Origin of the sequence: Psychrobacter sp. C 20.9 (assembly GCF_001921765.1) — a bacterium.
Classification (GTDB): Bacteria; Pseudomonadota; Gammaproteobacteria; order Pseudomonadales; family Moraxellaceae; genus Psychrobacter; species Psychrobacter piscatorii_B.
The window spans coordinates 1-57,671 of the sequence record NZ_MRYC01000012.1 but is presented as its reverse complement, the minus strand read 5'-3'; the positions used below and the strand labels follow the sequence as shown (position 1 = coordinate 57,671).

Here is a 57,671-nt window from a genome sequence, read left to right as displayed (position 1 = left end):
ACGATCGTATTGCTGCGGATTGTAGCCACCTGCTTGACTACCGCTGCCCAATACGCTGCCTAGTATATCGCCCAAGCCACCAGTACGACGTGGATTGATACGCTGATTCACTGGATGGCGTTGAGCATCCTCTGGATTCATCGCACTACGGGCCACTTGGCTCACTAAATTCCCTAATAAACTCATGATCTCTTCCTCTTTTTGTCATATTATTTATGATACAAGCCGACTGCCTACCGTTGTCCATACTGGTTTTTCATGGCATAAACTGGAAGTACAATGCAGTTGGTTCATATACTTTATTCGTGAGTTTCAATATAACAAAACTCTTTGGAGACCAAGATAGGTATTTTGTTATGACATGTAGGCATTCGTAAGCTCACAAAAAAGAGAGAAAAATTGAATAAAGATATGAAGGCTAATTAGCAAATTTAACCTTTATTTATATTGGCTAAAACACTAAGCGTTCGCCATTCCTCTGGGCTTACTTGATCACGAAATATGGTGATAGATAGAGGGCGCTGATAAGGCTCTACTATGTTGAACTCAAGATTTATCGCCCATTGATAGTAATGTGTAGAGAGTAGATGTGCTTGCCATAGCTCATCACCTCGACTTGTCTGAATCAACAACTGCCACTGTTTATCCATACGTTGATCAAGTGGCGGCTGACTCAGATGTCGTAGTGTCAAACGTGTCAGAAATAAATAGCCAGCAATGGCTAGCGAGACAGTCAAAATCAGCAAATATTGCCACCATGCCAAAGCCGCAAGCCACGCTAAGACAATCATGATCGCAGTTAAACCCACATAGAGCAGACAGCGTAGCCGACTGGTAGAATGAATAGCTGTATCAATGCGCAGTGCCGTTGCTAGGGTCATATGGGCGCGCCATGAGAAATCATCAGTATTGTGCCTATCAAATACAAAGCCTCTAAACCAAGTCTTTGGTGTGTCGCCATATTTTTATTTTATTAACGAGTGCCCATATATCATCCTCTGCTGGACGATTTTGATTGGTAAAATAATCCAATAGATCCGGGTCTTCATGCGTGAGCATCTGAGCAAATGTCTCTTGCTCAGCAGAATCTGCTTTCAGATACAGCTCTTTGACATAAGGATCGATATAAAAATCTAACTCTTTCAAGCCGCGACGAGCTTGATAAATAATACGGCGCTGCTCATTGGTCGGTTCTGGCTGAGTGATACTGGTCATAAAGATACTCTCTTTCATTTCAATAGTTTTTGATGTGGTATTCAATCATAGTGGAAAACTGGATTGTAGATATTGTATTTATCACGGTGTACCTTTATCGAGTATTTGTATTAATAATACAATGCTCATGATGGTACGCTGATAATTGACTCCATAGTGCCACTGCTTGCTGCATCATGCCTACATTATGCGTGCGAATGATGCTGGCACCTTGTTGTAGCGCAAATATCCCAGCAGCAGTCCCTACTGCGTCTCGTTCTATCGCTTGAGTGGTCTGTACTGTTTTGACACCACTATTGGTCAATACCTCTGCTAAAAAGCGCTTACGTGAAATACCAAACATCATTGGCAAACCCAATGCCTGTAAGCTCTCTAACTGACTTAATAAAGCACAATGATGCTCATAGTTTTTGGCAAAACCAAAACCTGGATCAATAATAATATTTTCCTGCTTAACCCCAAGGCGCGTTACCTCTTTGATACGTGTGATCAGTTCTGTGCTCACTTCATCAATCACATTATCATACTGTGCCAGATTGTTCATCGTCGTTGGCTCACCGCGCATATGCATCAGCATGACAGGAATATCAAGGCTAGCGGCCAGTTCTGCAGCGCCAGTACGTTTTAACGCCCTGACATCGTTCCAAATATCAGCACCAGCATCAAACGCTGCCTGCATGACCTCTGGGTTGCTGGTATCAATAGATAACCAAATATCATCTCCACAATGCTGGCGTATAGCTTGTACCACTGGCACAACCCGTTGTAGCTCTTCAGTAGTCGATACAGCATCTGCATTGGGGCGAGTAGATTCACCGCCAATATCAATAATAGTAGCACCGTTATCCATCATCTGCTGACAGTGAGCAACGGCATTCTCTACCGCATTGAACCGCCCACCATCCGAGAATGAATCTGGCGTTACATTCAAGATACCCATGATATGCGGCTCAGACAAATTCAAGGTTTTATTACGGCTCGATATTTTGTAGTTGGGTAAAGGCTGAAATAATGACATGACCGATCCATCATAAATAAATTGTATAAAATAGCTCGAGAGTTCGTTATCTGTGCTTATGATACCAGTAAATCTTATGACGTCCTAAGCTCTTAAAAGAATGATGACAATAAAAAGGCCCTTTATGATAAAGGGCCTTTTATTAAACTTCAATCAGAACTGCCTTACATCGCCGGTAATGGTGGCGGTGTAGAAGTAGTCGTCTTAATGTCATTTTTTGACAAGTTGACTTCGTTATGCTGATAGACTCTTGGTGGACGCGGTTCTTCACCTGCTAGAATATCTTGCAGTTGGTCACGGTCGATGGTTTCCCAATTCATGAGCGCTTCAACCATTGCATGCATTTTATCTTGATTGGCTTCAATCAATTCGCGAGCGATATCGTACTGCTCTTCTAGCATACGGCGCACTTCTTCATCAACCTTTTGCTGCGTGGCTTCTGAAATCGTACGACCACCACCGCCAAAGTATCCTTGCGAGCTGTCATCATCTTCATACACCATGATACCTAGTGCATCAGACATACCGTACTTGGTTACCATGGCGCGTGCCATTTTGGTTGCACGTTCAAAATCATTTGAAGCACCTGTTGACATCTGATTAATAAAGACTTCTTCAGCAATACGACCACCGAACAAAATCGCAATGTCGCTTAACATCTTAGATTTATACATGCTGGTTTGATCGTGCTCAGGCAGCTGCCAAGTAACACCAAGCGCAAAACCACGAGGCATGATAGTGACCTTATGCACCGGATCTGTACCTGGCAGTAGTTCAGCTACTAGCGCATGACCCGCTTCGTGATACGCGGTCGCACGGCGCTCTTCTTCGCGTATCACCATGGATTTGCGCTCAGGACCCATGTATAACTTATCTTTTGCATCTTCAAAATCATTCATGTCGACACTGGTCTTGTTACGACGCGCGGCAAACAAGGCTGCTTCGTTTACAAGGTTAGCAAGCTGTGCACCACTGAACCCTGGCGTACCACGAGCAAGAGAACCTGCATCGACACTGATGGTATTCGGCAACTTTCTTAAGTGTACTTTTAAGATTTGCTCACGACCTTTGATATCTGGCAAGCCCACTTGAACCTGACGGTCAAAACGACCTGGACGCAATAATGCTTTATCAAGCACGTCAGCACGGTTGGTTGCAGCAATAACGATAACGCCTTCATTGCCTTCAAAACCATCCATCTCAACCAATAATTGGTTCAATGTCTGCTCACGCTCGTCGTTACCGCCGCCCATACCAGAGCCACGATGACGACCGACTGCATCGATCTCATCAATAAAGATAATGCAAGGGGCGCTCTTTTTCGCCTGCTCAAACATGTCGCGTACACGTGATGCACCAACACCAACAAACATCTCAACAAAATCAGAACCTGAAATTGAGAAGAACGGTACTTTAGCTTCACCAGCAATAGCTCTTGCTAGCAATGTCTTACCTGTACCCGGTGGACCTACCATCAAGATACCACGAGGAATCGTTGCACCAAGCTTGGTAAATTTATCCGGATCACGTAAAAAGTCAACCACTTCAACGACTTCTTCTTTGGCTTCTTCACAACCAGCCACATCTTCGAAGTTCACCTTGATTTGGTCTTCCGTCAGCATTTTGGCTTTTGACTTACCAAAACTCATTGGGCCGCCGCCTTTACCGCCTGCACCGCCCTGCATATTACGCATAAAGAATAAAAACAGACCAATAATCAGTAAAATTGGGAAACTGGCTATCAGTAGTTGCATCAATACGCTTTGGCGCTTTGGTGCGGTCCCTTGGACTTCGACTTGGTTCTCACGTAGCATTGGCATCAACTGGTCATCTGACACAGCCGGTCTAATGGTCTCAAAAGATGAGCCATTTTTCTTTTCGCCGGTGATCTGTTCGCCGTCAATTTCGACACTGGCTACTTGGTTTTCTGACACAGCGGTCACAAACTCAGAGTAGTTAAGATTATCCGGCTCAGAGGATTGATCAAAGCCGCTAAACACCAGCACTAAAACGCCGATTACCACCAGCCACAATAAGGTATTTTTTACCATGTCGCTCACTAGTTATTCCCATCCCTTACTTATTGGTGTGTTTACTAAACACGTGACGTCTATAAACGTATTGCTCATTTTTGATAAACTTCCTGATACCAAAAACCTTGACTTAAATTTTGGTAATTAAAGAACAGCTTAAATACGGTTCTCATAGATACTCAATATAAGATGAACACTAATCTATCGCAGATGAGCCCATAAGACGCTTATTATCAGACGACTTTGTCTAAAACGTATGCTAAAAACAAAGGTAATATACCATGATATATGGCGCTAACCTGCATAATTCAAGCAGGTTTCACGATTATTCAGTTAATGAATGTAGCGCTTTTTATACGACCATAATGATAGTTTATGGTGACTGATTAACTCGCTTACAATAGTAGCAACTCATTGATGTTAAAACTATTTAATCGCCACCCAAAACATCTCTTTTGAGCGCGGACGTGACGCACCTGGTTTTATACTACGAATCTTACTAAAATCCTGCTGCATCTGCTTGCGTAATTCTTGTGTGCCTTCGCCTTGAAACACTTTCATAATAAGTGCGCCACCTTTTGGTAAGGTTGATAAAGCAAAGTCCACTGCCAGCTCGCATAAATACATCATACGCGGCTGATCGATAGCGCTATTCCCAGCCGTATTGGGTGCCATATCAGACAATACCACGTCGACTTGCCTATCGCCTACTTCTGCCATAATGGCGTCAAACACTTCAGCTTCACGAAAATCACCTTGAATAAAGGTAACATTAGGCAAAGCATCCATCGCCAGAATATCAGAGGCAATCAAGATACCGTCGTCACCAACCAACTGTCCCGCTACTTGAGACCAACTGCCAGGCGCACTACCCAAATCTACCACCGTCATGCCTTTTTTAATCAAGTTGGTTTTTTCGTTAATCTCTAATAATTTATAAGCGGCACGGGCACGGTAGCCATCTTTTTGAGCCTTTTGTACATAATGATCGTCAATGTGCTCTTTCATCCAAGCACTGCTGCTCTTTGATAGTTTTTTGTTTTCGATACGCGTGGCCAAAATACCTGCTCCTATTGCTTTACTAAATCTAGATGCTTTAATTGCGCTATCACTTACAAACTGATACTAATCCGTTGCGGATTATTCTAAATACGGTGTTAATCAGATTTTTTATTCATGGTTGGTCGCAAACTGACTAAATTCTATTGGTTAAATGACTGTTTTATAAGGCAGTAGCGTTTATAATATACCAAACATTCAGTTTAACATTTTCGTCACGTAAAATCGTGCAAAATCCTGCTGATCTCATGCAAGATGGTCACAGATTATCTATAATGATCCATAACTGTTTTTGACAGTACCATTTTTATTTTTACCAACACCTAGGAATTCTATGCAACTCGATAACGCTACCATCAAACGTCTAAAAGGCATCGGTCACGAGCTAAAGCCTATCGTTATGATCGGCAACAAGGGTATTACCCCAACCATTAACGAAGAGATTGATCGCGCGCTAACAGATCATGAGCTTATCAAAGTAAAACTGCCTGCTGGCACCAAAGAAGAGCGCGACATCGTTGGCGCTGAACTTGCTAAAGCAGCTAATGCGTCTTTGGTCCATTCTATTGGACGTATGGCATTATTGCTACGCCAAAACCCAAATGCCAACCCTAAACTGTCTAACCTAGCACGTCACGCGCAGTAATATGTCATGACAAGCTTTGCTTGAATAACAGTAGGCCGCATCAGCTTAAATAATGACGGTAACTATAAAAGCCGCGATGCATCTTGCTCGCGGCTTTTGTCTTGTCTGCTGGTTTTGAATCTGCTTAGTGTGTCGTATCAGCCTAGGGCATATCCCTATTTAAAAATGGTGATAAACGTTTGAATTCGGGGTGCACCCTAGTTATTCGGTTTAATCTTTTACCATTAATTTTTAAAAGTATTATAGAGTTTGATAAATAATGAACCAATTTTTTAATCTTGTTATAGCCGCCGAGACGCTAGAAAACGACGCACAGCAACTGGACGTGACGGTAGAAGCGTTACAGCGTATTTGTGTCAAGGTGAACGCTAAGATCGTTCGACAGCCAATATTACAATTACAGTTAACCTATCAAATTACTTTACCCAGTCAAATATTAGCCAATCAATTGGTTTGGCCAACTTGGCAGCAAGCCCGAGTAGGATTTGCTGATTATCTGTGGGAAGAGACTTGCCTTGAATGCTTTATCACGGGTGACACTCTAAGTGATGAGGCTGCTACTGAGATTCAAGACGCTGAATCTTACATTGAGATTAATGCCAACCCTGATGGCCGCTATGCACTCTATGAGTTTAAAAGCTATCGCCATCCTGCCACATTACCACCAACACCTTTATATAAGGCTGATGGACACACACGTGCCTCTATTGAGTGGACGGATAATATAAATACACAGGACATAATACAGAAATCGTTGTTTGACAAATCACCAGCAGCGTATTCCATTCATCGCTACGAGCGAGGCTTTAACGTTCCTCTGGTCGAACTTCCTAATCAAAAATACGCCATTGCAAATACGATTATTGAGCAGATACATCCTTGTGTTATTTTACAGCTCGGTAAGACCGCTTTATATTTTGCCTCTCAGCACGCCTCCCCGCCTGATTTCCATAATCGCAACTATTGGTCAAAATTTGCACTTTGATTTACTTCTATGATCTGCACTCACTTAGATACAGTTATTATTAGATATCATTATTTAAAGCATAAAAAAAACCCAGCAATGTCATAAAGAGCATTACTGAGTTTGGAGAAAACTTTTAATTCGTTTAACTGATACTTATTTGTCAGCCATCGCAAGGTAGATACCACGGTCTGATGCATCATCAACATACTGCGAGTCACGCCATGTCGTATAGCTGTAGTTACCGCTATATGGGCTGATGCTGTTTTGACGGAAATCAGATACCCAGTCATTGCCATCAAAAATCTGGATATGACCATGTGGACGGCTTGATGTGCGGTTATAGACAACGACGTCACCAACTTGAGGTTCCATATCGTTACTAATTTTGGTAAAGCCTGCTTGGGCTAGTGTGCCACGAGAGGCATATTGATAAGCTGAAGGATTAGGCGTAAATTTGTAACCTGCTGACTGTAGCGCTTTACGTACATAGCGAGCACAGTAGCCAGAACTTCTAGATAGTGCAACTCGTGAGGCATTTGCCGCTGCGATAGCAGGAGCAGAATTGCGATCAGGAACACGACTTGCTTGCTGTTGACGCTGCTCATATGACAAACGGCTAGTGAGTGACGCAAGCTGATATTCTTTTTGCTTAGCATGAGCGCTTAGATTGTCAATTGCTTGACTGATCTCATCGTTGCTATATACATGAGCACCACTGTTAGTGCTGTAGATGTTGCGACTAGAACCATAGTTCGCAGAAGTAGAGATATTTGTGATGGTATGACTCAAGGTATTATTTGGTTGAAAGGTTGTTTCGGCAGCACCACTCGTCTGTGCGATACCCATTCCCAATACTGACAAAATTAATAAAGCTTGTTTCATAAATTTACTACCTATTGTTAATACAAGTCTGCTCGTCATCCGTGACGAAACATCAATTAATTTAGAGGATATAATCATTAAACAAACATGATAAAATCCTTATCACAACAGCTCGTTCTTTTATAGTGACTAACACCAGTATCACCACCCGTTTAGTCAACTACCTCATAAAATTTTGCTATATATCGCTTTTAGCATGTCTATTCTACATATCGAGTTTGTCACCTAATAGATGAGTCATCACGATGTCAAAAAAACAGCCTAATCGGCTTGCCCAGCTTATAGATCATCAAGCCTTTGCTGGTAGCGCGCTACCTCAAACTCTTGCTAATAACATGCGGCTATATATAGAAGCGACCAATGAGGTAAAAGAGCTGCTGGTAGACTGTCTACCTGAGGAAATCCTCAATACTTGTTGGGTCGTAGGTTTAACCTCTGAGCAGTTAATACTCAGTGTGGGTTCGATGACAGCTGCTAATCATATTCGCTATTTACAGAATGCGTATTTGCAAGTATTAACAGAGCAGTCAATTACATTTAAACAACTCAAGCAAATTCGCGTTGTAGTAGCTAAAACATTTGCTGATAATTATTCATCTAGACAATCATCAGCGTCATTAGCAACCTTGCCCAAACCTAGTAAAGCCAATGAAAATCAGGCTCTTAGCCAAAACACAAAACGGACTATATCACAGGCTGCAGAGCATGTCACCACTGATGAAAATCTAAAAAAAGCCCTCCTACGCCTAGCAAATCATTAAAAATACAGATATTACAATGTAAAGTTATGTAAATAAAACCATGAAGTGAGATTGGTAACGCTGCTTTTTTGTAATGTCTTAAACAAAAAAAATCATCTATTGGTGCCATTCAATTTATGAATAGCACCAATAGATGATTTGGAAATCACCTGCAGCTTTTACGCACTCTGCCTTAGAATAAAATTCACAAAAACCTATAAACTTTATATTTAAAATATTGCATATTATATAAATGTAATTATAGCGTTGCTATGTAATATTGCGTAAATGTTTCGATACTTCGTGTATATTCCTGTATTTATCCTTCAACTGCTAAACCATTTAGCGGTGAATATTCGATAGGACATGTTACATTGTCATCAAAAGTTACAATTTCAAAGTTATTTTCATCAGAGAGTATTTCACGCACTAACAAATTATTTAATGCATGACCAGATTTGTAGGCATTAAAACGACCGACAATAGGATAACCAATCAGATATAAATCTCCAAGCGCATCTAAAATTTTATGGCGAACAAATTCATCATTAAAGCGTAGGCCTTCTTCATTAAGAATATTGGCATCATCGATGACGATGGCATTTTCCATACTGCCGCCCAAGGCCAGATTGTTCTGACGCAATTGTTCTATGTCACGCAAAAAACCAAAAGTACGTGCTTCGCTTAGCTGCTCAATAAAGTTTTGGGTAGAGAATTGCAGTTGAGCATGTTGAAAATTTCTGTCGATGGCAGGGTGATCAAAGTCAATCTCAAAATTCAATTCAAATCCATCGTAAGGGCGTAGCTCTGCCCATTTATCATCTACTTTGACACGTACTGGTCGTACAATCTTAATGAATTTCTTTAAAGCATCTTGTTCACAGAATCCTGCATCAAGTAGCAAAGCAACAAAAGGAGCGGCACTACCATCCATAATCGGTATTTCTGAAGCAGAAACACGAATCAATAGATTATCTACCCCAAGCCCAGCGATCGCACTTAGCAAATGCTCAACCGTACCTACACGCGTACCACCAAATACTAAGTTTGATGACATCATGGTGTCTTGCACCAAAAAAGCACTGGCTGGAATAGGCTCGCTGCCTACAATATCAGAGCGCTCGAAAACAATACCAGTATCAACCGGCTGTGGATGAAACTCCAAGTCAACAGGCTGACCACTATGGAGACCAGTACCTGTAACGGCTATCGCTGTCTTTATGGTTCTTTGGTTCATGGCTGTCTTCTCACATATTTTGTTACAATTGACATAGTGTACCACTACCTCCCCCATATCCGCTACAAATAAAAAGGGTTAATTTCCTTATCTCTTTGATTGATAACACTTATCGTCATTATCTCATCATATATTTTCATAGTTTTATGCCCTATTGAACGCTTCGACACACTAGATTCTGGATATATTTTTTCGATCAGAAACATTTTGCGATACTCCTGATTTTGTTACTCTCCTTTTATAGGCCAGTCTTTTGTATGTAGACACAAAAAAGCCAGCGTTTGAGCGCTGGCTTTTTTTTTAATTTAATACTAAAAAACTATTTGTTCTGTTGACGCTTCAGATAGTCTTGGATGCTATTGGTTTTAGTTTTTGTCTGCTCTTGAGGCGCGCTTGGACGTGCAGTATTAACGTTATCTTGATGCAGTTGAGCTTGTGATTTCTTCTGACTATTTAATGCACTAGTATGTACATTAGGATCAACAGGTTGTGTACTATTGACAGAAGGAACAGGTTGCTCAACCACTTCTGGCTCTTGCCCTGCGTTTTCATCTAAGGTCAGACCTGTTGCAATAACCGTTACATGCAAGTCATCACCCATTTTTTCATCGATTACAGAGCCGTAGAAAATATGAGCATCGTCGATATCAGTAATTTCTTCAACGATAATGCTGATTTTGCTCATCTCGTCCAGTGATAATGACTCAGAAGAAATCACGTTGACCAATAGACCTTTCGCATTTTCTAGACGTAAATCATCAAGTAGTGGTGATCTGATGGCTTTTTCGGTGGCTTGACGCGCACGATCATCGCCACTTGCACGGCCAATACCCATCATTGCATGACCTTTAGCCGTCATTGCCGTACGGATATCGTTAAAGTCAATATTGATCATACCTTCGCTAGCGATAGTCTCTGCAATACCTTGAACCGCATGTAGCAAAACATCGTCCGCTTTTTTGAAAGCGTCTTGCATAGAGATGTTGCCGTATACGCTCATAAGCTTGTCGTTTGGAATCGTGATAATCGAATCCACGAAATTGGTCAACTGCTCGATACCTGCTTTCGCAGCTTTAATACGTTTGCCACCTTCAAATTTAAATGGTGTGGTCACAACCGCAACCGTCAATACCTCCATTTCTTTGGCAATACGTGCAACCACTGGTGCTGCGCCTGTACCTGTACCGCCACCCATACCAGCAGTAATAAATACCATATCTGAGTGTTCAAGCAAGGCACGAATCGCTTCTTCTTCGCTTTCTGCTGCTTCACGACCAACTTCTGGATTTGCACCTGCACCTAGACCACGGTTCGTTTTTGCACCAAGTTGTAGCTTGTGCGGTGCAGTCAGACGATCTAGCGCTTGCTTATCTGTATTAGCACAGACGAACGTTACACCTCTAATCCCTTGTTGTACCATATGTTCAACCGCATTACCGCCGCCGCCGCCAACACCGAATACAGTGAAGCTCGCTTGGCCGTTATTTTGAAGCTGGTTATCATCTGGCATGGTGTATTTTGACATAAAAAAGATTCTCCAGTTGCAGATAGCGTGTAGGTCGATACGTAGTAACGCACTCATATGGCGCGCTATCGACATACTATATATAAATGTATTTAAATAAAACAGGGCTATGGATCAAATAGTTCAGCGCGGACCATAATATGTCATCATCGCTTAAGGTATTACTGTTACTGCTTAGCACATTACTTTCAATATGACTTCAATTTTTGCTTACTTCATTCAAGAGCATCTTACAAAAGTGTTTATGCTCTACATGTTTGGTCAGTAGGTCTATAGTATTTTTTTCAACACATCAGCAAAACGTTTGCCTGCGCTTTGAAAGACTCCTGTGACTCGATTTTTTTGAATCGTATCAGGTTCACTTTTTTCACTACGGCGAAACTGCTCGCTTTGACTATATAAGAGTGTGCCAAAAGCTGTTTGGTAAGCCCGGTCATTGACCTGACTATTAAGCTGTTTAAATGACTCGTCATTATCAAAATGATTGTAAGCACTAATAGCAGGATGCGTATTGGTCAATACCACTGGCATTTTGAGCAGCCGTTTAGCAAACGGTATCATACCTTTAATGGTACTACCGCCGCCTGTCAGCACGATACCTTTGTCAATATAGCCTATCAAACCTGCTTCATGCAGTTGCCGAGCGACTTCAGTGAATATCTGCACATAACGTGCTTCAATAATGCGTGCTAAATTATAGATACCAATGTTGATCTCATCGCTCGATCCTTGCGGTTTAAACAAAAAGAATGAGCTTGGATCAACACTATTGGCGTCAGCGGTACCATGAGACTTTTTCAGTTTCTCAGCTTCAATCATCGATATACCGAAATCAGCTGAGATATCCATTGTCACTTCATGGCTGCCAGTAGCTATGCAGTGCGTAAAAATCAATTTGTTTTCTTTGTAGACGCAGATACTGGTTGTACTAGCACCGATATCTACCAAGCAAACCCCTTGCTGACGCTCTTCGGTCATTAAACTATATTCAGCACTGGTCACTGCATCAAACACGATATGGTCAATACCAACATCGCAGCTTTGTAATAGTTTTTGAATATTTTGGCGGCTAGCGACAGGCATCATCATCATGTGATACATCACAGTGATATTATGTGCCATCATTTCAATCACATCGTCGACCATGAAGTCCTGATCATCAACATAGATGCCTTGCTGACAACAATGCATGAGATAGTAATCGGATGGCAGATCGCGCGACTTGGCATTAGACAAGGCCTGTACCATATCTTTGGCACGTACGAACTCGTCCTCAACCCTCACTTCTCCAGCACTGTTTTTACTAGATAGCTCAGGTGTTGCGAGCGTCAACCATACGCTATGCACGCGGCAATTGGCAGTATCTTCTGCTTCTTGAATGGCTTGCTTGATAGCACCTTGTAGGCGTTCACGATGCTTAATTTGGCCTTGATAAAAATCGCTATTTTTAACTTGCCCTACGCCTAAGATACGAATGTCTTTTGCAGAGACAACATTGCCAATTACGACATACACTGCCGTGGCACTTAGATGGACAACAACCAAATTTTCGTTATATTTCATGGTAGCAGACAAATTATTACTAAATAGGAGCGCAAATAACGCCATCCTATTGAATCATTAAAAAAAGCGCTGTTAATACGCTATGATGTTGTACATATATTATTCGTTTTAGGCAAACAGTTACGACTCAAGTAACCACTCATCAGTATTACTTCAATTATTTGGGCTCATCAACTGGCGGCGCTGACATATCCCAGGCAATCGTAAAACCATTCTTGTAGCGTAAGTCTACAGATTGCATCTCATCTCGGCGTCCGCTTAACTGATTACCAAGTAACTGGCTTAGATTCAGTAATTTTTGTGCGGTGTTCTCATTATCGACGATGACGCGCAAGCCATTATCAAAACGAATGAGCCAAGTCATTCTTGGTGACAAAATAATGTCTTCAACCTGCATATCAAGTGGCGCATACCAATCATTGACTTGCTGCATTTGCTGCATAATGACTGGCGCTTGAGCGATTTCACCTTGCAGAGTAGCAAAGCGCTCTTGCGTCAAGTCGCTACTATCAGCAGGAACGAACACAGATCCTTTTGCATCAACCAAACGCTCTGTCCCAAAATTAGCGACTGCTTGCTTAGGTAGTGCAGTAACTACAATGCCGCGTTGCCAGTCTCGAGAGATACTCACTTGATCAACCCATGCAAGGCTTGTCGTAATATCTCTTAATGCTTGCAAATCAGAAGTAAAAAAACTGCTGACCTTTTGCTGATCCATCACTGTCTGCAATGAGTTGTATTGAGCGGTAGAGAGCCCTTGATTGCTGACATGAATCTCAGCAGGCGGTGCATCACGTAACGCTTTACCACCCATTATCAATATTAGTACCAATAATCCTAATACCAATATCATAAAAAGATATCGGGCCGAGGTTGGTAATTGGAGTTTGGATGCTGGGCGACCGGCTTTATCACTCATCAAGTCAGTTACCTCGTTGACAGTTTGAGCCATAACGACCTTTGTCCCTATATTTGCATAAAACTGATCATGCTAATTATTGATGTAAATCTGCAAGTTTTTGCAGAAGCTTATTAAAGCAATATATTATCAAAGACTGTCAATAAAAAGACTGATAGTCAGCGATTATTCTTATTTAAACGTAACATTTTTCTTAGGTTATGAATAACTTATAGGTTATCCCTGCAAAAAACGTAAATATTACTAAAACAAAGCTATTCTTACAATATTAACGTATTTTATAGGCAAACAATAGCGTAACGCTCGCTAGTAGCCTTGAATTTACACAAGTTTACATGAAGCTGTGTTATAGCAGCTCTAGTGACACATTAACGGCTTTTTTGGCTAAACTCGCCATGCTACAAAAGTGATAAAGCTGAGCAATTATAAATCTCTATATAATTTATGATTGCCCATGTTTTAACATAGCTCATTTACTCAAAGTGATTGTCATCAGACTCATTGTTAAAAAATCGTGATAAATATGATGAACGTCACATTAAAAAATTAGACTGTCTGCGATAATATGTGCCAGCACAATGTGTCAAAATCCATGCCTCGAGCTTTGGCTGCCATTGGTACCAAACTATGGCTGGTCATACCGGGCACGGTATTGATCTCAAGCAACCAAAAATTCCCTGTTTCATCTTGCATGGCATCGATACGTCCCCAGCCTTTTGCATCTACTGCACGGAATGCCGCAAGACTTAACTCTTGCAGATGCTTCTCATCAGCAGCGCTCAATCCGCAAGGAATATAGTAGCTGGTATCGTTACGATTGTACTTGGCTTCAAAGTCATAGAAGTTTGTGATATCAGCAGGCTCAAGGCGAATGACAGGATAAGCTTCGTCATCGATAATCACAATCGTAAACTCACGACCTGTGATCCAGCGCTCAGCCATCACGGCATCACCACACTGTACTGCTGTGGCATAGGCAGCAGGTAGCTCATCCAGATGATTGACCTTGGTCATACCAATACTTGAGCCTTCATGAACGGGTTTAATAATAAGTGGCAGCCCTAGCATGTTAACTACTTGCTGCCAGTCGGTATCAGCCGTCAATAATGAAAACGGTGCTGTGGATAAGCCGCAACCTTGCCATAGTTGTTTGGTACGTACTTTGTCCATACCTAATGCTGATGCCAAAATCCCAGATCCCGTTTGCGGTATATCAAACCACTGTAATACACCTTGCAATAGACCGTCTTCGCCGCCACGACCGTGCAAGACATTAAACACGCGATCGTAATCACGTAATTCTGTGATGTCTTGGTGCTTAGGATCAAAATGAGTGGCGTCGACACCTTGGTTTTGCAGTGCCTGCAATACAGCCGCACCGCTATCCAAAGACACGCTGCGCTCATTGCTGCTACCACCATAAATCACAGCGACTTTACCAAACTGAGCGGCATCTTTTACATGACCAGTCATCGTACTAATAGATTTTTTATTCTCTTTTTCATTTGGTGAAATGCTCGCGTCGCTTTGTCCTGCTTGTGCAGCCGCCGCCAATGCTGGTTCTGGATTGGTAATGGCTGACTTATCTTCGGTATCATCGATAGTGAGGTTCTGAGTACTCATGTTTTCTTTATTATTAGTCGTCATGAAGATAGTTCCTAAATTTTAGCTTACTTGATGTAAAGATTATTGGCAGCCAAATCAATAGCGATCTGCCCCACATTACCCGCGCCTTGCGTGATAAGCATGTCGTTGGCTTTTAATAAACGCTGCATCACAGGGGCAAGGTTGTCTTTGTCAATAATCGTTGGTTCAACTTCACCGCGCAGACGGATACTACGTGCTAATGACTTGGTATCAGCGCCTATAATCGGGCTTTCACCTGCTGAATATACATCCAATAGTAGCAGCTCATCAACACTTGATAGCACTTCGACAAAATCATCATAGCAATCACGGGTACGGCTATAACGATGCGGTTGAAATAACATCACTAAACGGCGATCAGGAAAGCTTTGGCGAGCGGCTTTAATGGTTGCGTCAACTTCTTTTGGATGATGACCGTAATCATCAATCAATAGGACATTACCATCATCGATATCGACCGAGGCATGCTGCTCAAATCGGCGGCCTACCCCTTCGAATTTCTGCAAAGCACGCTCAATCGCGGCATCATCGACACCTTCATCCGTTGCCATGGTGATAGCAGCCAGTGCGTTGTAGACATTGTGTGTACCAGGAATGTTCAACGTCAGACGCAATGGTTCACGGTCACGGCGCAATACAGTAAAGTGAGTCTTGGTACCTTCTGCCACCAGATCGACAGCCTGTACGTCATTAAATGGCTCAAGGCCAAAGGTCAATACTGGACGACCAATATCATCGATCATTGCATACAGCTCAGGGTCATCACCGCATACCACGGCCAAGCCGTAAAACGGCATATTGTGTAAAAATTGAATGTATGCAGCTTTTAAATTGTCAAAGCTGTTGCCATAGGTTTCCATGTGATCTTGATCGATGTTGGTCACAATTGCTGCCATTGGGCGCAGTGATAAAAAAGACGCATCGGACTCGTCCGCTTCTGCTACCAAGAAACGGCTGTTACCTAGTGCTGCATTTTTACCTGAGGCATTTAGCTTACCACCAATCACATAGGTAGGATCTAGCTGCCCTTCTGCCATCATGGTGGTGAGCAAACTGGTCGTCGTCGTTTTACCATGAGCACCAGCAACGGCAATACCATGGCGATAACGCATCAACTCTCCAAGCATATCGGCGCGGCGTACGACTGGCAGGCGCGCTTCAAGCGCGGCTTTGACCTCAGGATTGCTACGATCAATCGCTGATGACACGACGATCACGTCAGCGTTGGCAATATTTTTGGAATCATGACCAATCGATATTTTGATACCAATCTGCTGTAGACGCTTCGTCACCAGGCTTTCTGCAATGTCAGAACCACTGACTTGATAGCCTTGATTGTTCATTACCTCAGCGATGCCGCACATGCCTGAGCCACCAATACCAATAAAATGCAAATGCTGAATACGGCGCATTTCTGGTATTTCAATCAAACGCTTAGGAAGGGCTTTAGCAGAGGTAGACATAAAATTTTCTCTTTATTAAGGGATAATAAAAATTGAAGGACAGTAAAATATGATCAGTAAAAAATAACGAGTGGCAAAAGCCGAAACTATAAGGCTTGCCAAATAATATCAGCCACTTGTTTACTCGCACTGCGATTGGCAAGCGCATGACCTTTTTTGGCCATCTCAAGGCATTTCTCTCGATTGAGTACGCTAAGCTCATCGCTTAAACGTTTGGCCGTTAGCTCTGACTGTGGCAATAAAACCGCAGCAGCATGCGAGGTCAATGTGCGCGCATTGGCGGTTTGATGATCATCAACCGCATGTGGTAGCGGTACAAAAATAGCAGCAATACCGACATTTTGGATTTCAGTCACTGTCAATGCACCAGCGCGGCAAACGATAATATCTGCCCAGTTGTAGGCCGCCGCCATATCATCGATAAAGGGTTGCACTGTGAACTGATGCTTGCTTAAATCTTGCTCACTATAAGCCGCCTGAGTGGCTGCTTCGTTATTGCGTCCGCATTGATGGAGGACTTCAAACGGTTGGTCTAGCAAAGCCAGTGCTTTTGGCACAGTCTCATTCAATACCTGAGCACCAAGCGAGCCACCCACGACCAGCAGTTTAAGCGGTAAGCCATCATTGATATCATAACGCACCTTTGGCTCTGCGACACCAGTGATGGCGTTACGCACAGGATTGCCAACTGTTTCAAGCTTGGCATCTTGTTCACTATTGGCAAAAGTGTTCTCGAATGCTTGTAATACTTTGGTAGACAGCTTAGACAGATAACGATTGCTCATGCCAGCGATGGCATTTTGTTCATGGATAATCAGCGGTGTATTGGTCAGACGTGCAGCAAGTCCACCAGGCGCACTCACATAGCCACCAAAACCAACGACCACGTCAATCTGATTGCTGCGAATCACTTTCACCGCAGCCATCGTCGCTGACAATAACGTTACTGGCAGCTTAACTAAACGACCCACGCCCTTACCGCGCAGCCCCTGCATATTGATGGCATGAAAAGGATAACCCGTCGGTTCAACCAAACCATTTTCCATACCATTTGGCGTTCCAAGCCAATGAATAACCGCACCGCGACCGGTCAGCTCGTCGCTCACTGCAAGCGCGGGAAAAACATGTCCGCCCGTCCCAGCTGCCATCATCAATATGTGCGGTGTTTTCATGGAGATCTGCCTATCTTTACTTGACTTATATGAAGGATTTGTCCTACTACTATGATGCCATTTACTAAAAAAATGACACGGTAAAAGCCCGCATAGTATAGAGGAAATCATTGTCTTATATACAGTACTTTATGCAGTAGAAATAACAAAAAAACCAAGCCATGAGCTGGCATGACTTGGCGTCATGTACTACTGACACACGACCATACAAGGCAATGATAAACGAGGTATTAAGACGTACTTTCTTTAATGGACATCTGTCTTAGACTGTCTAAAACTATACCGTAAATTTATTTTCGATTGCCATGATAAAGTCGGTCGCGATATCGGTACCGCACTGATCATCAATCTCACGTACGCACGTTGGACTAGTGACATTAATCTCAGTAATACGCCCACCGATCAAGTCCAAACCCACGAACATCAGACCTTTTTCTTTGACAATCGGCGCCACAACTTCTGCCACTTGACGCTCAATATCGGTTAATGGCATCGCCACACCGCTACCACCTGCGGCAAGATTGCCACGGGTCTCGCCTTTGCTTGGGATACGCGCTAAGCTATAGTCGACCACAACGCCATCTACAATAAGTACGCGTTTATCACCTGCTTTAATCTCTGGCAAATAACGCTGCGCCATGATTGGCAAAGTCTCAAGCTCAGTCAGCACCTCAATCGTCACGCCAATGTTTGGACTATCCGCAGTCAGACGGAAGATACCCGTACCGCCCATACCATCTAGCGGCTTAACGATGACATCTTGATGCTCAGCGATAAACTGACGAATATGAGCCTGTTTGCTGGTCACAATCGTTGGACTCATATACTCACTAAACCACGTCGCAAATAGCTTTTCGTTACAATCACGTATGGCTTGCGGATCGTTGACCACAAGCACGCCTGCGGCTTTGGCATGATCTAACATATAAGTGGCATAAATAAAGCGCATATCAAACGGTGGGTCTTTGCGCATCAAAATCACGTCATAGTCAGAAACTGAGCCTGTCGCTTTATCCCCTAATGTATAAAAGTCTGTAGGGTCTCGCTTTACCGTAAGCGGCTGAGTATCGACCATTAACTGTCCACGGTCCAACCACAAGTCATGAATCTGACAGTAGCCAAGCTGATGCCCGCGATCTTGAGCGGCCCACATCATCGCAAGACTGGTGTCTTTTTTATAATTGACCCGCTCGATAGGATCCATAATGACGAGTATTTTTAGCGATTTTTCTTGGTTTTGTTGGCTCATTGTTTGACTCATAGTAGGGCTCACTTACGTTATATTATTGGTATAAAACAGGCTCAGTGTCTAATAAAACAGGCTTAGTGCCTAACTATACGCCGTACTGCTCACGGTAATGTTGCATTTTGGCTAACTGGGTCGCGTCTTTATGTTGGCCGTTTTGTGCACCATGGTCATCTGCCAGATAACTGATTAAATCGTCAATATCAACCAATGCACGCACTGGCACTGCTAATGTGGCAGCAAGCTCTTGAATAGCAGAGTGCTCAGCTTGGCCTTTTTCTTTGCGATCAAGCGCGACGATAATACCCGCAACGCTTGCTCCTGCTTGCTCTAAAATCTCGACCACTTCACGCATCGCTGTGCCTGCTGTGATGACATCGTCAAGCACCCAAACAGCCTTTCCACTTACGTCAGCGCCGACCAAATTGCCCCCTTCACCGTGGGTTTTGGCTTCTTTACGATTGTAACCCCATTTGGCATTGATGCCATGATGTAGCCATAACGCTTGCGCGGTTGCTGCCACAAAAGGTATGCCTTTATAGGCCGCACCAAAGATGACTAGCTCTTGCTCATCTGTGACATCATTTGTCATATTCATTTGTTCAGCCAAGGCATCCGCATAGCCGCGTGCTAGCAGTGATAGCATCTCACCCGTTGCAAGTAGACCGGCATTAAAAAAATATGGACTGATACGACCAGACTTGAGGACAAACTCGCCGAATTTAAGTACTTTGTTATCTAAAGCCAGTTGAATAAATTGATGAGATGAAAACGTTGGGTCTTGCGGGCGTGATACGTGAGACATGATGACATTCCTATCGGCAAAAAGAGGGGCGAAAAAATTTGCATTATTGTACGCATTATTGATCAGCTTGACCAACCGTTGATCTCGTAATCCTGCATATTGGCATAGCGAGTCAACAAACTACTACGTGACGAGATATTAAAATAACTCTGGCCACCTGCTCGCACTTGTATCTCCCAGCCTAAATGATACGCAGCAACAATGACGTGACCAGCAAATATCCGGATCTGACGATATGCGTGACGCTGCGTAGGCTCACAGACAATTTGACTCAGCAAATAACTACGTACGTGCTGGCAAATTTGCGCGGCACTATAGCTATGATTGATACTTTTGCGGGTGCTGCATTGCTTTAGCGCATGGACGGCGGCGCTGCATGCCATAATATCTGTCGCCAAACTGCCCTCGCCTGTCTCAAATTGCTGCGGTTGCAAAATCACTTGCCAATCATCGGCATACAGGCTACTCAGCAGCTCATCAGGATTATAGCGTTTGATCAATGCGCGCAGAGAGGCTGAAGACTCGTTAATTTCGTTATTGTTATTTGGCTCAGCCATCTCGTCGCGGTCAGCAGAACCAAACCCATAACGGTTGAGTTTTGGATAGGTACGAATCGCCTGCTGGATATCTGACATATCTAATAATGTCATCTCTGATAATGCCGATAATAAGGGCTGATCACTGTGGTTCTGATAAAAGCTATCAGGCAACTCGACGAGCTGCGCCGCCTTGAGTAACGATAAATGCTCCGCCAAGGGTTCTGAAGCAATCAGCGACCATTTTGACAAGCTATCTGCATTAGGCTGATAAAACCGCGTCGAATGACCATAAAGCCGGCGCAACTGGCCGTTTAAGCGGCGGGCAGGCTCAGGAATATCACTCAGCGGTCTAGCAGGATCAAGGGGTGATCGTTTGGGATCAAAATTAGGATGTACGATTGCAGGTTGATGTGAATCAGCTAGCACAGAGGACTGCCCAGCATCGCCTTTTGTGAGCTTGCTACCTTCTGCTGCCAGACTAGCATGAGACAAACGGTCATCAGAAGTAGAAGGCTGGGTCATGAAATCTCCATACACAATAAAATATAAAACCAATAAAAACGATCAAACTAAGAGACGATCTTAAGCTCAAGAGCTTATACTTAAATACTTACGCTGAAAAGCTTACTCTTGGTGATCTAAAATATCACGATAGCCTGTTTGCCAGTCAGCGTACTCAAGCCAAGCTAACGGAATATTGCTGTGCAAGCGCTTTCCTGTCACTGACGTCTTTTTTTCATCGATAATAGGCGCGGCTTCACCGATTTGTTCACTCAACCAAACGCCAAGCTCAAGGGTGGTCACAGGTCTGTAGTCTGTCGCAAGATAGAGTGGCTTTGGTGCGTCTGTAGTCAATACATTAGCGATGATAGTGACCAAGTCGCGATCCATGATACGATTGCTCCAATGCGCCGCTGGTACTGGCTCTTTTTGTGGCTCGCGAGCTTTACGCACGCGCATAAGACGCTCACGTCCATAAATGCCGCTAGGACGAATTATAATGGCTTTGTCACCAAAGCTTTGTTGCAGTGCTTGTTCGGCTTGCAATATTACCTTTGATGCGTCACGCTCAGGCGTCATAGGTTCAGTATGCTCATCGATCCATTCGCCATTATCTTGACCGTAAACACCAGTAGAAGAAATAAACACGACGCGCTGCAGGTTCGCCAGATTCGGAGCAAGCGTTGCCAAGTGTTGGCTAATCGCCAAGTAGCTGTCATGATAACCGCTGGTCGAATACTCATCAGGTGTGACGATAATCGCAATATGGGTAAATGATTGCAGCTGCTCGGTCGTCAGAGTCAGCGCATCAGCCTGCAAAAAATTGGCGTTATTCACTAATGCATAGTGATCACGCTCACTACGAGCCAGCCCTGTCACAGAAAAGCCGTCTTGTGCCAGCTTATTGGTAACAGGCAAGCCGATATCACCTTGCCCGATAATGAGTATATTTGGTGTATTCATAAAGCATCTTTCCTTTTATACAACTTATACAACGATTACAGCGCTAAGAGATAATCCTACTTAAAAATACCGTCTGTATGACAGCTGTATATCCTCGTTAGTATCGACACGCTTTTGCCAGTCATAGCTGGCATTGATACGTAGTGCTTGTTTTTTATCAATATCGTATTGTAAACCGAGGCTTGAGATCGGTTGCCAATAATGACCACGAACGTTGGACTCATCGCTGCCGCCATGATACCAATATAGCAATTGCAATTCAGCTTGCGCGCGTAACTGATTGTTAATCTGATAACGACAGCCGGCATTGACACCTGCCCCTACGCGAAAGCCTTTATTAATACCGCGCCCTGCTTGCGCGGTCCCGGCCAAAAACGTATAGCATAGTTGCGGCGGCATCTGACCCGTACCACTGCTTGGCGTACCAAATGCCCACGACCAGCCCGTCTCATAACCCACACTACCCACCAGATGATCTCGCCCGCCCTCTTGTGAGCCATCATTCACTCGCGTCGCCTCAATGCTTGCACCCCACGTTTTGCCTTTTTTGCCAGCATTGATAGGATTAAAAGAGCGTCCACGAATCAAAGTCGCATTTTGCAAGACCACGCTGTCTGGTTGATTGGGCTTATCATCATCTGTGTCATATAGACGTAAGGTCGCAGCTACCCCTTCTAAATTAAAAAACTGTGAATACCCTGACGCGTGGTCAAGCGTATCATGAAATCCTGCTCTAAACCCAATATCGATATAGTCATTGTCACCGCGCTGACCGATAGCTATCACTCCCAACTGTAGTGGATGCCTATCTATTGGATTATTATCCGATACCTCGATTTGACGTTTGCGTAACCGTTGTCCATCATCTGATAGGCTTGATACAGGATTAAGCTGTGCCGATTTTATCTCATTTAAGGTTTGTTTGGCGCTGTTATGATAGCCCAACTGCGCGCGTTGTTGCTTAGCGTCATTAAGCTGAGCTTGACGCAACGTATTGTCGGCTGGGGTATAAGTGGCATTTGCCAAAAGATTTTTGCTGTTTAATAACTGAATAACATCAGAGGGCACGACCACATAAGCCAGTTGCTTCAATAGACTTTGCTGCGGACGAATAACGTCGATCAGGCGCAGAATCTCAGAAGCACAATTATCCGTGGTGAAGTAATATGGCATTTTTAGCGCTTTGGTCTCCCAAACATGCCGCATAACCTGCTGTACTTCACTAGATGTCAGATTCAACTGATACGTCCACGTATCACGCTCATCGTCTTGTAGATACTTTGCGAGCTTTTGGGGATAAGGATCAATCTCGATGGCGCTGTCATAACTGCCAATCATGGATTTGGTCGCATAGATTGGAAAGCTATCGCCTGGATCACCGTCCACCGTATAATTGAGCGCATACGCCTGACTGATTTGATTGGGATCTGCTACGCTCGATTTTGAATCAATGCGCAATAACGTATGACCAAAGGCAGAGAGTGGGTTGTCCAAATATTCCTCAGCAAACACAATAGATAACTGCTCAGGCGCCAATGTCGACATCCAGTCATCCAGCTCTGGACACTCATTTGTCAGACTCGCATCATCGATAGCTAACTTTTCTTTTAGCCATGCTACTCGTGCTGGGAAACGGCACAGAACGGAATTATTATTGGCTTGAGTTTTTATATGAATGTTTGCTTGGTTATTACCAGTTGTCTGCGATGTGAATTCTTTTGCCAGTGCGACTAGTGTCGCATCTAATTCTGCGGCTGCATCCTGCTGACCGTTATCACTCAAAAAAAAGCGTGGATCATCGACCAGACTCTCCGTTTTCTTTTTAGAAAACATGCTGCTTTGGTCATCGTAAAAATACAATAATCGTCGCCATGTTGTATGCTGTGCTAAATTGTCGGTTTTTGCCTGTCGACGCCATGTTGCCAGTAACTGCTCTGTCGTCATATCTGACCCAGACGCAGTATTATTTTGAGTATTGTCTCCAGTATCACTGAGATTAGATGTCTCAATGCGAACAGTAGTTTCAGAGTCACTAGGTGACATACTCTCTGGCAATTCAGATGAGAGCGCACCTTCAGTGACCAATAAAGGTGTCGGTAAAAATGCCTGCGTGTTTGCAGAGAATAATAGCGCCGCTATCGCCAATGGCAGTCGCGCTCGCTGACCAATGGTTATTAGAGTATAAGTTCCAGACGTAGACATCAGTTTTATAGACATGAAGCAGGCTCTCACACGTTATTATTTATACGCTATTCGCGCTGTTAAGGTTTACTATGCTAGAGACTCAAATGACATAAATAGGCTGTGACTATTTAGGGACACGCCCTAGCTACTTTGATAAACTTTTTATCACAACATCACCAATACTATTATAAAAAGAGAGCTTTATGCCCGCTTCATCCTCAAATTCATCATTATCTACATTGCCAATGACAATCACAGACGGTCTGCTATCAGCCGCTACTTGGCTGGCCTCACCCAACTATAATATCAGACCAAAAGGTGTCAGTATCGATGCCATTATTATTCATAATATTAGCCTACCACCCAATGAGTTTGGTGCATGCGATACGAGTGGCACACATTACGTAAAGGCATTATTCACCAATCAATTAGACTGGAATGCGCATCCTTACTTTCAGACGATCAAAGGCGCAGAAGTGTCAGCGCACTTGTTTATCGAACGTGACGGCGCTATCACGCAGTTTGTCAATTTTGACGAACGCGCTTGGCATGCTGGGCGATCTAGCTATTTGGGCCGACCCGAATGTAACGATTATAGCATTGGCATTGAGCTTGAAGGGTCAGATTTTGTGTCCTTCACTTCCGCTCAATATGAGAAGCTCGCAGCGGTAATTGCGGCTATTTATGAAGCGTACCCGAAAACACGCCGACATTTGACAGGGCATAGTGATATTGCGCCAGGGCGTAAGACCGATCCTGGTGATTATTTTGAATGGACAAGGTTGCGGGAGCTAGTTGCAGGGTTATTACGAAATAACTCTTTATCACTGCAAAAATGATTTCCACATCCAATCCATTTATCTCAGTGATGAAAGTGCTATAATTCGTCAGTTTTTTTGCAACAGCAAATCAGCACACCACCTCTTATACAACCCTGTACACAACTTAGCAAGATAGGTTCTCATGGCAAAAAGTCGGTTATTTCGTTCCACCATGGTGGTCAGTAGCATGACCATGTTATCGCGTATTTTAGGTTTGGTACGTGATGTCGTGTTGCTAGGGGTTTTTGGGGCTGGCGGTTTGATGGACGCCTTTTTGGTCGCCTTCAAAATCCCAAATTTTTTGCGACGACTGTTTGCCGAAGGGGCGTTTAGCCAAGCATTCGTTCCTGTGCTGTCTGAGTACAAAGAAAAATACAGCTTACAGCAGGTACAGATATTAGTCAGTCGCACCTCAGGCGCACTCTTGCTGGTGTTGTCGATGCTGACAGTGGTTGTCATCTTAATCGCGCCTTGGGTAGTGACGTTATTTGCCCCTGGGTTTGCCGATCAACCTGATAAGTTTGCCATTACCGCTGAATTACTCCGCCTTACCTTCCCTTATTTGCTGTTTATTTCTATGACGGCTTTTGCCAGTGGTATTTTGCAAAGTTATGGCCGTTTTGCTGCGCCCGCTTTTGCCCCAGTCCTATTGAATTTATGTATGATTGGTGGTGCGCTGATTTTTGCGCCGATGTTTGATACGCCTATTATGGCGCTTGGCTATTCCGTGGCGATCGCAGGACTATTGCAATTCTTAATACAACTGCCTCAGCTATGGCAACAAAAACTACTAGTCGCGCCCAAGATTGACTTTCAGCACGAGGGCGTTCGCCGCATTCTAAAATTAATGCTGCCGGCTATCTTTGGTGTGTCTGTCACTCAGATTAACTTATTGCTGAACACCGTTTTTGCCTCATTGATGATTGGAGGTTCGGTGTCTTGGCTCTACGCGGCTGAGCGTATGAGCGAGCTACCACTAGGGCTGATTGGTGTAGCGATTGGTACGGTCATATTACCAAGTCTGTCAAAAAGTGAAGCGCAAAAAGACGATGTTAGTTTCAAAAAGACCATCGACTGGGCCGCGCGCCTTATCATTTTGGTCGGTGTGCCTGCCTCGGCTGCGCTCTTTGTACTCGCAGATGTGCTGATGCAAGCCCTGTTCTTACGTGGTGAGTTTACCTTACGCGATGCGCAGATGAGTGCACTGGCATTACGTAGTATGGCAGGTGGTATCTTAGGATTCATGCTGATCAAGATCTTTGCCCCTGCATTTTTTGCGCGTCAAGACACCAGAACACCTGTCAAAATCGGCATCATTTCTGTTATTGCCAACATGGTATTTAGTGTCATCTTTATTGGGATATTCTATTTCTTAGAAATGCCATTACATGGTGGCCTAGCCTTGGCAACGACGGGCGCAGCGTTCGTAAACGCAGGCTTGCTCTATTACTTCTTACACAAGCGCGATATTTTCCGTTTTGGCCCCCATTGGAGCAAACTATTCACACAGTTTGCCATTTCGACTGGCTCCATGATCGGCGTACTTTATCTCATGTTACCCTACTTCCCTACTGATGAAGCCCAGTGGCAACGCATCATCGCACTCGTGATTATGTGTGTCGCCGGAGCGCTCGTCTATGGCGTGGTATTGCTAGCGACAGGTTTCCGTCCTCGCCAGCTCAAACACGGATAAGCCAACGTAGATATAGGCATGAGCTTAGCTTACGAAACCAAAACAAGCCTATCATCAGAATTGACAATGCTTGCCACCAATCGTTGTCATAATGACCTATTAATGAATAACTGACATTTGAGGTTTGATATGACAACGAAACAGCCACTCTTTCAGCGCTTACCGCTTCTCCTTGCAACAGGTGTACTCGGTACTGGACTACTGCTGAGCGGTTGCAGCAACAATGAGTCTGCAGACACTGAAACTGCTACCAACAATGAAGAGGTTGCAGCTGTCGTTGATACTTCAGAAGAAGACACAGCTGAGCAAAAAGAGACAGCAGATAGCACAAGCGAAACGACTCAAGTCACAGATGATACTGAGAACAAAACGACCGTTGATAATGACAATATCAATACAGTCACCGCTCCGATTAACCAAAAAAGCCTAGTGACCAATCCGACCCAAGCTGGCACACCAGAGGACACGGTCAAAAAAGCACTAAATAGCTTGTATTATGGTGATGTGAAGGATGCGGCAGGCTACTATCAAGTAGATATGGCAAACTTTGAGCAAGAGCTTGCCAACACTCAATCGGCGTTTCAACAAACGGTCGATGGCGTGACGATTACTGACACAACGTACAATGATGACAAAACGCGCGCTACTATTACGGGCGAGTTGATGCTCAAAGGACAAAGCGACCCTGCACCATTGACCTATCAACTACAGAAAAACGACGGCCAATGGAAAATTTTGGGTTAAGGCATTTTGCTCTAATTATCTGCAATGTTGTCCGATGCCACGGCTTTACCAAGCATCACAACATCAGCGATAAACCCGTCCATATCACAAACTTTTGGCATATATCCCCACTGCTCAAAGCCAAGTTTACGGAACAGTCCCAAACTTGGCTGATTGTGGGCAAAAATAAGGGCAACGATATTTCTGATTCCTAAACTGGGCGCTTGCTTCAACATCCAGCGTGTCAACAGACTGCCCAACCCTTTACTCTGATAATCTTGGTTCAGATAGATGCTGATTTCAGTGCTGATATGATAAGCGGTACGCGCATATAAATCACTGAAACTGCCCCATGCAACAATCGGCAGTTTTGTACTCTGTCTATCGGCATCACCTTCTAGTAATGCTTTGACTACATAAATAGGCCTCGTTGGACTATCTAAATGCTCATCGAACCAAGCTGTACGTTCTTCGAGCGTTACTAATGCCAAATTTGCCGTTGCTTGTTTGCCAGGAATACTTTGGTTATAAATCGCCAAGACTTCTGCCAAGTCTTCTTTACTGGCACGTTGTACCATAAACTGCTGGGTCAGCTGATGTGTCAACGGGGCAGTTGCTATGACATTTAAGGCAACATCGGACATAGAGTCTCCATATTGATTGGCATTATTATTGGTATTCATGATGATAGTAAAAAATCGTCATACTGATAATAGACGTATGTACAAACCATGAAATTCATAGAGCGTCATTCATACTTGCATTATCCGTAGACTATAGGATGTTAGTGTGGCTATTTTACTTTATAATGGCTAATTTTCGACACATCAATTTTGACCATAGATGTGTTTTTTCGTTTTTTATCTGGTCTCATCATAGCTGAAAACTTATGAAAACCTATTTTCTTGAGCAACTGATTGCATCATCAAATGCCGCGTCTACTACTAATGACCCAGTAGAGTTAGCGCCTTGTGTGCTCACTATTGGCAATTTTGATGGCGTACACCTTGGTCATCAGGCAATGCTGGCACAAGTTCGTGATATTGCGCATACCCAAAACTTGGACGCTGCGGTCATGATATTTGAGCCACAACCACGTGAGTTTTTTGAGCCAGCTAAAGCCCCTGCGCGTTTGACCAATCTAGCAGAAAAGCAGGCACTCCTAGCACAACATGGGGTTAAAACCTTAGTGGTGGCAGGTTTTGATGAGGACTTTCGCTCATTATCAGCACAAGCCTTTGCCGATATATTAGCCAAGCGCTTAAATGTAAAAGCGCTGGTACTAGGTGACGACTTCCGCTTCGGTCATGATCGTACTGGCGATAGTCAGTTTTTGCGCGACTATGGTTTGGATGTGACTAACCTACATACCATCACTGATAGCAATATTGACAACGACCACTTGAATGATTTCAATAATGAGGCTGCACGTATTAGCTCTACTCGCATCCGTGACTTGCTATTGGCAGGTGATATTCATGCTGCCAATATACTGCTGGACCGCGACTACGCCATTACGGGGTCGGTCGTCCGTGGCGATCAAATTGGTCGCACTATGGACTTTCCTACTGCCAATATTGATTTGCAGCGAATAAAACCCGTTTTGCACGGTATTTTTGCCGTTGATGTCGTCAGCTTAGATGAGAATGGAGAGGTCATACCTGATGGCTTAATAAAGCTGGCTACTGATAACAATATAGGCGTCGCAGGTTTGCGTCCACATAGTTTGTTCGGTACCGCTAACATTGGCAAAAGACCCTCTGTTGATAAAGGTGATGACTGGCGATTGGAAGTACACTTTCCCAAACTAAAAGCAGATTTGTACGGATTGAATCTAGAAGTGCGCTTCTTGCACTTTTTGCATGGTGAGCGTCGCTACGATGGTTTGGACGCCTTGAAAGCGGGTATTCATCAAGATGTCACTGACCTACTAGAATGGCGTGATAACCAAGTTTAGCAGTCAGACGTATCTTACATTTTATCAAGTCCAAACTTCTTTGCTGTTGCGATTCCGGTATGTCCTTGACGATAGTATGCGATGACTTTGATCTTAAAGTCTAGATTGTAACGCATAAAAATACCCCCGTAAGTTGTGTCCAACTTATGGGGGTCGGTTCACTATATTAGGTTTTTTATATCAGCTTTTAGGCATCAGGATGCATTCGTACATTTAACTCATCAATCGTCTCTACCCATGCTGCATCTTTTTGCCATTCTTCTTGCAAGAACATACGCTGGCTATCGGTCCAGAAATCAGCTTCTACCAATTTCTCTTCACTTGATAACTGGTTGTCTGCGATAAACTTATCAATCGCTTCATCAGAGCTATCTAGACCTAACTGAGCAAATAGCTCATTCATATTATATTCTGGCTCACCCAACATACTTTTCTCCTTAAATGGTGTAGTGGTAATTGTGCTTATTATTCAAATTAACCCATTTATTGTAGCAAGCTTTGTGCTAATAGCTGTTAATCAACGTTTATCTAACGTTATCAATTGTATAGACAGCAAACAGATATTGCCATTTCAAAAGATGCGATAGATTACTTTTTATTTCATCATATCTTTTGGATAAAAAAACTTATAGACATAAAAAAGCCCTCCTATATTAAGAGGGCTTTTCTTTTTCACTCATTACTTAAGTTAAGACAGCTATATAACTGCTTAGCTTATGGTAGTAGGTGTGCTACTGCATCACGCTCTTCGCTCAGCTCTTGCTCAGTGGCGGCCATTTTCTCTTTTGAGAATTCTGATGACACATCAACGCCGTCTACGATAGACCAGTCGCCGTTTTTGCACGTGCATGGGAATGAGTAGATAAGGCCTTCAGCGATACCATATTCCCCATTTGAGTAAACACCCATAGAGACCCAATCGTTCTCGTCAGTACCGAGTGCCCACGTGCGCATATGCGCGATAGCAGCGTTGGCAGCAGAAGCTGCAGACGAGGCGCCACGAGCTTTAATGATAGCCGCGCCGCGCTGTTGTACTTCTGGGATGTACGTGTTTTCGTACCAATCACGATCAACCAACTCTAGCGCTGGTTTGCCATTGACAGTCGCAGCCGTTAGGTCTGGATACTGGGTCGATGAATGGTTGCCCCAGATGGTCATGTTTTTGATGTCATTGACAGTGCTATCAGTTTTTTCGGCCAGCTGTGCCATCGCACGGTTGTGATCTAGGCGAGTCATGGCAGTAAAGTTACGTGGATCAAGATCTGGTGCGTTACGCTGAGCGATTAGCGCGTTGGTGTTGGCAGGGTTACCGACGACCAATACTTTTACATCACGGCTAGCGACTTCGTTTAATGCTTTGCCTTGTGCTGAGAAAATCGCAGCGTTGGCTTCTAGTAAGTCCTTACGCTCCATACCTGGGCCACGTGGACGGGCACCGACGAGTAACGCGTAGTCAGCATCTTTGAATGCCACATTTGCATCATCAGTTTGGACAATACCAGCAAGCAATGGGAATGCGCAGTCTTCTAGTTCCATGACCACACCCTTTAGGGCATCAAGCGCTGGTGTGATTTCAAGCAATTGCAAAATAACTGGCTGATCTTTACCTAGCATCTCGCCAGATGCAATACGAAATAGCATCGCGTAGCTGATATTACCAGCGGCACCAGTGACGGCAACACGTAAAGGCTGTTTCATTGACATTGAATACTCCCTAATTGATGATTGGATAATACATAGTTTTAATTGATGATTATCATTATAGATATCGACTTGTCTGCCGCATTGCAGCATACATAAACCGAGAGCTAGTGTAGCACTTCATCACAGCGACCGTCTAGATACAGTCATAGACCCATCAGGGACTATATTGTTACATTTTATACGAAAAGAATATCTATAAGCTCAGAGCCTATAAATAAAGGGCTGTATAATTTTTAGATACGGTCCATAGTATGTTTTATCGCTATGAGACGAGTAAATAAGAGCATAAAAATGACAATGTAATACGGACAAGTTTATTCAGATTTTATTGAAAACAGTACCGAAAAGGATGTAGAAAAAGAACGGTAGACTATCTAAAAAATAGTTAAATAAAAGCTATCTACCACCTGAAATGATGAATTGGCTGCCGCAGTTATCTACAACATTGTGACAAGTGCCAAAACTGCTACCCTCATAGCACACATGGATATCCGTCAGTATCGATTGACGACGACTGCCTTCTTGGCAAATGAGATCGACACTATTTGATGACATACCACTATTTAGGCGCGTCATTTGACTAATAAATCGAGATTTAGAGACTGTATAACTGTTGCCCGTATTCAGCTCGTTAGGAAGCTTTAGTTCACCAGCGTAGTTAGTGATTTGTCGGAAGTAGCGACTGGCACTCAGTGGGCTACAAGCACCATAGCGCTGCCACGTTTGGCTACGTACTGTCGTATCAGGCATGATGCGATTGACAACCTTTAGTTGTAGTGGTGTCAAACGTGGCTCGCTACCACGACCACAGCGTTCGCCGTAGCCCATGTCTAAGCCTGAAACTGTTAACGAATAGCCTTCTAGACATTGACGCATGCGGGCTCTTGTCGGCTGCATGCTACATAGCGCGGGGGTCATCTCGACCATCAATACGCGCTGGCCAGCTTTGACCGTGCTCGCCGCATATGCTGGCGTAAGCATAAGACCTTGTATGATTAACAAAGCACCAAAACTCGTCGTTTTATTAACTTTACCCATATGATGCCTATTTATCAAACTTCCACTTATCAAACTTCCACGGAACTGCACCAAGAAACTGGATGTCTTAAATTTTGAGCTTGTTTCTGCTTTCGTATTAGATGACCGGGGCACCTGAATCAGTAACGGTTGCCGAGTTTTCGATAATACAGGCAGTTTGAAGTATTTTTTGATCATAGGGCTGGGAGCAATTAGCAATGATAAAACATGGGCTATCACTTAAATCATTGTGCCAACAGCATTAAACACATAGCGATCTAAGAACATAAACGTCAATTAAAGCAATGGTAACAAAATGTCTTTTTTAATCTATAGCAAAAACGTAAACGTTGTCGTGCTCGTCAACAATTGCAAAATTAAGTTCAGTATTTATTGTATAAAGTACTAAGACTTGCTGCCATTTAACCCATAAAAAATAGACCGTTAACTATAAAAGCTAGTGGTCTATTAAATACGAATTCACTGATTAAAAAGCAGCAGGTACTGTACCCATACGTTGACTGATTGGCTGGCTACGACCCAGCAGACTGCTATAGATAGTAGCGTTTTCCATCACGTGTTTGACATAGTTACGTGTTTCAGGAAAGGCAATCGATTCGACATATTGATCTGCGGCGATTGCGCCATAGGTTGGTTGCCAGCGTTTGGCATTATTGGGTCCAGCATTGTACCCTGCGGTTGCCAGTACTGGCTGATAGTTCAGTTTACTTAAGATATCACCCATATACCATGTACCATAACGAATGTTGGTATCGCCACTATTAGCACGGCTCGCACTATAAGTCTCACCTAAGTTACGCGCGATATATTTTGCCGTATCAGGCATGATTTGCATCAACCCACTGGCGCCCACGTTTGAGCGCGCAGAAGACACAAAACGGCTCTCTTGACGCATAATGCCATAAGCCCACGCTGGATCAATGCCTGCTGATTGACTATAACGCACCACTGACTCTTGGTGCGGCATAGGGTGCGAAAGTGCCAAGCTATCGACTCTATCGGTATTATCAACGGCATAAATCGCCCGATCGAGCCAGCCCATGTCATACGCTTGACGAGCCGCAGCAATGATCAGATTGTCATCACGGTTATCGCGTGCTTGCTTCACCGCCCAGTTCCACTCGCGGTTGGCATACGCGCGGCTAGCATCAGAGTTATATAAGGCAAATGCACGAGCAAAGTTGCCATCTTGCATCACGCGCGCGCGGTCAGCGGTACTGACATTAGGCAAATTGCTACCACCTAGACGACTGGCATCAAAACGCTGGCCGATTCTGTCTTTTGCCATCAATCCATAATAGTCATTACTTTTTGCTAGATTTTGATACATCTTTTTAGCAGTATTGCGTTTGCTACTATTACTCGATTGCTCATAAGCACGAGCCAGCCAGTATTGCCACTGACCATCCTTCTGAATTTCACCATCCATTTTTGAAATAGCTTCAACCACATCATCCCAGCGGCCAAAGCGGATTGCCGCCATGGCATAGTCTTCAGCTTCTTCAAAGTTAAAGTCATCATCTAAGCTATTGCGGAACCAGTCTACTGCTTCAGCATTAAAACCGTCATCGGTATTGTGGTTCATGCGCTTAACGCCAAGCGTACGGTAAGCGTAACGACGCGTTTCATCATTTAATAGTTTGACAGCGCGCTGATTGTCTTGCTTGATATCGAAGTCTAACTGCAGGGCCGCCTCTCGATAAGATTTGTCTGCGATACGGCCAAGGGCATATAAATATAGGTATTGATTGGTTTGACTGGCGGGCTCGCGGCCAAAGCGGCTAAAAAACGACGAGGGATTTAGCTGAATTTCACTAAGCGCCGAATAAGCAATCGGCGTACCTAGGCGTGACGACAGCGCCATGATGTCACCCGTTTTGCCTATTCGTAACATACGTTTGAGACGAGCAGCGCGATCTTGATTGCTAATGAGCGCGTTGTTATTCATCTCCATCGCTAGCTGGTCACAAAGGGCTGGCTGCTTTTTGGTGGTGAGCCAAACATCAGATTTGGCTGCCATGGCGCGCATGGTATCACCGCCATTATTGAACCCAAGGGCAATAGCGCAGCGCTCACTGGCATCAGGATTGGTAATCAGATTTGCCACTTGTCTAACCGAGGCGTAGTCATTTGAACCCGCTTTAGTCTCCGCAAAATCAGCCACCAACTTCTCAGCCATGACCGTATCTGGATACTGACGCACAAACTGTGATACGGCCGCTGAACTTTGTGAATTGAGATCTAAATTCATCCGCCAATAGGTTGGATACATGGCAAATAGACCGCCGCTCATGATTTGCTCATAATTATAGAGCGCACCCACATCGCCGCGATCCGCTGCGATAGCCGCTGCCATAAATGAGTCAATACTACGGTCTTGCTGATAATTTTGCTGATAGTTACCCTCTTGTTGATAGCTCTCCTCATCACCCCACGTCAGCTCTGCACAAGCCACTTGTGACACACCAAGCGCGCTTATAGCGGTTGCCACACTCAATGCGCTTATCCACAACGAGCCTACTGTGAGTCGTTTCGACGTCTGCTTTTCACTGGTAAATTCTTCATCCTTGATGCTATGCGCAACACGCAACTTTGTCATACTGACTCTCTTTATAATATCTCTACAAATATTTGAATAACGGTTCGCTAAGTACCGCCAAAGGTATCGCAATCATCATACTATACTCATTGTGCTTTCAACTATCTCCTTTACCTTTTGTTAATAAATAGGAGAGCACGGTGTAACATAGCAATGATAAAGAGTGCTGGTTTTATGAATGGTGAGCATCAGTCGTAGTAAATAATTGATACTGCTATGAATTATTTGTCATACTGAGGGTTTATTGTCGGTGCTAATTTTTCACATTAGTACAGGGGTGTGATAAAATACGCCACCTGTTAATCGGCTACTCCGTTATATTTTTGGTCAATCATGGACTTCCCCTTATGAGTGTTACTTTATTCAATCCCCGCATCGATGATGATGCTGTTGCTGAGACGACTGTCACCGCACGTGCTGTCACTGCACTCAAGGAGCAAAGTTCAGCCCAAGCACCAGTCGAAAAATCATCGACTAAAAAAGTCTTTATCACCACCCAAGGCTGTCAGATGAACGTCTATGACTCGGACAAAATGCTCGATGTCTTGGGTGACTCGCACGGCATGCAAGTGACGCACAACATTGATGAAGCCGACGTGCTGTTGATGAATACCTGCTCTATCCGCGAAAAAGCGCAAGAAAAGGTGTTTTCAGAGCTTGGGCGCTGGCGCAAACTCAAAGAAAAACGTCCTGATCTCGTGATTGGCGTTGGCGGCTGCGTGGCCTCACAAGAAGGCGACAATATCCAAAAACGCGCGCCTTATGTGGATATGGTGTTTGGCCCGCAAACCCTGCACCGTCTGCCTGAGCTGTATGATCAATCCAACGATCAGCGCCACGTGTCACCCAAAAACCGTATTGGCACGATTGATGTGTCCTTCCCCAGTATTGAGAAGTTTGACTTTTTACCTGAGCCAAGAGTAGAAGGCTACAAAGCCTTTGTCTCTATCATGGAAGGCTGCTCAAAGTATTGCTCATTCTGCGTCGTTCCTTATACCCGCGGTGAAGAATTATCACGTCCACTTGATGACGTATTGGCTGAGATTGATAGCCTTGCCGCTCAAGGTATTCGTGAAATCAACCTATTGGGTCAAAACGTCAACGGCTATCGCGGCGAAAAAGACGATGGCAGTATTTGCCGTTTCGCTGAGCTATTGCACTATGTCTCGCATGTCGACGGTGTCGAGCGTATTCGCTATACGACCAGCCATCCGCTAGAGTTCACTGATGATATCATTGACGCATATGCCCAATTACCAGAGCTAGTATCGCACTTACATCTACCGGTTCAAAGTGGCTCAAATGCTATCTTGGCAGCGATGAAACGTAACCATACGATCGACGTTTATATTAATCAGATTAATAAGCTAAAAGCCATTCGTCCAGATATTCACTTGTCGAGCGACTTTATCATTGGCTTCCCTGGTGAGACCGATCAAGACTTCCAAGATACCTTGAACTTGGCGAAAGAATTGAACTTCGATCACTCTTACAGCTTTATCTATTCTAAGCGTCCAGGTACGCCAGCCGCTGAGTTGCCAGATGATGTAAGCTTCACGACCAAGAAAGCTCGCTTGGCTGAGTTCCAAAAAGTTATTATCGATTCAACACTGGCTAAAACGCATGAGATGGTCGGTACTACTACTCGCGTCTTGGTTGAACAAATCGCCAATCGTCATCCTGACTGCTTAATCGGTACGGCAGATAACACTCGTACCGTTATGTTCCCTCATGATGTTGAGAAAATGGATGAGTTACTTGGTAAACTCGTCAGCGTGCGCATCACTGATTTTGTTAGCCCGCATATGGTAAAAGGCGAGCTAATCGAAGTATTAGCCTAACTGTTAAGGTAACAATGGTTAAATTATAAGTTTGAGTAAGAATAAAAAAGCCGTTCACTATAATAGAGAACGGCTTTTTTGCGGGTGAATGTTAACCATCACTATTCTGATAACCAATCTGTCTTCCGTAGCTGCTGCTTGGTCTCACGACGACGTTTCTTGCGGACAATATCGATATCTTCCTTTTCATGAAGACCACCCTTTCTTAACAGCGGATCAAGCGCTAGATAATTACGCGGTTTCATTGTGCCTAGCGAGTGCTGTGCACCTGCTTCAGTCTGATTGTCTAACTGTCTCTCAATTTGTTTGGCTTTCTTTAGAGTTTGTTTTAAGCTCATATAGTTACCTATTCTTTAATCCTTTTTAGATACCAACGCCGAAAATCATCTTGGCGAGGAAAACGAGCGCAAATTGTATATCCAGTACATTAAGCAAGTTTGACGATGCTAAGAGGATTTGCAGGTTTGGTATTAGCCCTTAATACACATGACTTGCTTCAGCGTATGCACCACTTCAACCAAGTCTTTTTGATTGGCCATCACCTCATCAATGTCTTTATACGCGCCCGGTATCTCATCGATAACGCCTTTGTCTTTGCGACATTCGACACCATCGGTTTGCGCTTTTAGCTCATCAATGGTGAACGCGCGTATCGCTTTACCACGGCTCATCTGTCGCCCCGCCCCATGTGAGCAAGAGCAAAACGACTCTGCCGCGCCAAGACCACGGACGATAAAGGATTTTGCGCCCATAGATCCGGGGATAATGCCAAGCTCACCGGCATAAGCACTGATCGCGCCTTTACGCGTCACGTAAACCTGCTCGCCGAAATGCACCTCTTCATTAACGTAGTTGTGATGGCAATTGATGGCTTCTTTGGTCAGCTGAAATCGTGGCAATCCTGCTTGCGGCGACTGCAGCGCCTTAATCACCAATCGCATCATCTCGCGGCGATTCTCTAGCGCGTAATCCTGCGCCCAACTAACTGCCTCAACATAATCAGCAAAGCTGTCAGACCCTTGGGCAAAATACGACAAATCACGATCAGGCACATGACCAAAGCGTGATTGACGCTCTTTTTTGGCCAGATTGATAAAATAGCGCCCGATACAGTTGCCAATACCGCGACTACCAGAATGCAGCATCACCCAGACATCTTGGTTTTCATCCAAGCACAGTTCGATGAAATGATTGCCACCACCAAGTGTACCCAGCTGTTTGGCCCACGTACGCTCAAAACCTTTAAGCATTTTGAGCAATCCTGAATGCTTATCGGTAATCGGTTTTAGACGTTTGCCGAGCGGATCAAGCGTGGAGCTTTTTGCTTGGATTTGCTTGTGCATATTAAAACCCACCGGCACTTGCTGCTCGACCACCAAGCGCAGCGCTTTTAAGCTATCAGGCAGATCACTTGCCGTGAGTGATAAGCGTACCGCGTTCATACCGCAGCCGATATCTACGCCGACCGCCGCAGGAATAATGGCAGACTTGGTCGGAATCACGCTGCCAACGGTCGCGCCTTTGCCCACATGCACATCAGGCATGACCGCAATGTGCGAGTGTACAAAATCTAGCTGAGCCAAATTACGTAATTGCTGCATCGCGCCTTGCTCGACATCCGAGGTGTAGATTTTGACAGGCACGCCATGTTTACTATTTTTATTTAATAATAATTGAATGCTCATTATTTATTTTTCCGTTTTTTTTATTCTTAAAGCCATGCATTTTTTCAATTCGCCTATTTATATTTTTTAGACATTACTTATCTTTCTCAATTAAACATAATGGTTTAATAAGAAAAAAATTATTATCTAAGAAATTATAGGCAATAAAAATCCGTATTTTTATTAATTAAAAATCAATAAAAATTCATGGCTGCTTTATTATGGACGTTTTAAAGAAGAATCTTTCATACCAAAAATAAGGGCGTAAATATTATGCGCGCAGGTAGACAATCGCTAAGTGTTAGCGTGAATGATTTTTTGGTAATAAAGATACAGCAGAATGTTGGATAAACAGATAACAGCAAGCACAAAACTACTTAGCACTATCGCATCGCTATTTTGACAAAGTAGATTTAGAGGAAGGATGGAGCGAGTACATATAGGAGGCTATTCATTGATATGAATAGATAGAATATCACTCAATAGCTATATATAAATTTAGCCAAACTTTTTCGAAGTCTTCATTGTTGTCATGCTTTTCATACATTCAATCTTTAAAAACGTCTTAACAGTTATATAGGACACGATGATTCCTCCATAGGTTGTGGCTAATGTCAGGGCGACAGTAGCAGATTTATTAGAAATTTATAGCAAGACTATAAATCAGTGAGATAATAATAACGATTTAAAAAATATTGTCAACTATTAATTTTTGAATAACAAAAAACGCAATACTATAGCGATTCATTTAACAAAGTGATTATTTCAAATAATAACTAATAACTTTTTATAGCATAAAACTATTAATTACTTCAGCAAACAAAGCCGCTGCAATTATAATAAAGATAATGCCGCAACCACGATTAAGCCATGCTAAACGATTACCAACATCGAGCCAACTTGCCAGCTTTTTTCCGCCTAGCGTATAGACAATCTGCCAAATCGTTTCGCTCATGAATAGCCCAATGGTCAATAAGATATATTGCGGCCATAGTGGCGCACTAAAATTAATAAACTTAGGAAAGAACGCTGCGAAAAATAATATCGCTTTTGGATTAGATAAAGATACCCAGACTCCTGTACGGAATAAAGTGAGATTGCTCGGACTTGTCTTGACCGCAGCACTCGACAGCGAGCGCGGCTGCGGTGTACCAGCTTGACCTTCAAAAGCCCCATAGTCGGCCTCAACCTCAGCACTTAACTCCTTGGCATCGCTCATCAAGCTACCATCACCCGCATCACGCCATGAGCTGATGCCCAAATATACCAAGTATGCCGCGCCCACGGCTTTGATAATTGTGAGCAGCCATGGCGACTGGCGACTGATCACATCCAGCCCAAGTAAAGTCGATAGCAGCAAGATAAATAGCCCAAGGCTCAACCCTGCCAGCGTCCATAATGTGCGCTTCACGCCATAGTTCATGCCATACTGGAATGCCAACAACATGTTGGGACCTGGTGTTGCGGAAATCAAAAACGTACTTGCGAAAAATACTGCAAACAGATGCCAAGACATCAGCTAACCCCTACTTTGTTATATATAAATGCTTCTTATACGAACAGCCACATCGCCAAAAAAAGAAATACCGCCATTCAGGCGGTATTATTGATACTTCTCACATTATATACATATGTTTGCCACTTTTATAGCGTATCGACACCTCTATAAGCTACTTGGCAGTACAACTGTCTAATAGTTTTTGCAAAAAGCCGTCACAACGTTCGATTTCGATCAGTTCTACATATTCATCCGCTTTGTGTGCCTGCTCAATACTACCAGGGCCACAGATGATCGTTGGGATGCCTGCATTGGTAAACTGACCACCTTCTGTTGCGTAAGCGACTTTGTGACGCTCGTCGTCACCAGTGAGCGCCGCTATCAATGACTGTAACTCAGCACTATCGCTATCCGTCATTGCTGGGACGCTCTCTTCTTGCATCAGCTCGATGCCCGTTTCAGGCGCACGTGCTTGCATTTGCGCATTTAGCTCAGCGACTTTTGCTTGAATGGGTGCCAGTATATCGTCTTGCGTCATGTGCGGCAGATTGCGGTAGTCAAAGGTGAACTCGCACAGATTGGGTACGATATTGGTGGCTGTGCCGCCGTGTATCGTACCTACTGATAAGGTAGAATAAGGCACCGTAAACAATGCATCCCCGTCTTCTAAAGCGTCATCACGAGTGCTCAGTTCTTCAGCAAGCGTGTCAACATAGCCCACCAATTTGCTAGCGTAGCTGATCGCATTGACCCCTTGTCCAATCAATGAAGAATGCGCCGATTTACCATGGACACGGCAACGATACACCGCGATGCCTTTGTGTGCAACCACCATCGCCATATTGGTTGGCTCACCGACGATGCAATAATCAGGGGTGATACCGCGCGCTTTTAAATCCGCCAAAATCAATGGTGCACCCAAACAGCCCACCTCTTCATCGAACGACAGCGCGAGGTGCAATGGGCGACGCAGCTGACCGCTATTTGATAGCTGTACAGCTTGTGGCAACATCGTTAACGCACACGCAATAAAACCCTTCATATCGCACGCACCGCGTCCGTATAGCTTGTCACCACGTATCGTCGCGGTGAACGGCTCTGATGTCCAGTCTTGACCATCGACAGGCACGACATCAGTATGACCTGAGAGCACCAAACCGTTATTAATTTGGTCAGCGTTTTCGCCAGCGGTTACGGTCACAAACAAGTTGGCCTTGGTCTTTGCCTCGTTAAAGGTCAAATCCACTGTCAGACCAAGCTGCTCACAATACGCTCTCACATCATGAATCAATGCTAGATTGGAGTGTCGACTGACTGTATCGAAGGCGATAAGCCGTGTCAGCCAATCAAGGCTATTACTCGGGTGCGTAGCAGGCTTTAACTGTTGGTCATTGCTAGCATTGTCATTAGTATCTTGGATCATAAAATATCCCTATTATGATTTTTAAGAATTATGTCTTAAAAGTCATTTCTTAAAAGTCATTTCTTAAAAACTATGAGGTATCAGATTTGTCTTATGATGGATTATTCTGATTCATCACGTCAAGCACGGGTGGCATCGGTTTTAGCAACTTGCCTTCTGCTTGTAGCTCTTTGGTGGTTTTGGCATTGATAGATAGTCCAGCAATCAGGGCGATGTCTTTTACAGGCTTGCGTTTGCGCGTCGCAAAACTCACAGGCACCATACGAGCAAACTCGTAGATATAAAGATAAGACTCCTCTCCCCCCTCAAAATCCTCTTCTTCTTCTAACCGAATGCCACCAATTTTAGCCAAATCTGAGAGCATCTCATTCTCTTCGCTACTCAAATTACAATCAGTAATACCAAAACCCGTCATAAAGCCGTTTGACCACTGTTTCAATGCCATCACGCGCTCGTATAAATCATGTTCATCATCAGGTATGAGCGGCATATAAGCATATGCATCATCTTTATCTTTTAACTGAAACACCGTGTCTTCTGCTTCTTCTGTCAGCAACGTCAATGCCGCCTCTGGTAGCGGTGCAAAGCTCAGCTCTTCAAACACCTTTGCCCATGTGGCCTCATCAGGCGCGTTACACGCCGTCATCAGCCCTGTCATCAGGCCGTGCACCTCACTGATAGACACGTCCGTCCAATCATCAAACGCAGTCAGCCAAGTATTCCAGCCAGAGATATTATCATTCATAATAGAGGTCCTAGTAGTTGATTACTGTTCAAAAAATAAAAATAGTCACGACAAAATGTCTGGGACAAATCATCGATAGATAAAAGTAAAAAGACAAAGCCTCGTACTTGTAATTACTTTGTTGATATAGATATTATGCGGTCACCTATGGCATTATTAAATGCAGCGAACAAAATTCATTCACGCTTACTTGTTAAGGATAAAAACTGACTATGTATGATCAACTTAGAATATTAGAAAAAATGGTACTCGACATCAAAAAACAGTATCAGCTTGTCAGTGCTGAACTTAGCAGCCTAAAACAACACCCTGTTAGCGATGCAAAAGAAGTCTCTGCTCTAAAAAACAAGCTTGATGCCAGCCACAGCGAGCGTGATGGCGCAAAAAAGCAACTGAACGATCTCGACAAGCGCTATCAGAGTCTCGCAGAAGCGCATCATATGATCGGTGAAGAACAAGACAAACTACAAAAACAAATCAGCCAATTACAACAACAAAATAGCGAGCTGCAAAAGCACAATAATGAATTGAAGCAGCAATACAGCGATATCAAACAACAGAACAATGAGCTGCAAAAAAAGAATCAGTTGGCAGCGGAGCGCACGCAAGTCGTCTTGCAACGCTTAACCCGCATCGATCAAGCAGAAAGCTAACGCATTCCTGTAATAGATAGCAAAATATGCTACTTATTAAACCGCCCAACGCTATTTGTAAAACCTGATATCACTCATTTCACTGACCAGACATTGTAGGATGTATCATGACCGACAACCAAAGCAACGCTATAGAAAAACAGACAGAAAATAACCCATCACAAAATACTCAAGCACCGAATAAAGACGTAGCCGTACAAAAATCCACTCAATCGGGGGCGAGCACATCCAGCACATCGTCTCAAGCCAATGGCAAAGCGGCTGAGCCCCAGATCAAAAAAGTCGATATCGCGATTGCTGGCGTGACTTATCCAATTTTTTGTCCCGTTCATGAGCAAGAAGAGCTACTATCGGCGGTCTCTTATATCAATAACTATGCGCTTGATCTAAAGCGAGATGCACCAAGTCTCAGTCAAGAAAGCATACTGGTGCTGTGCTGCTTGAATTTATACGAAAAAATCCATGCCAACCAAAGAAGTGATGAAGACCGCTTGCAAAAAGACAAGCAATCACAGGCATTGCTAAATAAAATCATGAAAGACGCCCACTCTATTTTGTAATAGTCGCGGCGTTGTATCAGCAGACAGGTTATTCGAAAGGATAGACAGTCTGATAGAGAGCCGTTCAGCCTGTTAGCGCTTAGTTTATCCATACTAAGCGCTTTTTTATGGTCAATCGTTTTTATCTATCTGCTTACGCATAAGGTTTATAAGTCTTGCCTGCGTGAAAGTCTGCCTGATGCTCATAATTGCAAAAGAATAATTCTTGGGCTGATTCAGTATTACCATCATTGGTTGTCGCTAAGCTAGGCTTAGTTTCAAGGACACCGCGATACTCCGCCAAACGGTTACCGCAAAAATTGCACTGACGTGGTGTGGTGACATCACCCTCTTTTGGCATCATGCTTTTGGGTGGACGTGGGTACATAAACTTGTAAAAAGCCCACATGGAAGCCCAGATAATAAGAATGACAATAACAACGGCAAACACGGCAGCGCTCCTTCAACGACAAATAAACGTAATGAATAACAAGAGTGATGACACTTACCATGATCCAAGACGCTCTAATGCCTAAATTTTACCGTCAATAATGGCAATGGCACAATGCCTTTACGGTTAATTATCAATGATGCTTGTTTGTCATTCATGGCACTGACGAATACCCAAGTGCTATAGCAACAAAAAACTGGCCACATTGAGCCAGTTTTTGTATCAAAATCTAAGATTAAAGGCTAGCAGTTATAGCTGTAGCTCGCTGATATCTGCCACAGTCAAGAACAAGGCGCGTACCTGCTTGAGCAATGCCAAGCGGTTATTTTTGAGCGCCGCATCGTCGCTATTGACCATCACATTATCAAAGAACTGTGTCAATGGCTCATCTAAGCTCGCCAGCGTTTGCAATACTTGCGTATAGTCCGCTTGCTCAAGCAATGGCTGTACCACTGTCTGTGCTTGCTGCACATTTGCATATAAATTTTGCTCAGCAGTCTCAGATAGTAGCGTCTCATCAACCGTATCAGCAACGCTCACTTCTGACTTGGCCAATATATTGGCAACGCGTTTGTTTGAATCAGCCAACATCGACGCTTGTGACAGCTCGCTAAATGCTTGTACGGCGCGAATACGCTGATCAAAATCAAGCGGCATATGCGGGTTAATCGCTTGTACGGCCTGAATCGTATCAACGCTAACGCCCTGCTCGGTATACATCGCACGATAGCGCGAGTTTAAGAACGCCATGACTTGGGTAAAAGTATCACCCATTTTGGCAATTTTGCTACCTTCAGCATCGCTATAGCCTTTAATCGCTTGCTCAACCAATGCGACAAGATTAATTGGTAACTGCTTTTCGATCAAAATACGCAAAATACCAATGGCAGAACGACGTAGGCTAAACGGATCCTTTGACCCCGTCGGTGCTTGGTCAATCGCAAAAATACCAACGAGCGTATCTAGGCGATCAGCCAACGCTAAGCAAATACCAACTGGTGTTTGCGGTAATACATCACCACTGAACTTGGGCAGGTATTGCTCTTCTAAGCTTGCTGCAACCGCTTCAGGTTCCTCATTCAAACGTGCATAATACGTACCCGCGATACCTTGCAATTCAGGATACTCACCAACGAGCGAGCTGGCCAAATCTGCTTTGGATAAAATACCCGCACGTACGGTGTCATCGACGTTGATATCGTGGCCTTGCTGCTGCATTAGGGTAGCAATAAACGCGGCAAGCTTAGCAATACGCTCAGACTTCTCCCAAATCGTACCCAATTTGTCTTGGAATACACGAGTTTTTAGGCTCTCTGTGAGTGCAAATAACGGCTGCTTTTGATCTTGTAAGAAGAAAAACTCGGCATCAGCCAAACGCGGACGCACCACTTTCTCGTTACCTTCGATAATCTGATTGGGGTCTTTAGACTCAATATTGGTGATAAAGATAAAGTACGGCTGCAATTTGCCCGTTTTATCCGTCAAGCAAAAATACTTTTGATCCGCTTGCATGGTCGAGATAAGCGCTTCTTGTGGCACTTGCAAAAAACGCGCCTCAAAGCTTGCTCGTAGCGCAATGGGGAAATCGACCAATGCGGTAACTTCGTCCAACAAATCCTGCGGTACGATAGCATCAGAATTAACTTCATCTGCCAATGCTTTGACTTGGTTTTTGATCAGCATTTGGCGCTTATCAAAATCTGCCACGACTTTTAGACCATCTAACAGTTGCTCATAGTCATTGGCATGAGCAATATCATGGTAGTCAGGGCTGTGGAAACGATGCCCACGAGTTTGCAAGCCTGTCTCATGCCCTTGGATAGTGGCATCAATAACAGTGTCATCCTGCATCAATACTACCCACTGTACGGGACGGACAAACTCGTTGCGACTTGCGCCTGAGCGCATACGTTTGGCAATCGGTAGGCTATCTAACGCCGTTTGAAAAATAGCTGGCAGTAGCTCGGTAGTCGCTTGACCACTGATCGTTTGCTCAAAGCCGACATAGTCACCTTTATCGGTGTTAATGGTCGTAAGCTCACTCGCTTCGATACCTAAGCCTTTAGCAAAACCCATCGCCGCGCGGGTTGGATTGCCATCGCTATCAAATGCCGCTTTGATGGCTGGTCCGCGTTTTTGCTCAGTGCGGTCAGGCTGCTTAGCGCTAATGCCTTCAATTTGAATCGCCAAACGGCGCGGTGCGGCAAAGGCTTTGACGCTATCAAAGGTGATCTCAGCTGCAGATAATTGCTCAGTGACACTAGTTTGCAGCGCATCACGCAATGGTTTTAAACTTTTTGGAGGTAGCTCTTCACACCCCAGTTCAAATAGAATAGTACTCATGGGATGCTCCTATTGCTTGTTCGTCGGTTGATTGTTGTCAGTGCTTTCTTTGGCTAAGCTGTCTGTTGCCGCGTCTTCTTTTGGCAAATACTTCTCAAGAGCTTCGGCGCGGTGCGCTTCATCTGCCAATGGGAAGCCAAGTTTGGCACGAGCTTCGACATAACCAAACGCTACCTTACGCGCCAGTGTACGTACACGCAGAATAAAGCGTTGACGCTCAGTGACCGAAATCGCACCGCGGGCATCAAGTAAATTAAACGCATGAGAGGCTTTTAAGACCATCTCATAGGCTGGCAATGGCAGGCCTGCTTCAACCAACTTATCTGCTTGCTGCTCATAAAAATCAAACATCTCACCCATCATTGGCACATCAGCGTGCTCAAAGTTATAGGTCGATTGCTCAACTTCGTTTTGATGGAACACATCGCCATAAGTGACGCGGCCAAACTCGCCATCTGCCCAGACCAAGTCATAGACGCTATCAACGCCTTGCACATACATCGCCAAGCGCTCAAGACCGTAAGTAATCTCGCCTGTTACTGGGAAGCACTCAATACCGCCGACTTGCTGGAAATAGGTAAACTGGGTCACTTCCATACCGTTAAGCCAGATCTCCCATCCAAGTCCCCAGGCGCCAAGCGTTGGTGATTCCCAGTTGTCTTCCACAAAACGTACATCATGCACCAATGGATCGATACCAATAGCGCGTAGCGAGTCCAGATATAGCTCTTGAATGTTAGGTGGGTTCGGCTTTAGTACGACTTGGAACTGATAGTAGTGTTGTAAACGGTTAGGATTGTCACCGTAGCGACCATCAGTCGGGCGACGCGATGGCTGTACATACGCAGCGTTCCAACGCTCAGGACCTAACGAGCGCAAAAACGTGGCGGTATGAAACGTGCCCGCGCCGACTTCCATATCGTAAGGTTGCAATACCACGCAGCCTTTGTCAGCCCAATAATTCTGTAAGGTTAGGATTAAGTCCTGAAAAGTCATCGGTTGAGGAGTTTGGTCTTGTGTCATCGGGGTTGTCGCTTCGGATGTCATAGTTTGGGTTTTCATAGTAAGTCACTGTGAAATGGGTATGATTAAATAAATCTCTGATAGCACTCATCACCTATTTGGCAACGACGCTATTTGCCTGCTCACCTTACTAAAAATTGACTATTTTATCCATATTTACGTTAACTAAATTTGCGTTGTCGATAAAAACACGCGACTATATCCCTGATTTACGACCGAACCATCATAAAAAACGCCTGACCGGCGACTAATCTTGAAAACAAAAAAATACCCAAATGCGTGAGCATTCGGGCAGGAGGAAAATTGTATCTTGGGCATCCTGATGATTCAGGCTTTTTATTTTTGGAGACTGCTTGTTGGACAACTGCTTGTGGTAAAGATTTATTTCTTTTAACGGGTATTAATGCCTAAATATCAAGCCTGGTTACTGGTAGGAGTCACTATTGGCTTTTGGCATGACTATCCATAATATGATATAGATCAAAATACCCGGTACAGCAGCGCTTAGCGACGAGACAATTACAAATAGCAATCTGACCCACGTAGGTGACCAGCCGACATATTCTGCAATACCGCCCATAACGCCCGCTATCATGCGATTATTTTGTGAGCGATGTAATTTTGCTAACTTAGCCAAACTAAATACCTCTCTGTTATCTATTTTTATAATGTATTTTTTATCTTTTTCTTGCTTTTTTAGTCTCAAGGCTACCTCACCTTGCCAACTTATAAATAAGTATATCAATTCTTGAAAATTTATCTGTTGAAGGTATAGACGTACTTTGTGAGTTTATGATACGTAAGCTTGCCCTAACCTGTCATACCACCACGCAAGCCCCTGATTTTAAATAGTTATTTCAAAATGTTTCAGAATTTACTTTGTTGCTAAAACCTTGCTTTAGCTATTTACACAGTTCATTATTTTTTAAATGAATCAAAGAGATAAGTGGTGTTTTGATAGCGACTTGATAGTGGTAATGAATGCTCAAACCTTCAATTGTCAAAAAATCATCACTCGCTTTTTATTTTTAGATTCACACAAAAACCGCTGATGAAAAACATAATAATCTGCGTAAGAGTCAAATATAAGTCAGATTTACAATAACCTACCTGTAAATCCTCCAAAACCTTTATACCATGCTCATAAGTAACTCAGGTTTTAGAGAATTTATCCTTAAATCTGAAACAAATATAAGCCCAAAACAGAATAAGGATGGCTATGTACGACAACGGATTGATGATTGGACACTTTGAGCCCTTACATTTGGGGCAAATGCGCAGCATATTAGAAGCAGCAGGACAAGCAAAGACCCTGCATATCGTCATTATGACGCATCCATCACCGCATCCAGATTTTACGATCACCTTACAAGACAAAGCGCGTTGGCTACAGATGGCCTGTGCGGATTTGCCATTTATTCATATTCATACTACTGATGAGATCGAGTTACCGCTTCATGAGCATCTTTATGATAGTAGCGAAAATGTCAGGATCGATGTGGCGACTAGTAATGCCAAATTGCAGCGCTTGATAAAGGCATTAGCACTCCCTGCAGAGACAGCATTGTTTATGGCGGAGAACCACCCACTGACGCAGAGTGATGTACAAGAGCAACTTATCCTACAAGTGGTCACGACAGTGCTACAGCCTGAGTTCGACTCGTACGCCATTGCTCGCGACCCAGTCGCCCATTGGTCAGCAATCCATCCAGAGGCACGCGCTAACTATACAAAAACCGTTGCGATCGTCGGCGGCGAAAGCTCTGGCAAGACAACACTGGTGCATAAGCTGGCTAATTACTATGGTGCCAGCTTTGCGCTGGAGATGGGCCGTCTGTATGTGGGCACAGATTTGGGCGGCAGCGAAGTTGGGCTACAGTACAGCGATTACGGCCCTATTTGTCTGGATCATGCGCAAGCGATACGCGATGCTAAAGCCAATGCAACGGCTCCGGTTACGATCGTTGATACGGATTTTGTGACCACACAAGCGTTTTGTGAAGAGTACGAAGGTCGCACGCATCCTTTTGTCGCTGCTTGCGTTGATGAGTTTCGCTTAGACCACACCATCATGCTCGATAACAATACGCCATGGGTTGATGACGGCATGCGCTCTTTAGGTACGCCTGAAGCACGTGGACGGTTCGAGCAGCGCTTGCTAGATATTTTTGCTCGTCACGATATCGCGCCGCATATGATTGACCAGCCCGATTACGATGCTCGTTATCAGCAAGCACTGCAATTTATCGATCAGCATATCTATGGCAAAACATTATAAGAGGCATCAAAGAGTGCCCTATTTATCATCATTTATTCAGCTAGCGCGTTGCAGTTAACATTATGTTGTCGTTAGCACTATATTGAAATCAGTATCAATTTTAGAGGAAAAATTTATGCGTATTCAGCTACTGGATAACATCACCGGAAAATGGTCGATGCAATGGATCATCGTTTGGTTTATTTGCGGGGTCATTGCTCTGTCCGCAGGTTTTTGGCTCACAACCGATCATACCACGCTTGATTGGTTTTACTTGGCTGTCTCGTTTATTGGTCTGATTTGTGTGGTGTCACTATCTTTTCGAAAAAACGTCATGGGTAATGGCTTTGGTATGGGCGCAACCGCAGGGGAAGTCATTGTACAAGCAACATCTGGCGCCGTGGGTCTGATGCTCGCGCCCCTATTTAACTTTTTCACTCATGTCTATGGCATTTTTTATTGGTCAAAGCACACCGACCCTGATGGCGACATGATCCCAAAATCAGCGAGCAAAGCGGTGTGGTTGATCACTGCCGCATTTATCATCATCGGTCTTGCCCTTTTCCCAACCGTCAATGATCTACTGGCGAGCTACGGTTATGCCGTCGTAGAGGATGATAATAGCCTGTTTTTGGGATTTATCTCTTTCTTTTGGATCAACGTCATTGCCTTTGTACTTTCTATTACCGCGCAAGCTGCCATGATTCTGCGTTATTCCTTTAACTGGTGGTTATGGATCATCGTCAACTTTGTCTGGCTGATCGTCAATCTCATGTCTGGCAACTATATTTTTGCGATTCAGACGATGGTGTATCAGGTAAACGCCTTTGTCGGTCTCTATGAGTGGCACCGCAGCGAACGAGGTTAATAGCAACATCTGTAGAAAAAAGCGTTTGAGATATTGAGATAAGTCTTACCAATATCGCATTGGCAATACGAGCGAAATTGACTCCACCGTCTAACAGATAACATGGTGGACACGCGCAATTAGTGCTACAACTGGTAGGGTTGGTTATGCGATCAAAATATTGCATCACTATCAATGTGTTACTTCAACAACTAACAAGGAGGTTAGTATGTCTCGTCAACCCAAAATATCCAAACGCACGCTTGAGCAGTGGCTCAGTGAGTATGCGGTCAGTCACCAAAACCTGATTAATAAGAAAATCCATTGGCTATGTGTCCCAACGATTTTTGTCAGCCTGCTGGGCATGGGAATGTCGCTGTCTGTATGGTTTACTCTCGTACTGAGCGCGTTAGTATTACTGTTTTATATACGCTTATCGACGCCGCTATTTTTGGCAATGGGGCTGTTTATTCTGATTTGTCTGTCGGTCATGGCGGCAATGCCATGGGGATTCAAAGCGTGGGCGGCAGTATTTGTTGTTGCTTGGATTGGTCAGTTTATTGGTCATAAAATCGAAGGCAAAAAACCCTCGTTTTTTGAAGATTTACAGTTTTTATTAATCGGTCCAGCATGGGTCGCCAACAGTTTGATGCAACGTAAATAATCATTAAATTGTCGCATCAGTTCTGCAAATATCCAATGTAGCTTTGCTGTCTTTACCCTTTATTCATAAAAAAACGCCACCCGATGCTTGGGTGGCGTTTTTTACGTGCTCTGTAGTTTATTTAGCAAACTTCCTAAGCAAGGCCATAGGTTGTCTATTCTCAAACAACAACATTAAGCACCAAACACTTTCATACGCTCATCAAGTGGCTTGAATTCTTTGTCGCCTGCTGGCTGCTCAATCTTACCAAATACCAGCTGTGCTTTTAGCTCCCAATCTGCATCAACATTCCAAGTGCTCGCGACTTTCTGATCGATCACTGGATTGTAATGCTGCAAGTTTGCACCGACATCAATGCTTGCTAGCGCCGTCCAGATGACGTACTGATGCATTGCGTTGGTCTGAGTTGCCCAAATTGGGAAATTATCAGCATATAAAGGCGCCGCTTCTTGCATGCCTCTCACCACTGCTTTATCTTCAAAGAACAATACCGTACCAGCACCCGCTCTAAACCCAGCAATTTTGTCTTTAGTAGATTTAAACGCTTCTTCATCACCGACGATTGCACGTAGTACATCTTCAGTCATATCCCATAGTTTGTGATGATCATCGCCGAATAACACAACGACACGCGTTGATTGCGAGTTAAATGATGATGGTGTATGCAAGACAGCATGCTCAACTACTTTTACGACTTCATCGTTAGATACTGGCAACTGGTCGCTGAGTGCATAGATAGAACGGCGCTTTTCTGCTAATTGCTGTAAGTCTTTTAGTTCTGACATGGTACTTCTCCATATTGTTGTAGGAATGATTTGCTCTGGGTTGATAGACCTTGTCGATCTTGTGATCAACAAGTCGTTATAAAACAGTTTATTTATGTGGGCTATTATCGGAACAATTTACCTGAAACCCCATGTATTTTTTGTAAAAAAACTTAACGATGATGATTACCTTTGAAAAATAGATTAATAAATTTTTCGTGTTGATAATTAGCCTTTGAAGCCTTTGGGTAGTTCTGGTGCCACCAGACGCTGCATATTAGAATCCACTTCACCAAAACGCTCATGACCATTGTTCCAATCAATGACCGATTGCTTGAGCTCCTCTTTGTTGTCAGCGACAAAATTCCACCACAGTAATACTTGGTTGCTTAGAGGCTCCCCACCAATGAACATCAAACGTGTGCCCTTGTTTGCTACCAGCTCTATAGAGGTCTTGTCGATCATGTCATCATGATCAAAACGCAATAACTGGTCTTTCTTGTATACTTGACCTTCAGACTCTAGCGTACCGACAACCACCAAAATACCGTACTCAAAGCTCGCCTCCAAATTTAGCGTGATATCTCCATCTTCTAAAAAATGTACATCGATACCAACTATCTTTGAGTACTGCAACGTTGGCGCTTGATGGTGCTCACCAGATGCTGATTTGTAACTGCCCGTGGTCAGAATCAGCTCGACGTTGCCCTCAGTCCATGCTGGCAGCTCCGGATAATGATGAAAACTGCGTTCAATCTGCTGGTCAGTGGGTAAAGCAATCCACAGCTGTATCATATTGATACTACGTGCAGTGACGCTTGAGTGAGCAACATCTGAGTCAGCACTGTCCAAAAAAACGCTTTGCTCTGTATGGCTAATACCTTGCATCAGCCCAGTACCTGCTGTCATGAGGTTGACTTGGTTTTTGGCAATGACTTGCTCGCTACCTAAGCTGTCTTTGTGTAAAATCTCACCATCAATCATCCAGCTAAACGTCTGTAGATTGGTATGCGGATGGCGCCCAACTTGGACACCTAAATCATCTTGAGCAAACTCAGCTGGCCCTGCATGATCCAAAAAGCACCATGCGCCAATCGGTTGTTTGCCTTTATTGGGTAATAACCGTGCGATAGGAACACCACCAACCTCCGTTGATCGTGGCTCTAGAGTTCTAATCGTCATGTGGCACCTCTTGATCTGTATGCGGTTAGTCGAGCGAACGAACGATGCTACGGCGCTCATCCGTGATCTACATAGAAAGCGGCACTTCCATCAGCAATACTTTTGCCGCCTCTTTCACTTCCATAGTGAAGTGCTTAGTATCCCAAACCCCAAGGCCATCTCGAGTAGACAAAATGTTACCGTCTATCACGACTGTTCCTGCAATCACAAAAATATAAACACCATTATTAGGATTGTTTAGTTGGTAGGTCTGCGTCACGCCTTCATCAAACTCTCCCATACTGAACCAAGCATCTTGATGAATCCAAACCCCTGCATCATCTGCATTTGGTGATAGCACCTGATTGAATTCATTGGGCGTCATGATGGTCCCCATGTGCACTTGCTGATAGCGAGGAGCAACACTCATTTTATTTGGCATGACCCAGATCTGTAAAAATCTCACAGCTTCTTCACGACTGCCATTCATTTCACTATGAGTGATGCCTGTGCCCGCTGACATGACTTGGATCTCACCCGTCTCAATCATGCCCTCATTACCGATGCTATCGCCATGCGCAAGTTTGCCAGCTAGAGGAATGCTGATAATTTCCATATCACGGTGTGAGTGCTTGCCAAACCCTTGACCACCAATGACAAAATCATCATTGATGACACGTAAAACACCAAAGCCCATACGCTCAGGATTATAGTAATTGGCAAAACTAAAGGTATGACGGCTTTTTAGCCAGCCATGATTGGCATTACCGCGTGAGTCTGCTGCATGATAGATCGTTTTCATTATTTATCCTTAACTGTCCATACGTTTATTATCTATATATTTGTTATTAATTCACGTGATTGAACAATGTATCTATTATAATTGTTGACTATATAGAGATAAACAGACATAAGTGCAAATAACTATTCTTTTTATTAGAACAATAATGAGGCATCGATAATGGGACAGTTAGAAGACATGGCGATGTTTGTACGCATTGTCGAGGCAGGCAGCATCACTAAAGCCGCCGAACAATTAAATATTGCAAAGTCAGCCGTCAGCCGCCGCCTAAAAGACTTGGAGGCGCGCCTAGGCACTCAGTTAATCAGCCGTACGACGCGCCACTCTCACTTGACACAAGCAGGTGAGCAGTATTATCAGCAGGTCAACAGTATCTTAAACGCGGTTGATGCCTTGAACGAGACTACCAATGATACGCCAACGCGCATTGGGGGTACGCTAAAGATGACCGCGCCATTATCGTTTGGTCTTATGCATCTGACTGATGTGATTGATGAATACGCCAATCAGCACCCAAACCTGAAGTTTGAATTGGATTTTTCTGATCGGCATGTTGATCTGATTGAAGAAGGATATGAGCTGGCTATTCGAATCAGAGAGCTACGAGATTCTAGTTATCAAGCAAAGCCGCTGGCACGGATTCGTTGCGTCATCTGCGCCAGCCCCGACTATTTAAAAAAAATGGGCACACCTGATACATTAGAAGATTTGGAGGGGCATGAGTTTTTGCAATACAGTCTTGGTCAAACAAACAATATAGAGCTGATTGACGCCCAAGGAAAAAAGCATTATCACGCGATGAACGCCAAAATTAAAGCCACCAACGGTGAGTTTTTAACGGATTTGGCAGTAAAAGGACATGGCATTACCGTCATTCCAACTTTCATCGCTTATAAAAAGCTGGCGCGTGGCGAGCTAGTACCGATTTTGCAGCAGTATCAATTGCCAATACTAAACGCTTATGCCGTCTATCCAAAAAATCGGTTTTTATCGCAGCGTTGTCGTTATTTGATTGACTTCATTGCTGAGCGCTTTGGTGATCATCCGTATTGGGATGATTTTTGATAAGATTTGATTGAGCAAGGTTAATCTTTTACAAAGTATAGCGTTGCAGCTACTCTAAGAAGCGATCTACTATCAATAATTTCACGTTACTCAGTAATAGATGAGATTTCACCAATCAGCTTCTTAGTCTTATATCTTGCTTCTGCTAATGCCATCTTGTCTTGTGCCACAACGGTCAATACACATGGTTTGCCGATATAGTCTGTTTTGACAAACAGCATATTGCCAGACGTGGCTTCAACGATTGTGATATCGCACTTACCTTGTTTCATCTGGGCAGCTGATGAGTCGCTGAGCGCTGATAGCGTACTGCTCATCGCCGCAAACTTGTCGGATTGGTTGCTCAACTCTTTGATCGAGAAGCAGCTAATAGGAAAACCATCTGTGGTGCATAAGCTGACCAATATGATTTCTCTATTGGCCTCACACAACGCTTTCATGTGACCCAAAAGTGCTATTTTTGCAGGTGATTTTTCGTTTTGTGTAGTCATATCTAACATCAACCTTGATTGTTCAGGGTATTAAATAATGATAATAGAGACACAGCGGACTCTTTATTTCTTGGATCTACATTGATCACAGGCGCGACTATATCGTGTTCCATCAGCATGACTCTGATCTCTTGTCCGAGCACAGCCACGCTTTGTTTATCGGCATCTTCGCAGTGAGTAATACCAACGATACAGGTCGTCTGCTTTTTTGCTGGTGCAAAAAAGTGTAGCAGTTTATCTAAATTTGCATAATCAGGCGTCTCGCCATGCTTGATTAAGATGAGCAAGCCCCACAAAGAGTGGTTGACAAATTCCCACAAAAAAGAAAAACGCTCTTGACCTGGAACTCCATAGATACCTAGTGCCATATCATCAGATAAAGTAATTCTGCCATAATCGATACCGACAGTCGTGTACTCTTTACCAATATCGATACTCGACTTTGCCTCTGTCTCAAAAGGGTTAATTTCACTCAACGTCTTAACCATTTGAGTTTTTCCAGCACCTACCTCACCAATGATAGCTAACTTCTGATAATTCAATTTTTTACCTCATTCCTAAGAATTTCTTGATCGCGCCATAAAACTTATTAGGCTTTTTTTCATTAACCTTTGGCTCGTCTAACGGCTGTGTCTCTGTCACGCTCAGTATACCTGATTGATCAAACCCATTGATTATTTCTGTGACTTGAGGAGAAGATCCAAACTCACCACTAGCGACCAATGTATCAAACGGATAAGGTTTTTTTGTCAGTTTGACACATAAATCCATAATCATTTGAGGATTACTGACATGATTTAGGTCAGGCCAAGCCAATAATTTGAGACTTTTACCTTTATAATCCTTTTGGGAGGCGGTATTAGACTTGTGTATATCAAAAAATGGCTGAATACGTTTTGTTTGCTGCTCATCGAAACTGTTTAAGACAACGCTATTTTTTTCAATAAAATCATCAAAAAAAGTGCCTTGATCCACAAAGTCGAACACGCTGATGCCCCAATTACGAAAGCTACGTTCAGTTACACTTTTATTCAGAAAAACCCAGATATTTTCATGCCTAGTATCAGATGATATCTTAGCCATCAGTTTATCTACTTCAATATCAGGACCTTCCAGCACCTGAAGATACTGCCCTTCACGATAGGATATGATGCCTGTGATGTGTGACTGTGGATTGTGCTTACTAGAGACGCTAATGATGTCTGATAACCCACTAGGCATACGAATACTGCGATCTTTGATAGGCGCTCTGCTGACGTATGCAATACATTTCATTTTGCCACCATTTGATAGAACATCTAAAACTTAATTAAGTTCTTATAACTATATATAAATTAATAATTCGTTATATACATACTGTATATAACGAATTTGACCTTATTGTGTATCCTAGGTAATACATCAGATGTAATAAGGCAGAATCAATAAACTAGTGACTGGCTCAATTGATTTTGGCCAAATTATATTTCTAGTTTGCTTTCGATTGACTGTACTTTACGGCGTGCCAATGCAAGGTTCGCTTTTGATTTATCAAGTACTAAGTAGATAAATAAATCTTCATGATTGGCTGTCGGACGAATGATGTGTAGCTGAGACTCTAGTGTGATCAACATATCTTCGATTTCACCTTTGATGTCGAGTGATTTCATCGTTGCTACTTTTGCCTTTACAACTTGTGAGTTACCGGCAGCAGCCAGCTCAAGATCGACACCGCCACCAATCGTGCCTAACACCATACCTGACATATAATCCACAATGCAGGCACCCATCGCACCATCAAGATCCATTAACTCTTGTAAAGACTCATTGATATTTGACATACTTTTTTCCTATTTTTTTGTGTTGAGATAATTCTCGATTAGAGACACTTGCACAATCGAGCAATATCAAATTATGCTAAGCTGAATTGACTATATAAATATTAGTATAACTTAAATATGCTTACTTACACTTAAGGAATTATGATAATTGAATACGAATAATTAAATGTATTTTTAGGTACAGGAACTATAGCGTAATCGTAAACAAATTTCCGTAGTGGCTGTTATTATATTCTATATACGGGGTCAGATCACATTTCTACCCGACCATTCAAGGAGAAATAACGACCACTGGGTAGGAAAAATCATACTAATTAATAATGATTATATTTTAGAGCCTAGAAACTACTTTTTTGACGTTAAATTTAACAGAGATTTAGGGTGACCAAGTGAGAAAGTGAAAATTGAAGCAATGCTCACTCGTGATAGTGTTTAATACTTATTAATATCTTGAGCGAAAATTTAATAAATAATAGAGGTTACGCTAAGAGCCGTTACAATGACATGAAACTCATAACGCATAATTATAAAGATAGTACAATTCATGATTTTACACTATAGATAATTCAGTTTAAAAGAGATACAAAGGAACCGAGCGCAGATGTATATGTGATATTTCAAGTGAGATTAACGCTGTCACTCTTTTATAGAGGATTGACTATATTAGCATTATCTCCTTTCTTACTAATCGTCAGCCCCGTAAAGCCAAACAGCAGTGTTAATAGCAATGACAAATAACAGAAGAACGCATACGGCAAATA

The 57,671-nt window shown here is 43.6% G+C and carries 54 protein-coding genes (1 of these 54 running past the window's edge); 14 read left to right on the top strand and 40 right to left on the bottom strand.

Annotated elements, in window-relative coordinates:
• The 6 genes from BTW00_RS09345 to BTW00_RS09320 form a co-directional block, all read right to left on the bottom strand.
• A protein-coding gene (locus tag BTW00_RS09345) for a YidB family protein (RefSeq protein ID WP_075107181.1) crosses the window boundary here: on the bottom strand, positions 1 to 186 show its start. Its footprint begins 528 nt before the window's first position; the window shows 186 of its 714 coding nt (coding positions 1-186); it begins with the start codon at positions 184 to 186; its stop codon lies beyond the left edge, outside the window.
• A gap of 245 nt (positions 187 to 431) precedes the next feature.
• Entirely contained in the window at positions 432 to 881 is a 450-nt protein-coding gene (locus BTW00_RS09340) for a hypothetical protein (RefSeq protein ID WP_075107180.1), read from the bottom strand.
• A 52-nt stretch (positions 882 to 933) separates the two neighbouring features.
• Positions 934 to 1,215, bottom strand: coding sequence for a succinate dehydrogenase assembly factor 2 (locus BTW00_RS09335; RefSeq protein WP_075107179.1), 282 nt, complete (start codon positions 1,213 to 1,215; stop codon positions 934 to 936).
• 94 nt (positions 1,216 to 1,309) lie between these two features.
• Positions 1,310 to 2,233 carry a dihydropteroate synthase gene (gene folP, locus BTW00_RS09330; RefSeq protein WP_075107178.1) on the bottom strand — a complete coding sequence of 308 codons (924 nt, stop codon included), beginning with the start codon at positions 2,231 to 2,233 and terminating at the stop codon, positions 1,310 to 1,312.
• Between the two features lie 164 nt (positions 2,234 to 2,397).
• Positions 2,398 to 4,293: an ATP-dependent zinc metalloprotease FtsH gene (ftsH, locus tag BTW00_RS09325; protein ID WP_058024584.1), complete on the bottom strand. Its 1,896-nt coding sequence runs from the start codon at positions 4,291 to 4,293 to the stop codon at positions 2,398 to 2,400.
• Between the two features lie 399 nt (positions 4,294 to 4,692).
• Positions 4,693 to 5,325, bottom strand: a complete 633-nt coding sequence (locus BTW00_RS09320; protein ID WP_058024583.1) for an RlmE family RNA methyltransferase — start codon at positions 5,323 to 5,325, stop codon at positions 4,693 to 4,695.
• Positions 5,326 to 5,659: 334 nt separating this feature from the next.
• On the opposite strand from BTW00_RS09320, the gene BTW00_RS09315 reads away from it, so the two are divergent.
• Together BTW00_RS09315 and BTW00_RS09310 are read left to right on the top strand one after the other, a co-directional pair.
• Positions 5,660 to 5,971 (top strand): YhbY family RNA-binding protein, encoded by a 312-nt coding sequence (locus BTW00_RS09315; RefSeq protein ID WP_075107177.1) that lies wholly within the window; start codon positions 5,660 to 5,662, stop codon positions 5,969 to 5,971.
• Between the two features lie 259 nt (positions 5,972 to 6,230).
• On the top strand, positions 6,231 to 6,956 hold the full coding sequence (locus BTW00_RS09310) for a hypothetical protein (RefSeq protein WP_075107176.1): 726 nt from the start codon (positions 6,231 to 6,233) through the stop codon (positions 6,954 to 6,956).
• A gap of 135 nt (positions 6,957 to 7,091) precedes the next feature.
• Here the strand turns inward: BTW00_RS09310 and BTW00_RS09305 are convergent, their stop codons facing one another.
• Positions 7,092 to 7,820: a CHAP domain-containing protein gene (locus BTW00_RS09305; protein WP_075107175.1), complete on the bottom strand. Its 729-nt coding sequence runs from the start codon at positions 7,818 to 7,820 to the stop codon at positions 7,092 to 7,094.
• Positions 7,821 to 8,065: 245 nt separating this feature from the next.
• Between BTW00_RS09305 and BTW00_RS09300 the strand changes: the two genes are divergently transcribed.
• The gene (locus BTW00_RS09300; protein WP_058024579.1) at positions 8,066 to 8,581 is read left to right on the top strand and encodes a hypothetical protein; all 516 of its coding nucleotides are present in this window, start codon (positions 8,066 to 8,068) and stop codon (positions 8,579 to 8,581) included.
• A gap of 298 nt (positions 8,582 to 8,879) precedes the next feature.
• Here BTW00_RS09300 and lpxC read toward each other — a convergent pair whose 3' ends face one another.
• The 12 genes from lpxC to BTW00_RS09240 form a co-directional block, all read right to left on the bottom strand.
• The gene (gene lpxC, locus BTW00_RS09295) at positions 8,880 to 9,797 is read right to left on the bottom strand and encodes a UDP-3-O-acyl-N-acetylglucosamine deacetylase (RefSeq protein ID WP_075107174.1); all 918 of its coding nucleotides are present in this window, start codon (positions 9,795 to 9,797) and stop codon (positions 8,880 to 8,882) included.
• A gap of 319 nt (positions 9,798 to 10,116) precedes the next feature.
• Positions 10,117 to 11,322: a cell division protein FtsZ gene (gene ftsZ / locus BTW00_RS09290; RefSeq protein ID WP_058024577.1), complete on the bottom strand. Its 1,206-nt coding sequence runs from the start codon at positions 11,320 to 11,322 to the stop codon at positions 10,117 to 10,119.
• A 270-nt stretch (positions 11,323 to 11,592) separates the two neighbouring features.
• Positions 11,593 to 12,930 (bottom strand): cell division protein FtsA, encoded by a 1,338-nt coding sequence (ftsA, locus tag BTW00_RS09285; RefSeq protein ID WP_058024576.1) that lies wholly within the window; start codon positions 12,928 to 12,930, stop codon positions 11,593 to 11,595.
• 112 nt (positions 12,931 to 13,042) lie between these two features.
• Positions 13,043 to 13,837, bottom strand: coding sequence for a cell division protein FtsQ/DivIB (locus BTW00_RS09280; RefSeq protein ID WP_058024575.1), 795 nt, complete (start codon positions 13,835 to 13,837; stop codon positions 13,043 to 13,045).
• A gap of 513 nt (positions 13,838 to 14,350) precedes the next feature.
• Positions 14,351 to 15,451, bottom strand: a complete 1,101-nt coding sequence (locus tag BTW00_RS09275; protein ID WP_371915066.1) for a D-alanine--D-alanine ligase — start codon at positions 15,449 to 15,451, stop codon at positions 14,351 to 14,353.
• Positions 15,452 to 15,474: 23 nt separating this feature from the next.
• Positions 15,475 to 16,914 (bottom strand): UDP-N-acetylmuramate--L-alanine ligase, encoded by a 1,440-nt coding sequence (gene murC, locus BTW00_RS09270; RefSeq protein ID WP_075107173.1) that lies wholly within the window; start codon positions 16,912 to 16,914, stop codon positions 15,475 to 15,477.
• 86 nt (positions 16,915 to 17,000) lie between these two features.
• Positions 17,001 to 18,086, bottom strand: coding sequence for an undecaprenyldiphospho-muramoylpentapeptide beta-N-acetylglucosaminyltransferase (murG, locus tag BTW00_RS09265; RefSeq protein WP_075107172.1), 1,086 nt, complete (start codon positions 18,084 to 18,086; stop codon positions 17,001 to 17,003).
• Between the two features lie 277 nt (positions 18,087 to 18,363).
• The gene (gene gshB, locus BTW00_RS09260; RefSeq protein WP_075107171.1) at positions 18,364 to 19,335 is read right to left on the bottom strand and encodes a glutathione synthase; all 972 of its coding nucleotides are present in this window, start codon (positions 19,333 to 19,335) and stop codon (positions 18,364 to 18,366) included.
• A gap of 85 nt (positions 19,336 to 19,420) precedes the next feature.
• Positions 19,421 to 20,137 (bottom strand): orotate phosphoribosyltransferase, encoded by a 717-nt coding sequence (pyrE, locus tag BTW00_RS09255; RefSeq protein WP_075107170.1) that lies wholly within the window; start codon positions 20,135 to 20,137, stop codon positions 19,421 to 19,423.
• Positions 20,138 to 20,199: 62 nt separating this feature from the next.
• Positions 20,200 to 21,198, bottom strand: a complete 999-nt coding sequence (locus BTW00_RS09250) for a hypothetical protein (RefSeq protein ID WP_075107169.1) — start codon at positions 21,196 to 21,198, stop codon at positions 20,200 to 20,202.
• Positions 21,199 to 21,300: 102 nt separating this feature from the next.
• Positions 21,301 to 22,140 carry an SDR family oxidoreductase gene (locus tag BTW00_RS09245; protein ID WP_075107168.1) on the bottom strand — a complete coding sequence of 280 codons (840 nt, stop codon included), beginning with the start codon at positions 22,138 to 22,140 and terminating at the stop codon, positions 21,301 to 21,303.
• A gap of 60 nt (positions 22,141 to 22,200) precedes the next feature.
• The gene (locus BTW00_RS09240) at positions 22,201 to 24,357 is read right to left on the bottom strand and encodes a DUF4105 domain-containing protein (RefSeq protein WP_143506579.1); all 2,157 of its coding nucleotides are present in this window, start codon (positions 24,355 to 24,357) and stop codon (positions 22,201 to 22,203) included.
• Positions 24,358 to 24,527: 170 nt separating this feature from the next.
• On the opposite strand from BTW00_RS09240, the gene ampD reads away from it, so the two are divergent.
• The 3 genes from ampD (at position 24,528) to BTW00_RS09225 (ending at position 27,582) form a co-directional block, all read left to right on the top strand.
• A complete protein-coding gene (ampD, locus tag BTW00_RS09235) occupies positions 24,528 to 25,163 on the top strand; it encodes a 1,6-anhydro-N-acetylmuramyl-L-alanine amidase AmpD (protein WP_075107167.1) in 636 nt (211 codons plus the stop codon).
• A 124-nt stretch (positions 25,164 to 25,287) separates the two neighbouring features.
• The gene (gene murJ, locus BTW00_RS09230; protein ID WP_075107166.1) at positions 25,288 to 26,838 is read left to right on the top strand and encodes a murein biosynthesis integral membrane protein MurJ; all 1,551 of its coding nucleotides are present in this window, start codon (positions 25,288 to 25,290) and stop codon (positions 26,836 to 26,838) included.
• Positions 26,839 to 26,967: 129 nt separating this feature from the next.
• Complete coding sequence (locus tag BTW00_RS09225) at positions 26,968 to 27,582, top strand: hypothetical protein (protein WP_075107165.1); 615 nt, start codon at positions 26,968 to 26,970, stop codon at positions 27,580 to 27,582.
• 11 nt (positions 27,583 to 27,593) lie between these two features.
• Here the strand turns inward: BTW00_RS09225 and BTW00_RS09220 are convergent, their stop codons facing one another.
• Entirely contained in the window at positions 27,594 to 28,205 is a 612-nt protein-coding gene (locus BTW00_RS09220; protein WP_075107164.1) for a GNAT family N-acetyltransferase, read from the bottom strand.
• A gap of 245 nt (positions 28,206 to 28,450) precedes the next feature.
• Here BTW00_RS09220 and ribF point away from each other — a divergent pair, with 245 nt between their 5' ends.
• Positions 28,451 to 29,518 carry a riboflavin biosynthesis protein RibF gene (gene ribF / locus BTW00_RS09215; protein ID WP_075107163.1) on the top strand — a complete coding sequence of 356 codons (1,068 nt, stop codon included), beginning with the start codon at positions 28,451 to 28,453 and terminating at the stop codon, positions 29,516 to 29,518.
• 187 nt (positions 29,519 to 29,705) lie between these two features.
• Here ribF and BTW00_RS09205 read toward each other — a convergent pair whose 3' ends face one another.
• From BTW00_RS09205 to BTW00_RS09190, 4 genes are all read right to left on the bottom strand, one after another.
• Positions 29,706 to 29,945 (bottom strand): DUF2789 domain-containing protein, encoded by a 240-nt coding sequence (locus BTW00_RS09205; protein ID WP_075107162.1) that lies wholly within the window; start codon positions 29,943 to 29,945, stop codon positions 29,706 to 29,708.
• A 287-nt stretch (positions 29,946 to 30,232) separates the two neighbouring features.
• Positions 30,233 to 31,222 (bottom strand): malate dehydrogenase, encoded by a 990-nt coding sequence (locus BTW00_RS09200; RefSeq protein WP_178379285.1) that lies wholly within the window; start codon positions 31,220 to 31,222, stop codon positions 30,233 to 30,235.
• A gap of 396 nt (positions 31,223 to 31,618) precedes the next feature.
• Positions 31,619 to 32,260, bottom strand: a complete 642-nt coding sequence (locus tag BTW00_RS09195) for a hypothetical protein (RefSeq protein ID WP_058025029.1) — start codon at positions 32,258 to 32,260, stop codon at positions 31,619 to 31,621.
• 466 nt (positions 32,261 to 32,726) lie between these two features.
• On the bottom strand, positions 32,727 to 34,859 hold the full coding sequence (locus BTW00_RS09190) for a lytic transglycosylase domain-containing protein (protein ID WP_075107161.1): 2,133 nt from the start codon (positions 34,857 to 34,859) through the stop codon (positions 32,727 to 32,729).
• Positions 34,860 to 35,206: 347 nt separating this feature from the next.
• Here BTW00_RS09190 and miaB point away from each other — a divergent pair, with 347 nt between their 5' ends.
• Complete coding sequence (miaB, locus tag BTW00_RS09185; RefSeq protein WP_075107160.1) at positions 35,207 to 36,700, top strand: tRNA (N6-isopentenyl adenosine(37)-C2)-methylthiotransferase MiaB; 1,494 nt, start codon at positions 35,207 to 35,209, stop codon at positions 36,698 to 36,700.
• A gap of 101 nt (positions 36,701 to 36,801) precedes the next feature.
• Here miaB and BTW00_RS09180 read toward each other — a convergent pair whose 3' ends face one another.
• The 5 genes from BTW00_RS09180 to BTW00_RS09160 form a co-directional block, all read right to left on the bottom strand.
• Complete coding sequence (locus tag BTW00_RS09180) at positions 36,802 to 37,038, bottom strand: hypothetical protein (protein WP_075107159.1); 237 nt, start codon at positions 37,036 to 37,038, stop codon at positions 36,802 to 36,804.
• Between the two features lie 132 nt (positions 37,039 to 37,170).
• Positions 37,171 to 38,385 (bottom strand): RtcB family protein, encoded by a 1,215-nt coding sequence (locus BTW00_RS09175; protein ID WP_075107158.1) that lies wholly within the window; start codon positions 38,383 to 38,385, stop codon positions 37,171 to 37,173.
• Between the two features lie 766 nt (positions 38,386 to 39,151).
• Entirely contained in the window at positions 39,152 to 39,880 is a 729-nt protein-coding gene (locus BTW00_RS09170) for a LysE family translocator (RefSeq protein ID WP_075107157.1), read from the bottom strand.
• A 154-nt stretch (positions 39,881 to 40,034) separates the two neighbouring features.
• Positions 40,035 to 41,285 carry an acetylornithine deacetylase gene (argE, locus tag BTW00_RS09165; RefSeq protein ID WP_075107156.1) on the bottom strand — a complete coding sequence of 417 codons (1,251 nt, stop codon included), beginning with the start codon at positions 41,283 to 41,285 and terminating at the stop codon, positions 40,035 to 40,037.
• Between the two features lie 91 nt (positions 41,286 to 41,376).
• Complete coding sequence (locus BTW00_RS09160; protein ID WP_075107155.1) at positions 41,377 to 42,030, bottom strand: UPF0149 family protein; 654 nt, start codon at positions 42,028 to 42,030, stop codon at positions 41,377 to 41,379.
• Between the two features lie 212 nt (positions 42,031 to 42,242).
• Between BTW00_RS09160 and BTW00_RS09155 the strand changes: the two genes are divergently transcribed.
• Together BTW00_RS09155 and BTW00_RS09150 are read left to right on the top strand one after the other, a co-directional pair.
• Positions 42,243 to 42,683: a hypothetical protein gene (locus BTW00_RS09155; RefSeq protein ID WP_075107154.1), complete on the top strand. Its 441-nt coding sequence runs from the start codon at positions 42,243 to 42,245 to the stop codon at positions 42,681 to 42,683.
• A gap of 107 nt (positions 42,684 to 42,790) precedes the next feature.
• Positions 42,791 to 43,243: a cell division protein ZapA gene (locus BTW00_RS09150; protein ID WP_075107153.1), complete on the top strand. Its 453-nt coding sequence runs from the start codon at positions 42,791 to 42,793 to the stop codon at positions 43,241 to 43,243.
• Positions 43,244 to 43,376: 133 nt separating this feature from the next.
• On the opposite strand, the gene BTW00_RS09145 is transcribed toward BTW00_RS09150, so the two are convergent.
• From BTW00_RS09145 to BTW00_RS09130, 4 genes are all read right to left on the bottom strand, one after another.
• Positions 43,377 to 43,673, bottom strand: coding sequence for a hypothetical protein (locus tag BTW00_RS09145; RefSeq protein WP_075107152.1), 297 nt, complete (start codon positions 43,671 to 43,673; stop codon positions 43,377 to 43,379).
• A 249-nt stretch (positions 43,674 to 43,922) separates the two neighbouring features.
• A complete protein-coding gene (glyS, locus tag BTW00_RS09140) occupies positions 43,923 to 46,016 on the bottom strand; it encodes a glycine--tRNA ligase subunit beta (RefSeq protein ID WP_075107151.1) in 2,094 nt (697 codons plus the stop codon).
• Positions 46,017 to 46,025: 9 nt separating this feature from the next.
• Positions 46,026 to 47,012, bottom strand: coding sequence for a glycine--tRNA ligase subunit alpha (gene glyQ, locus BTW00_RS09135; protein WP_143506583.1), 987 nt, complete (start codon positions 47,010 to 47,012; stop codon positions 46,026 to 46,028).
• A gap of 451 nt (positions 47,013 to 47,463) precedes the next feature.
• A complete protein-coding gene (locus BTW00_RS09130) occupies positions 47,464 to 47,676 on the bottom strand; it encodes a PspC domain-containing protein (protein WP_058025053.1) in 213 nt (70 codons plus the stop codon).
• Between the two features lie 582 nt (positions 47,677 to 48,258).
• Here BTW00_RS09130 and nadR point away from each other — a divergent pair.
• The 3 genes from nadR to BTW00_RS09115 all read left to right on the top strand — a co-directional run bounded on the left by nadR (position 48,259) and on the right by BTW00_RS09115 (position 50,807).
• Positions 48,259 to 49,317 (top strand): multifunctional transcriptional regulator/nicotinamide-nucleotide adenylyltransferase/ribosylnicotinamide kinase NadR, encoded by a 1,059-nt coding sequence (gene nadR, locus BTW00_RS09125; RefSeq protein WP_058025040.1) that lies wholly within the window; start codon positions 48,259 to 48,261, stop codon positions 49,315 to 49,317.
• Between the two features lie 115 nt (positions 49,318 to 49,432).
• The gene (gene pnuC, locus BTW00_RS09120) at positions 49,433 to 50,164 is read left to right on the top strand and encodes a nicotinamide riboside transporter PnuC (RefSeq protein ID WP_058025041.1); all 732 of its coding nucleotides are present in this window, start codon (positions 49,433 to 49,435) and stop codon (positions 50,162 to 50,164) included.
• Between the two features lie 208 nt (positions 50,165 to 50,372).
• Positions 50,373 to 50,807 carry a DUF962 domain-containing protein gene (locus tag BTW00_RS09115; RefSeq protein ID WP_075107150.1) on the top strand — a complete coding sequence of 145 codons (435 nt, stop codon included), beginning with the start codon at positions 50,373 to 50,375 and terminating at the stop codon, positions 50,805 to 50,807.
• A 173-nt stretch (positions 50,808 to 50,980) separates the two neighbouring features.
• On the opposite strand, the gene BTW00_RS09110 is transcribed toward BTW00_RS09115, so the two are convergent.
• From BTW00_RS09110 to BTW00_RS09100, 3 genes are all read right to left on the bottom strand, one after another.
• Positions 50,981 to 51,592 (bottom strand): nitroreductase family protein, encoded by a 612-nt coding sequence (locus tag BTW00_RS09110; protein ID WP_075107149.1) that lies wholly within the window; start codon positions 51,590 to 51,592, stop codon positions 50,981 to 50,983.
• Positions 51,593 to 51,799: 207 nt separating this feature from the next.
• Positions 51,800 to 52,753: a pirin family protein gene (locus BTW00_RS09105; protein ID WP_075107148.1), complete on the bottom strand. Its 954-nt coding sequence runs from the start codon at positions 52,751 to 52,753 to the stop codon at positions 51,800 to 51,802.
• A gap of 67 nt (positions 52,754 to 52,820) precedes the next feature.
• Positions 52,821 to 53,534: a pirin family protein gene (locus BTW00_RS09100; protein WP_075107147.1), complete on the bottom strand. Its 714-nt coding sequence runs from the start codon at positions 53,532 to 53,534 to the stop codon at positions 52,821 to 52,823.
• A gap of 159 nt (positions 53,535 to 53,693) precedes the next feature.
• Between BTW00_RS09100 and BTW00_RS09095 the strand changes: the two genes are divergently transcribed.
• Positions 53,694 to 54,599: a LysR family transcriptional regulator gene (locus tag BTW00_RS09095; RefSeq protein ID WP_075107146.1), complete on the top strand. Its 906-nt coding sequence runs from the start codon at positions 53,694 to 53,696 to the stop codon at positions 54,597 to 54,599.
• 86 nt (positions 54,600 to 54,685) lie between these two features.
• Here BTW00_RS09095 and BTW00_RS09090 read toward each other — a convergent pair whose 3' ends face one another.
• From BTW00_RS09090 to BTW00_RS09075, 4 genes are all read right to left on the bottom strand, one after another.
• Positions 54,686 to 55,090 carry a hypothetical protein gene (locus tag BTW00_RS09090; protein WP_143506577.1) on the bottom strand — a complete coding sequence of 135 codons (405 nt, stop codon included), beginning with the start codon at positions 55,088 to 55,090 and terminating at the stop codon, positions 54,686 to 54,688.
• Between the two features lie 8 nt (positions 55,091 to 55,098).
• Positions 55,099 to 55,632: an ATP/GTP-binding protein gene (locus BTW00_RS09085; RefSeq protein ID WP_058025048.1), complete on the bottom strand. Its 534-nt coding sequence runs from the start codon at positions 55,630 to 55,632 to the stop codon at positions 55,099 to 55,101.
• Positions 55,633 to 55,636: 4 nt separating this feature from the next.
• On the bottom strand, positions 55,637 to 56,365 hold the full coding sequence (locus BTW00_RS09080) for a BLUF domain-containing protein (RefSeq protein WP_075107145.1): 729 nt from the start codon (positions 56,363 to 56,365) through the stop codon (positions 55,637 to 55,639).
• Between the two features lie 185 nt (positions 56,366 to 56,550).
• Positions 56,551 to 56,910, bottom strand: a complete 360-nt coding sequence (locus tag BTW00_RS09075) for a hypothetical protein (RefSeq protein ID WP_058023797.1) — start codon at positions 56,908 to 56,910, stop codon at positions 56,551 to 56,553.
• Positions 56,911 to 57,671: the final 761 nt, after the last annotated feature.

Coding starts and splice junctions, on each gene's coding strand:
- BTW00_RS09340 (WP_075107180.1), bottom strand. CDS start 881: ATGACCCTAGCAACGGCACTGCGCATTGATACAGCTATTCATTCTACC.
- BTW00_RS09335 (WP_075107179.1), bottom strand. CDS start 1,215: ATGACCAGTATCACTCAGCCAGAACCGACCAATGAGCAGCGCCGTATT.
- folP (WP_075107178.1), bottom strand. CDS start 2,233: ATGTCATTATTTCAGCCTTTACCCAACTACAAAATATCGAGCCGTAAT.
- BTW00_RS09315 (WP_075107177.1), top strand. CDS start 5,660: ATGCAACTCGATAACGCTACCATCAAACGTCTAAAAGGCATCGGTCAC.
- BTW00_RS09310 (WP_075107176.1), top strand. CDS start 6,231: ATGAACCAATTTTTTAATCTTGTTATAGCCGCCGAGACGCTAGAAAAC.
- BTW00_RS09305 (WP_075107175.1), bottom strand. CDS start 7,820: ATGAAACAAGCTTTATTAATTTTGTCAGTATTGGGAATGGGTATCGCA.
- BTW00_RS09300 (WP_058024579.1), top strand. CDS start 8,066: ATGTCAAAAAAACAGCCTAATCGGCTTGCCCAGCTTATAGATCATCAA.
- lpxC (WP_075107174.1), bottom strand. CDS start 9,797: ATGAACCAAAGAACCATAAAGACAGCGATAGCCGTTACAGGTACTGGT.
- ftsZ (WP_058024577.1), bottom strand. CDS start 11,322: ATGTCAAAATACACCATGCCAGATGATAACCAGCTTCAAAATAACGGC.
- ftsA (WP_058024576.1), bottom strand. CDS start 12,930: ATGGCGTTATTTGCGCTCCTATTTAGTAATAATTTGTCTGCTACCATG.
- BTW00_RS09280 (WP_058024575.1), bottom strand. CDS start 13,837: ATGGCTCAAACTGTCAACGAGGTAACTGACTTGATGAGTGATAAAGCC.
- BTW00_RS09275 (WP_371915066.1), bottom strand. CDS start 15,451: ATGACGACTAATAATAAAGAAAACATGAGTACTCAGAACCTCACTATC.
- murC (WP_075107173.1), bottom strand. CDS start 16,914: ATGTCTACCTCTGCTAAAGCCCTTCCTAAGCGTTTGATTGAAATACCA.
- murG (WP_075107172.1), bottom strand. CDS start 18,086: ATGAAAACACCGCACATATTGATGATGGCAGCTGGGACGGGCGGACAT.
- gshB (WP_075107171.1), bottom strand. CDS start 19,335: ATGAGCCAACAAAACCAAGAAAAATCGCTAAAAATACTCGTCATTATG.
- pyrE (WP_075107170.1), bottom strand. CDS start 20,137: ATGTCTCACGTATCACGCCCGCAAGACCCAACGTTTTCATCTCATCAA.
- BTW00_RS09250 (WP_075107169.1), bottom strand. CDS start 21,198: ATGACCCAGCCTTCTACTTCTGATGACCGTTTGTCTCATGCTAGTCTG.
- BTW00_RS09245 (WP_075107168.1), bottom strand. CDS start 22,140: ATGAATACACCAAATATACTCATTATCGGGCAAGGTGATATCGGCTTG.
- BTW00_RS09240 (WP_143506579.1), bottom strand. CDS start 24,357: ATGTCTATAAAACTGATGTCTACGTCTGGAACTTATACTCTAATAACC.
- ampD (WP_075107167.1), top strand. CDS start 24,528: ATGCCCGCTTCATCCTCAAATTCATCATTATCTACATTGCCAATGACA.
- murJ (WP_075107166.1), top strand. CDS start 25,288: ATGGCAAAAAGTCGGTTATTTCGTTCCACCATGGTGGTCAGTAGCATG.
- BTW00_RS09225 (WP_075107165.1), top strand. CDS start 26,968: ATGACAACGAAACAGCCACTCTTTCAGCGCTTACCGCTTCTCCTTGCA.
- BTW00_RS09220 (WP_075107164.1), bottom strand. CDS start 28,205: ATGTCCGATGTTGCCTTAAATGTCATAGCAACTGCCCCGTTGACACAT.
- ribF (WP_075107163.1), top strand. CDS start 28,451: ATGAAAACCTATTTTCTTGAGCAACTGATTGCATCATCAAATGCCGCG.
- BTW00_RS09205 (WP_075107162.1), bottom strand. CDS start 29,945: ATGTTGGGTGAGCCAGAATATAATATGAATGAGCTATTTGCTCAGTTA.
- BTW00_RS09200 (WP_178379285.1), bottom strand. CDS start 31,222: ATGTCAATGAAACAGCCTTTACGTGTTGCCGTCACTGGTGCCGCTGGT.
- BTW00_RS09195 (WP_058025029.1), bottom strand. CDS start 32,260: ATGGGTAAAGTTAATAAAACGACGAGTTTTGGTGCTTTGTTAATCATA.
- BTW00_RS09190 (WP_075107161.1), bottom strand. CDS start 34,859: ATGACAAAGTTGCGTGTTGCGCATAGCATCAAGGATGAAGAATTTACC.
- miaB (WP_075107160.1), top strand. CDS start 35,207: ATGAGTGTTACTTTATTCAATCCCCGCATCGATGATGATGCTGTTGCT.
- BTW00_RS09180 (WP_075107159.1), bottom strand. CDS start 37,038: ATGAGCTTAAAACAAACTCTAAAGAAAGCCAAACAAATTGAGAGACAG.
- BTW00_RS09175 (WP_075107158.1), bottom strand. CDS start 38,385: ATGAGCATTCAATTATTATTAAATAAAAATAGTAAACATGGCGTGCCT.
- BTW00_RS09170 (WP_075107157.1), bottom strand. CDS start 39,880: ATGTCTTGGCATCTGTTTGCAGTATTTTTCGCAAGTACGTTTTTGATT.
- argE (WP_075107156.1), bottom strand. CDS start 41,285: ATGATCCAAGATACTAATGACAATGCTAGCAATGACCAACAGTTAAAG.
- BTW00_RS09160 (WP_075107155.1), bottom strand. CDS start 42,030: ATGAATGATAATATCTCTGGCTGGAATACTTGGCTGACTGCGTTTGAT.
- BTW00_RS09155 (WP_075107154.1), top strand. CDS start 42,243: ATGTATGATCAACTTAGAATATTAGAAAAAATGGTACTCGACATCAAA.
- BTW00_RS09150 (WP_075107153.1), top strand. CDS start 42,791: ATGACCGACAACCAAAGCAACGCTATAGAAAAACAGACAGAAAATAAC.
- glyS (WP_075107151.1), bottom strand. CDS start 46,016: ATGAGTACTATTCTATTTGAACTGGGGTGTGAAGAGCTACCTCCAAAA.
- glyQ (WP_143506583.1), bottom strand. CDS start 47,012: ATGACTTTTCAGGACTTAATCCTAACCTTACAGAATTATTGGGCTGAC.
- nadR (WP_058025040.1), top strand. CDS start 48,259: ATGTACGACAACGGATTGATGATTGGACACTTTGAGCCCTTACATTTG.
- pnuC (WP_058025041.1), top strand. CDS start 49,433: ATGCGTATTCAGCTACTGGATAACATCACCGGAAAATGGTCGATGCAA.
- BTW00_RS09115 (WP_075107150.1), top strand. CDS start 50,373: ATGTCTCGTCAACCCAAAATATCCAAACGCACGCTTGAGCAGTGGCTC.
- BTW00_RS09110 (WP_075107149.1), bottom strand. CDS start 51,592: ATGTCAGAACTAAAAGACTTACAGCAATTAGCAGAAAAGCGCCGTTCT.
- BTW00_RS09105 (WP_075107148.1), bottom strand. CDS start 52,753: ATGACGATTAGAACTCTAGAGCCACGATCAACGGAGGTTGGTGGTGTT.
- BTW00_RS09100 (WP_075107147.1), bottom strand. CDS start 53,534: ATGAAAACGATCTATCATGCAGCAGACTCACGCGGTAATGCCAATCAT.
- BTW00_RS09095 (WP_075107146.1), top strand. CDS start 53,694: ATGGGACAGTTAGAAGACATGGCGATGTTTGTACGCATTGTCGAGGCA.
- BTW00_RS09090 (WP_143506577.1), bottom strand. CDS start 55,090: ATGACTACACAAAACGAAAAATCACCTGCAAAAATAGCACTTTTGGGT.
- BTW00_RS09080 (WP_075107145.1), bottom strand. CDS start 56,365: ATGAAATGTATTGCATACGTCAGCAGAGCGCCTATCAAAGATCGCAGT.
- BTW00_RS09075 (WP_058023797.1), bottom strand. CDS start 56,910: ATGTCAAATATCAATGAGTCTTTACAAGAGTTAATGGATCTTGATGGT.